General features: G+C 68.7%; 54 protein-coding genes (2 of these 54 running past the window's edge). 36 read left to right on the top strand and 18 right to left on the bottom strand.

Annotated elements, in window-relative coordinates; translation table 11 throughout:
- From panC to ACQY9S_RS09910, 4 genes are all read right to left on the bottom strand, one after another.
- Positions 1-545 carry the 5' portion of a pantoate--beta-alanine ligase gene (panC, locus tag ACQY9S_RS09925; protein WP_428425317.1) on the bottom strand. It extends 313 nt beyond the left edge of the window, so 545 of the gene's 858 nt are visible here — the first part of the coding sequence; it begins with the start codon at positions 543-545; its stop codon lies off the left edge, out of view.
- Between the two features lie 6 nt (positions 546-551).
- Positions 552-1391, bottom strand: coding sequence for a 3-methyl-2-oxobutanoate hydroxymethyltransferase (gene panB / locus ACQY9S_RS09920; RefSeq protein ID WP_428425315.1), 840 nt, complete (start codon positions 1389-1391; stop codon positions 552-554).
- A gap of 67 nt (positions 1392-1458) precedes the next feature.
- Positions 1459-2295, bottom strand: coding sequence for a segregation and condensation protein A (locus ACQY9S_RS09915; RefSeq protein WP_428425313.1), 837 nt, complete (start codon positions 2293-2295; stop codon positions 1459-1461).
- A gap of 22 nt (positions 2296-2317) precedes the next feature.
- Positions 2318-2518, bottom strand: a complete 201-nt coding sequence (locus tag ACQY9S_RS09910; RefSeq protein ID WP_428425311.1) for a DUF3460 family protein — start codon at positions 2516-2518, stop codon at positions 2318-2320.
- Between the two features lie 106 nt (positions 2519-2624).
- On the opposite strand from ACQY9S_RS09910, the gene ACQY9S_RS09905 reads away from it, so the two are divergent.
- The gene (locus tag ACQY9S_RS09905; protein WP_428425309.1) at positions 2625-4142 is read left to right on the top strand and encodes a CHAD domain-containing protein; all 1518 of its coding nucleotides are present in this window, start codon (positions 2625-2627) and stop codon (positions 4140-4142) included.
- A gap of 186 nt (positions 4143-4328) precedes the next feature.
- Here the strand turns inward: ACQY9S_RS09905 and ACQY9S_RS09900 are convergent, their stop codons facing one another.
- Both ACQY9S_RS09900 and metG read right to left on the bottom strand, forming a co-directional pair.
- Positions 4329-5333: a Kdo hydroxylase family protein gene (locus ACQY9S_RS09900; RefSeq protein WP_428425307.1), complete on the bottom strand. Its 1005-nt coding sequence runs from the start codon at positions 5331-5333 to the stop codon at positions 4329-4331.
- 18 nt (positions 5334-5351) lie between these two features.
- Positions 5352-7439, bottom strand: coding sequence for a methionine--tRNA ligase (gene metG, locus ACQY9S_RS09895; RefSeq protein WP_428425305.1), 2088 nt, complete (start codon positions 7437-7439; stop codon positions 5352-5354).
- 194 nt (positions 7440-7633) lie between these two features.
- On the opposite strand from metG, the gene ACQY9S_RS09890 reads away from it, so the two are divergent.
- The 6 genes from ACQY9S_RS09890 to ACQY9S_RS09865 all read left to right on the top strand — a co-directional run bounded on the left by ACQY9S_RS09890 (position 7634) and on the right by ACQY9S_RS09865 (position 14553).
- Complete coding sequence (locus tag ACQY9S_RS09890) at positions 7634-9424, top strand: PAS domain-containing sensor histidine kinase (protein ID WP_428425303.1); 1791 nt, start codon at positions 7634-7636, stop codon at positions 9422-9424.
- Between the two features lie 73 nt (positions 9425-9497).
- Complete coding sequence (gene apbC / locus ACQY9S_RS09885) at positions 9498-10595, top strand: iron-sulfur cluster carrier protein ApbC (protein ID WP_428425301.1); 1098 nt, start codon at positions 9498-9500, stop codon at positions 10593-10595.
- Between the two features lie 12 nt (positions 10596-10607).
- The gene (locus tag ACQY9S_RS09880) at positions 10608-11105 is read left to right on the top strand and encodes a DUF3305 domain-containing protein (RefSeq protein WP_428425299.1); all 498 of its coding nucleotides are present in this window, start codon (positions 10608-10610) and stop codon (positions 11103-11105) included.
- Positions 11106-11136: 31 nt separating this feature from the next.
- Complete coding sequence (locus ACQY9S_RS09875) at positions 11137-11835, top strand: DUF3306 domain-containing protein (protein WP_428425297.1); 699 nt, start codon at positions 11137-11139, stop codon at positions 11833-11835.
- Positions 11750-13897: a 4Fe-4S dicluster domain-containing protein gene (locus ACQY9S_RS09870; RefSeq protein WP_428425295.1), complete on the top strand. Its 2148-nt coding sequence runs from the start codon at positions 11750-11752 to the stop codon at positions 13895-13897. Before ACQY9S_RS09875 ends, ACQY9S_RS09870 begins: the two co-directional genes overlap by 86 nt.
- Positions 13898-13926: 29 nt before the next feature.
- A complete protein-coding gene (locus ACQY9S_RS09865; protein ID WP_428425293.1) occupies positions 13927-14553 on the top strand; it encodes a TorD/DmsD family molecular chaperone in 627 nt (208 codons plus the stop codon).
- A gap of 4 nt (positions 14554-14557) precedes the next feature.
- Here the strand turns inward: ACQY9S_RS09865 and ACQY9S_RS09860 are convergent, their stop codons facing one another.
- Together ACQY9S_RS09860 and ACQY9S_RS09855 are read right to left on the bottom strand one after the other, a co-directional pair.
- A complete protein-coding gene (locus ACQY9S_RS09860) occupies positions 14558-16609 on the bottom strand; it encodes a sensor histidine kinase (RefSeq protein ID WP_428425291.1) in 2052 nt (683 codons plus the stop codon).
- A gap of 21 nt (positions 16610-16630) precedes the next feature.
- On the bottom strand, positions 16631-18004 hold the full coding sequence (locus tag ACQY9S_RS09855) for a sigma-54-dependent transcriptional regulator (RefSeq protein ID WP_428425289.1): 1374 nt from the start codon (positions 18002-18004) through the stop codon (positions 16631-16633).
- A 115-nt stretch (positions 18005-18119) separates the two neighbouring features.
- Between ACQY9S_RS09855 and ACQY9S_RS09850 the strand changes: the two genes are divergently transcribed.
- The 13 genes from ACQY9S_RS09850 (at position 18120) to rlmD (ending at position 30534) form a co-directional block, all read left to right on the top strand.
- On the top strand, positions 18120-18995 hold the full coding sequence (locus ACQY9S_RS09850) for a putative selenate ABC transporter substrate-binding protein (protein WP_428425287.1): 876 nt from the start codon (positions 18120-18122) through the stop codon (positions 18993-18995).
- The gene (locus ACQY9S_RS09845) at positions 18995-19837 is read left to right on the top strand and encodes a phosphonate ABC transporter ATP-binding protein (RefSeq protein ID WP_428425285.1); all 843 of its coding nucleotides are present in this window, start codon (positions 18995-18997) and stop codon (positions 19835-19837) included. Before ACQY9S_RS09850 ends, ACQY9S_RS09845 begins: the two co-directional genes overlap by 1 nt.
- Before the next feature lie 22 nt (positions 19838-19859).
- Entirely contained in the window at positions 19860-20711 is an 852-nt protein-coding gene (locus tag ACQY9S_RS09840) for a PhnE/PtxC family ABC transporter permease (protein ID WP_428425283.1), read from the top strand.
- The gene (gene phnE, locus ACQY9S_RS09835; RefSeq protein WP_428425281.1) at positions 20708-21526 is read left to right on the top strand and encodes a phosphonate ABC transporter, permease protein PhnE; all 819 of its coding nucleotides are present in this window, start codon (positions 20708-20710) and stop codon (positions 21524-21526) included. The genes ACQY9S_RS09840 and phnE overlap by 4 nt, the downstream gene beginning before the upstream one ends.
- Before the next feature lie 360 nt (positions 21527-21886).
- Positions 21887-22099 carry a formate dehydrogenase gene (locus ACQY9S_RS09830; RefSeq protein WP_428425279.1) on the top strand — a complete coding sequence of 71 codons (213 nt, stop codon included), beginning with the start codon at positions 21887-21889 and terminating at the stop codon, positions 22097-22099.
- A 14-nt stretch (positions 22100-22113) separates the two neighbouring features.
- A complete protein-coding gene (locus tag ACQY9S_RS09825; protein ID WP_428425277.1) occupies positions 22114-25080 on the top strand; it encodes a formate dehydrogenase subunit alpha in 2967 nt (988 codons plus the stop codon).
- A gap of 114 nt (positions 25081-25194) precedes the next feature.
- On the top strand, positions 25195-25824 hold the full coding sequence (gene fdh3B, locus ACQY9S_RS09820) for a formate dehydrogenase FDH3 subunit beta (protein WP_428425275.1): 630 nt from the start codon (positions 25195-25197) through the stop codon (positions 25822-25824).
- Complete coding sequence (locus ACQY9S_RS09815) at positions 25821-26060, top strand: hypothetical protein (RefSeq protein WP_428425273.1); 240 nt, start codon at positions 25821-25823, stop codon at positions 26058-26060. Before fdh3B ends, ACQY9S_RS09815 begins: the two co-directional genes overlap by 4 nt.
- 44 nt (positions 26061-26104) lie before the next feature.
- The gene (locus tag ACQY9S_RS09810; RefSeq protein WP_428425271.1) at positions 26105-27244 is read left to right on the top strand and encodes a formate dehydrogenase subunit gamma; all 1140 of its coding nucleotides are present in this window, start codon (positions 26105-26107) and stop codon (positions 27242-27244) included.
- 35 nt (positions 27245-27279) lie between these two features.
- On the top strand, positions 27280-27660 hold the full coding sequence (locus ACQY9S_RS09805; RefSeq protein WP_428425674.1) for a hypothetical protein: 381 nt from the start codon (positions 27280-27282) through the stop codon (positions 27658-27660).
- A gap of 74 nt (positions 27661-27734) precedes the next feature.
- Complete coding sequence (locus tag ACQY9S_RS09800; protein WP_428425269.1) at positions 27735-28163, top strand: DUF4399 domain-containing protein; 429 nt, start codon at positions 27735-27737, stop codon at positions 28161-28163.
- Positions 28164-28252: 89 nt separating this feature from the next.
- The gene (locus ACQY9S_RS09795) at positions 28253-29125 is read left to right on the top strand and encodes a formate dehydrogenase accessory sulfurtransferase FdhD (RefSeq protein WP_428425267.1); all 873 of its coding nucleotides are present in this window, start codon (positions 28253-28255) and stop codon (positions 29123-29125) included.
- Positions 29126-29178: 53 nt separating this feature from the next.
- Positions 29179-30534, top strand: a complete 1356-nt coding sequence (gene rlmD / locus ACQY9S_RS09790) for a 23S rRNA (uracil(1939)-C(5))-methyltransferase RlmD (RefSeq protein ID WP_428425265.1) — start codon at positions 29179-29181, stop codon at positions 30532-30534.
- A 59-nt stretch (positions 30535-30593) separates the two neighbouring features.
- Here the strand turns inward: rlmD and ACQY9S_RS09785 are convergent, their stop codons facing one another.
- Positions 30594-31289, bottom strand: a complete 696-nt coding sequence (locus tag ACQY9S_RS09785; RefSeq protein WP_428425263.1) for a Bax inhibitor-1/YccA family protein — start codon at positions 31287-31289, stop codon at positions 30594-30596.
- 184 nt (positions 31290-31473) lie between these two features.
- Between ACQY9S_RS09785 and ACQY9S_RS09780 the strand changes: the two genes are divergently transcribed.
- Positions 31474-31878: a GlcG/HbpS family heme-binding protein gene (locus tag ACQY9S_RS09780; RefSeq protein WP_428425261.1), complete on the top strand. Its 405-nt coding sequence runs from the start codon at positions 31474-31476 to the stop codon at positions 31876-31878.
- 58 nt (positions 31879-31936) lie between these two features.
- Here ACQY9S_RS09780 and hemP read toward each other — a convergent pair whose 3' ends face one another.
- From hemP to bfr, 3 genes are all read right to left on the bottom strand, one after another.
- Positions 31937-32116, bottom strand: a complete 180-nt coding sequence (gene hemP / locus ACQY9S_RS09775) for a hemin uptake protein HemP (RefSeq protein WP_428425672.1) — start codon at positions 32114-32116, stop codon at positions 31937-31939.
- 120 nt (positions 32117-32236) lie between these two features.
- Positions 32237-32458, bottom strand: a complete 222-nt coding sequence (locus tag ACQY9S_RS09770) for a (2Fe-2S)-binding protein (protein ID WP_428425259.1) — start codon at positions 32456-32458, stop codon at positions 32237-32239.
- A gap of 184 nt (positions 32459-32642) precedes the next feature.
- Positions 32643-33122 (bottom strand): bacterioferritin, encoded by a 480-nt coding sequence (gene bfr / locus ACQY9S_RS09765; protein ID WP_428425257.1) that lies wholly within the window; start codon positions 33120-33122, stop codon positions 32643-32645.
- A gap of 309 nt (positions 33123-33431) precedes the next feature.
- On the opposite strand from bfr, the gene carA reads away from it, so the two are divergent.
- The 4 genes from carA to ACQY9S_RS09745 all read left to right on the top strand — a co-directional run bounded on the left by carA (position 33432) and on the right by ACQY9S_RS09745 (position 38868).
- Complete coding sequence (gene carA, locus ACQY9S_RS09760; RefSeq protein WP_428425255.1) at positions 33432-34583, top strand: glutamine-hydrolyzing carbamoyl-phosphate synthase small subunit; 1152 nt, start codon at positions 33432-33434, stop codon at positions 34581-34583.
- Between the two features lies 1 nt (position 34584).
- Positions 34585-37857 carry a carbamoyl-phosphate synthase large subunit gene (gene carB / locus ACQY9S_RS09755; RefSeq protein ID WP_428425253.1) on the top strand — a complete coding sequence of 1091 codons (3273 nt, stop codon included), beginning with the start codon at positions 34585-34587 and terminating at the stop codon, positions 37855-37857.
- 76 nt (positions 37858-37933) lie between these two features.
- The gene (gene greA / locus ACQY9S_RS09750) at positions 37934-38410 is read left to right on the top strand and encodes a transcription elongation factor GreA (protein ID WP_428425251.1); all 477 of its coding nucleotides are present in this window, start codon (positions 37934-37936) and stop codon (positions 38408-38410) included.
- The gene (locus ACQY9S_RS09745; protein WP_428425249.1) at positions 38407-38868 is read left to right on the top strand and encodes a DUF4149 domain-containing protein; all 462 of its coding nucleotides are present in this window, start codon (positions 38407-38409) and stop codon (positions 38866-38868) included. Before greA ends, ACQY9S_RS09745 begins: the two co-directional genes overlap by 4 nt.
- 7 nt (positions 38869-38875) lie before the next feature.
- On the opposite strand, the gene ACQY9S_RS09740 is transcribed toward ACQY9S_RS09745, so the two are convergent.
- Positions 38876-39346, bottom strand: a complete 471-nt coding sequence (locus tag ACQY9S_RS09740; RefSeq protein WP_428425247.1) for a YhbY family RNA-binding protein — start codon at positions 39344-39346, stop codon at positions 38876-38878.
- 20 nt (positions 39347-39366) lie between these two features.
- Here ACQY9S_RS09740 and ACQY9S_RS09735 point away from each other — a divergent pair, with 20 nt between their 5' ends.
- The 4 genes from ACQY9S_RS09735 to glmM all read left to right on the top strand — a co-directional run bounded on the left by ACQY9S_RS09735 (position 39367) and on the right by glmM (position 44461).
- Positions 39367-40038: an RlmE family RNA methyltransferase gene (locus tag ACQY9S_RS09735; protein WP_428425245.1), complete on the top strand. Its 672-nt coding sequence runs from the start codon at positions 39367-39369 to the stop codon at positions 40036-40038.
- Positions 40039-40231: 193 nt separating this feature from the next.
- Positions 40232-42154, top strand: coding sequence for an ATP-dependent zinc metalloprotease FtsH (gene ftsH, locus ACQY9S_RS09730; protein WP_428425243.1), 1923 nt, complete (start codon positions 40232-40234; stop codon positions 42152-42154).
- A gap of 65 nt (positions 42155-42219) precedes the next feature.
- Entirely contained in the window at positions 42220-43056 is an 837-nt protein-coding gene (gene folP / locus ACQY9S_RS09725) for a dihydropteroate synthase (protein WP_428425241.1), read from the top strand.
- A gap of 43 nt (positions 43057-43099) precedes the next feature.
- A complete protein-coding gene (gene glmM / locus ACQY9S_RS09720; protein WP_428425239.1) occupies positions 43100-44461 on the top strand; it encodes a phosphoglucosamine mutase in 1362 nt (453 codons plus the stop codon).
- 52 nt (positions 44462-44513) lie between these two features.
- Here the strand turns inward: glmM and ACQY9S_RS09715 are convergent, their stop codons facing one another.
- A complete protein-coding gene (locus ACQY9S_RS09715) occupies positions 44514-44999 on the bottom strand; it encodes a fasciclin domain-containing protein (protein ID WP_428425237.1) in 486 nt (161 codons plus the stop codon).
- A 225-nt stretch (positions 45000-45224) separates the two neighbouring features.
- On the opposite strand from ACQY9S_RS09715, the gene pstS reads away from it, so the two are divergent.
- From pstS to phoR, 7 genes are all read left to right on the top strand, one after another.
- Positions 45225-46265, top strand: a complete 1041-nt coding sequence (pstS, locus tag ACQY9S_RS09710) for a phosphate ABC transporter substrate-binding protein PstS (protein WP_428425235.1) — start codon at positions 45225-45227, stop codon at positions 46263-46265.
- A 136-nt stretch (positions 46266-46401) separates the two neighbouring features.
- Positions 46402-47379 (top strand): phosphate ABC transporter permease PstC, encoded by a 978-nt coding sequence (gene pstC, locus ACQY9S_RS09705; RefSeq protein ID WP_428425233.1) that lies wholly within the window; start codon positions 46402-46404, stop codon positions 47377-47379.
- Positions 47376-48260, top strand: coding sequence for a phosphate ABC transporter permease PstA (pstA, locus tag ACQY9S_RS09700; RefSeq protein WP_428425231.1), 885 nt, complete (start codon positions 47376-47378; stop codon positions 48258-48260). Before pstC ends, pstA begins: the two co-directional genes overlap by 4 nt.
- 16 nt (positions 48261-48276) lie before the next feature.
- Entirely contained in the window at positions 48277-49062 is a 786-nt protein-coding gene (gene pstB, locus ACQY9S_RS09695; RefSeq protein ID WP_428425229.1) for a phosphate ABC transporter ATP-binding protein PstB, read from the top strand.
- A gap of 77 nt (positions 49063-49139) precedes the next feature.
- Positions 49140-49847, top strand: coding sequence for a phosphate signaling complex protein PhoU (gene phoU, locus ACQY9S_RS09690; protein WP_428425227.1), 708 nt, complete (start codon positions 49140-49142; stop codon positions 49845-49847).
- A gap of 19 nt (positions 49848-49866) precedes the next feature.
- Entirely contained in the window at positions 49867-50565 is a 699-nt protein-coding gene (phoB, locus tag ACQY9S_RS09685; RefSeq protein WP_428425225.1) for a phosphate regulon transcriptional regulator PhoB, read from the top strand.
- Between the two features lie 25 nt (positions 50566-50590).
- Positions 50591-51970, top strand: coding sequence for a phosphate regulon sensor histidine kinase PhoR (gene phoR, locus ACQY9S_RS09680; protein WP_428425223.1), 1380 nt, complete (start codon positions 50591-50593; stop codon positions 51968-51970).
- Here phoR and ACQY9S_RS09675 read toward each other — a convergent pair.
- The 4 genes from ACQY9S_RS09675 to rho form a co-directional block, all read right to left on the bottom strand.
- Positions 51916-53256: an MATE family efflux transporter gene (locus tag ACQY9S_RS09675; protein ID WP_428425221.1), complete on the bottom strand. Its 1341-nt coding sequence runs from the start codon at positions 53254-53256 to the stop codon at positions 51916-51918. The genes phoR and ACQY9S_RS09675 overlap by 55 nt on opposite strands.
- Positions 53253-54920, bottom strand: coding sequence for a hypothetical protein (locus tag ACQY9S_RS09670; RefSeq protein WP_428425219.1), 1668 nt, complete (start codon positions 54918-54920; stop codon positions 53253-53255). The genes ACQY9S_RS09675 and ACQY9S_RS09670 overlap by 4 nt, the downstream gene beginning before the upstream one ends.
- A 166-nt stretch (positions 54921-55086) precedes the next feature.
- Positions 55087-55347, bottom strand: coding sequence for a type B 50S ribosomal protein L31 (locus ACQY9S_RS09665; RefSeq protein ID WP_428425217.1), 261 nt, complete (start codon positions 55345-55347; stop codon positions 55087-55089).
- 124 nt (positions 55348-55471) lie between these two features.
- Positions 55472-55650: the end of a transcription termination factor Rho gene (gene rho, locus ACQY9S_RS09660; RefSeq protein ID WP_428425215.1), read on the bottom strand. The gene runs 1084 nt beyond the window's last position; only the last 179 of its 1263 coding nucleotides appear in the window; its start codon lies beyond the right edge, outside the window; it ends in the stop codon at positions 55472-55474.

Here is a 55650-nt window from a genome sequence, read left to right as displayed (position 1 = left end):
CTGAGCGCCAGGCCGTCGTCGGCGCGCGCTGTCTCGCCGGCCACGATCTCGACCGGCAGCGCGAACTGCTGCGCCATGCCGCGCAGCAGCATCAGCTGCTGGTAGTCCTTCTTGCCGAACACCGCCACGCTCGGCTGCACGCACTGGAAGAGCTTCATCACCACCGTGCACACGCCGGTGAAGAAGCCCGGCCGGAATGCGCCCTCCAGCACGTCGGCGAGTTCGCCGGGCGGCTGCAGCTTGTAGGTCTGCGGCTGCGGATAGAGCTCCTGCTCGGCCGGCGCGAACACCAGGTTGCAGCCCACGCTCTTGAGCAGCTCGCAGTCGCTTTCCAGATGGCGCGGATAGCGATCGAAGTCCTCGTGCGGCGCGAACTGCAGCCGGTTGACGAAGATGCTGGCGACCACCGGGCCGCCGTGCTCGCGCGCGAGCTTCACGAGCGCCAGGTGGCCGTCGTGCAGGCTGCCCATCGTGGGCACCAGCGCAGGGGTCTTGGCGCCCGCCAGGGCGTGGCGCAGGTCGGCGATGGTGTGGACGACGCGCATGCTGCTTCAGTAAGCGTGTAGAGCTTCGTCGGGGAAGCTGCCATCCTTGACCGCGGCCACGTAGCGGTGCACCGCGTCCTCGATCGACGTGGCGCCGTCCATGAAGTTGCGCACGAAGCGCGGCAGCTTGCCGCGCGTCACGCCCAGCATGTCGTGCAGCACCAGCACCTGGCCGGCGGTGCCGGCGCCGGCACCGATGCCGATGGTCATCAGCCCCGGGTTGTCGGCCTGCACCTGCTTGGCGACGGCGGCCGGCATCAATTCCAGCACCATCATCGCCGCGCCGGCGTCGGCCAGCGCCTTGGCATGGCGCCGCAGTGTCTCGGCGCCGGCCGGATCCTTGCCCTGGATGCGGTAGCCGCCGAGCGCGTGCACGCTTTGCGGCGTGAGGCCTAGGTGGGCGCACACCGGCACGCCGCGCTCGACCAGGAAGTGGACGGTCTCGGGCGTCCAGCCGCCGCCTTCGATCTTGACCATCTGTGCGCCGGCCGCCATCAGCGTGCCGGCGTTGCGCAGCGCCTGCACCGGGTTCTCCTGGTAACTGCCGAAGGGCATGTCGGCGATCAGGAAGGCGGCCCTGGTGCCGCGCGAGGTGCTGCGCGTGTGGTAGCCGATCTGCTCCATCGTGACCGACAGCGTGCTCGACTGCCCCTTGAGCACCATGCCCAGCGAATCGCCGACCAGGATGCAGTCGACCCCGGCGGCGTCGACCAGCGCGGCGAAGCTGGCGTCGTAGGCGGTCAGCATCGCGATCTTCTCGCCGCGGGCGTGCATCTCGCGCAGCGTGTGCAGCGTGACGGGCTTGCGGGCACTCGGGGTGTCGGCGGGCGAGGAGTGGCTGCTCATGGGCTGTCTTTCGACGCTGGGGCGGCGGATTCTGCCAGCATGCCGCCGGCAGCACCGCCCAGGGAATTCAGGACGGCTGGTAGGCCAGCCGCACGTACAGCGGCGCGAAGGCCGCGGCCTGCGTCAGCTCGATCAGGTGCTCGCGTGCGAGCTCGAGCATCGCAATGAAGGTGACCACGATCACGGGCTGGCCCTGCGCCGGATCGAACAGGTCTTCGAACTCGACGAAGCGCCGGCCCTGCAGCCGCTTGAGCACGATGCTCATGTGCTCGCGCACCGAGAGCTCCGCGCGCGTGATCCGGTGGTGCTGCACCAGCTTGGCACGCTTGAGGATGTCGAGCCAGGCTTCGCGCAGCTCGTCGACGGCCACGTCGGGAAAGCGCGTCGTCAGCGACTGCTCGATGTGCACCTGGGCGCGCAGGAAGTCGCGGCCCAGTTGCGGCAGGCGGTCGAGCCGGGCGGCGGCGGCCTTGATCTGCTCGTACTCGAGCAGCCGGCGCACGAGCGCGGCACGCGGGTCTTCGGCTTCCTTGCCTTCCTCGCTGCGCTTGGGCGGCAGCAGCATGCGCGACTTGATTTCGATCAGCATCGCCGCCATCAGCAGGTACTCGGCGGCCAGCTCGAGGTTGTGGTTGCGGATCTGGTCGACGTAGGCGAGGTACTGCCGCGTCACGTCCGCCATCGGGATGTCGAGGATGTTGAAGTTCTGCTTGCGGATCAGGTAGAGCAGCAGGTCCAGCGGTCCCTCGAAGGTCTCGAGGAAGACCTCCAGCGCGTCGGGCGGGATGTAGAGGTCGGTCGGCAGCGAGAACAGCGGCTCGCCGTACAGGCGGGCCAGTGCGATCTGGTCCACCACCTCGGGCAGGGCCGCTGCGTCGGCGACCACGGCGTCGTCGCTGATCACGCGAGTCGGGGTCTGTTGGCGCTCAGACCTTGGTCTGGTAGACGTAGGGCTGCTGCGGCACGCACGCATCGCGCGTTTCGGCCGCGGCCTGGCGGTCCTGAGGGCGGTCCCACAGCAGGGCGCGGCCCCGGCGCTGTTTTTCTTCGAGTTGCGGGTCGCGCTGCTTCAGCGTGGCGATGAAGTCGGTCACGTCGGAGCGGTAGGGTTTCCAGAACAGCGGCATGGCGAGGCTTCAGAGTCCAGCCGCCATTTTACCGGGGTGGCCGCAGCGCTCCGGGTCAGGGTGTCATGCCGCCGTCACTGTCACATGGGCGTGCCATATTCTCACGATGACCGAGATCGAACTCAAGCTGCAGGTTCCAGGCACCGCGCTGGCTGCCGTCGAGCAGGCCGTGGCCGCGCCGGGCGCGGCGCGCACCCGCTTGCAGGCGATCTATTTCGACACGCCGGACCACCGCCTGGCGGCGGCCGGCGTCGCACTGCGCCTGCGCAAGGAAGGCCGCCGCTGGGTGCAGACCCTGAAGGCCGGGCCGGCCCACGGCATGGCGCGTGGCGAACACAACGTGCCGCTCGTCGTGGCCTCCGGGCTGCAGCCGGTGGCCGACCCGACGCGCCACGCCGGCACGCCGCCTCACGAGGCCTTGATCGCCGCGCTGGCGGCGCGCGAGGGCGAGCCGCCTCCCGAGCTCGTGGCGCAGTACCGCACCGACATCCGGCGCTGCCACCGGCCGCTGCGCAGCCGCCGCGGCACGGTCGAACTGGCGCTCGATCGCGGCGAGATCACGGCCCGCGGGCCCGATGGCGCGGAGCGCCGCTGGCCGGTGTGCGAACTCGAGGTCGAACTGCTGTGCGGCTCACCGCAGGCCGTCATCGACGTGGCACGCCGCTTCGCTGCCCGGCACGGCCTGTGGCTGGACACGCGCACCAAGGCGGAACGGGGCGATCGCCTGGCGCGCGGCCTGGCGCCGGGTGAGGCCGTGCCGGCGGTCAAGGCCGCGCCCTTGCGCCTGAGCGAGGATGCGAGCGCCGCTGAAGCCTGGGCCGGCGTGCTGCGCAGCGTGCTGGCCCAGGCGCTGCCCAACTGGAGCGAGGTTGCCGGCGGCAGCGCGGCGCCCGAGCCGCTGCACCAGCTGCGCGTGGCGCTGCGGCGCCTGCGCTCGGCGCAGCGTTTCTTCGAGGGCTGGCCCGGTGTGCCGCTGCCCGCATGGAGCGACGCGGCGGCGGCGCTGTTCCGCGAGCTGGGCCGCACGCGCGACCTCGACGTGCTGCGTGGCGGGCTGCAGCGCGAGGTGGACGCGGCGCTGGCCGCGATCGGCGAGCCGGCGCTGTCGCTGCCCGCCGCGGCCGACGCATCGCGCTGGACCGATGCCGATCGCTCGCGCCGGGGCGCGGTCTTTCTCGACGTGCTGGCCGAGCTGACGGCCTTGGCTGACGGCCAGGTGGCGGGGGCGGCGGTGGCGCTGCCGTCGCTCGCCGCGCAACGCCTTCAGGCCTGGCACGACCAGGTGCTGCACGATGCCGGGCGCTTCGACCGCCTGAGCGACGAGGCGCGTCACCGGCTGCGCAAGCGCCTGAAGCGCCTGCGCTATGCGGTCGAATTCAGCGCGGGGCTGTTTGCGCGCCGCAAGGTCGAGCGCTACCTCGCCGACCTGCGCGAGGCGCAGGAGCGCCTGGGCGAGTTCAACGACGTGTGCACGGCCCTCGCGACCTACCGGCCGCTCGCCGCGCAGGAGCCGCGCGCGTGGTTCGCGGTGGGCTGGCTGGTGGCGCGGCGCGCCGCCGCGCTGTCGGCCTGCAGCACCGAGCTGAAGCGGCTGCGCAAGGCCAGGCCGTTCTGGGCGGTGTGAGGGGCGGCGTTCAGCCTGGGCGAACGTCGGCGGAACCGATATCGCCCGCACGCACCCGCACCGGTGTCGGTGTCGAAGCGGCCGTGGTCCTGGTCTTTCAGCGCGTCGAGCGGGCGCGGCCGAAAGCGCGCCAGTTCGAGGCTCGAAACCCAGTCGGGGCGTTTCGCCGCGGTGCCGCCGGGAGGTTCAGAGCAAAGACCGCCCGGCCAGGCGCTCGAGGGTTCGCAGGGGCGAGGTCTGCGGCTGCAGCAAGTGCTCGACCTCGAGATAGAAGGTCTGCTCCAGCATGTGCTGGCCGGACATCGCGGCGTGCGGCACCTGGTCGCTGAACACCACCCAGGTCGTGCCGGGCGCGAAGTCGGCCCGCGCCTGCGGGCTGGCGCGCTGGAACTCGGCGTCGGACTTGGCGCGGTCGTGCAACTGCAGCATCACATGGTCGTACTCGGAGCGGCGCCGTTTGGTGATGCCGATCATCTCCATCAGCCGGGCCACGCCGGGCAGTGGGCGCGTGAGGTCGGGCAGGTAGCGTCGCGCGTGCGCCTCGAAGGGCTCGCCGACGCGCCAGCGGCGCGGTTGGCCCTGCGCGTTGATGTTGCAGAACACGCGCAGCAGGCGCGTGCCCTGCATCGGGTTCGACGGGAAGGCGTCGACGTGCAGGCGGGTGTCGTCCTTGCGCCAGCTCGTGCGCCGGCCGGCGATCTCGGCCGGGCGCAGCGAGGTGTTGCCGCGCCTCAGGTGGCCGCGGTAGTGCGGGAACAGCCGCAGCGCCAGCGCCTCGCTCATTTCGGCGTAGCGCCCGATCATTGCCTGGAGCGCGGCCAGGTCCGCGGCGGCGCCGGCGGCGCCGCGCAGCTCGCCGGCCGGCCAGCGCAGCGAAACGTTCTTGGCCTTGCCGTCGGTCCAGCGCTCGTCGAGAAAGCGCTCTTCGCCGCCCGCCAGGGCGAAGGGCATGGCCGGGAAGCTCAGCACGTCGCCGTCCTCGAGGACCGCCTCGACGGCCGAGGTCGGCCCGTCTGCGAAGCGCGGGTCGGGGAATTCGCGGACCGGCGTGACGGCCGCCAGGGGCTGCCCGGCAGGGCGGCGGCGGCGTGACTCGTCTTCCCCCCAGCCGTCGGCGGACGCCAGCAAGCTGACCGCCGGCAGCAGCAGCCAGCGCGCGAGTCGGGTACGCAGGCGCTGCAGGAGGGTCATCGCCGGCGCCCCGAGGGGTCAGCGAATCCGCAGGCCGGGCAGCGCGCCCGGCGTGGGTTCGAGCAGGTAGAGCCCGGGGTGGGTCTTCTCGTCGGCGTGCGAGGCCGCCAGCACCATGCCCTCGCTGAGGCCGAACTTCATCTTGCGCGGCGCGAGGTTCGCGACCATCACGGTGAACCTGCCGATCAGCTGCTCGGGCGCGAAGGCCGACTGGATGCCGCTGAAGACGTTGCGCGTGCGGCCCTCGCCGACATCGAGCGTCAGGCGCAGCAGCTTGCTGCTGCCTTCGACCCGCGACGCATCGACGATCTTCGCGAGGCGCAGATCGATCTTCGTGAAGTCGTCGATCGTGATCGTCGGTGCCAGGGCCTCGCCGCCCGGCAGTGCGCTGCCATTGCCGTCCTCTCCGGGCACGGCAGAGGGCTCGGCCGGTGGCTCGAACAGGGCGTCCAGTTGCTTCGGGTCGACGCGCTGCATCAGGTGGTTGTAGGCCCCGATGCGGTGGGCGCCGAGCAGGCGCCCTGCGTCGGCAAACGTCAGCGCATCGATCTTCAGGAAGGACTCGACCCGTGCGGCGAGCGCAGGAAGCACCGGCTTCAGGTAGACACTCAGCAGTCGGAAGGCCTCGATGCAGGTGCTGCACACCTGCTGCAGGCGCGCATCCTGCCCGGCCTGCTTGGCCAGTTCCCAGGGCTTGTTGGCGTCGACATACTCGTTGACCCGGTCGGCCAGTGCCATCGTCTCGCGCAGCGCCTTCGCAAACTCGCGCTCCTCGTACAGTCGCGCGATCTCCTCGCGTGTGGACTGCAGACCGACGAGCAGTGCGTGGCCATCGGCCTCGAGTTCGGCCGTGAGGCAGCCGTCGAAGCGCTTGGCGATGAAGCCTGCCGCGCGGCTCGCGATGTTGATGTACTTCCCTACCAGATCGCTGTTCACCCGCGCCACGAAGTCGTCCGGGTTGAAGTCGAGGTCCTCGACCTTGCCGTTCAGCTTGGCCGCGATGTAGTACCGCAGCCATTCGGCGTTCATGCCGATCTCGAGGTAGCGCAGCGGCGAGATGCCGGTGCCGCGGCTCTTGCTCATCTTCTCGCCGCTGACGGTGATGAAGCCGTGCACGAAGATGTGGTCCGGCGTCTTGCGGCCGCTGAAGTGCAGCATCGCCGGCCAGAACAGCGTGTGGAAATAGGTGATGTCCTTGCCGATGAAGTGCACCTGCTCGGTCTTCGGGTCGGCCAGGAAGGCGTCGAAGTCCTTGCCGAGGCGGTCGAAGTAGTTCTTCAGCGAGGCCAGGTAGCCGATCGGCGCGTCCAACCACACGTAGAAGTACTTGCCCGGCGCGTCGGGGATCTCGATGCCGAAGTAGGGCGCGTCGCGCGAGATGTCCCAGTCGGCCAGGCCGCCGTGGCCCTGCTCGTCGGTCGTGAACCACTCCTTGATCTTGTTCAGCACCTCGGGCTGCAGCCGCGACGCGCCGTCGGCCGCCGTGCCGGTGGTCCAGTCCTTCAGGAAGTCGATGCAGCGCGGCGAGCTGAGCTGGAAGAAGTGGTGCTCGCTGGTCTTCATCACCGGCGTCGCGCCGGTCAGCGTGGAGTACGGGTGCTTGAGCTCGGTGGGCGCGTAGACCGCGCCGCAGACCTCGCAGGAGTCGCCGTACTGGTCCTTGGCGCCGCACTTCGGGCACTCGCCCTTGATGTAGCGGTCGGGCAGGAACATCGCCTTCACCGGGTCGAAGAACTGCTCGATCTCGCGCGTGAAGATCAGCCCGTTCCTGCGCAGCGCACGGTAGGTGTCCTGCGCCAGGGCGTGGTTCTCGGGGCCGTCGGTCGAGTGCCAGTTGTCGAAGGCGATGTGGAAGCCATCCAGGTAGGGCTTGCGGCCCGCCGCGATGTCGGCGACGAAGGCCTGCGGCGTCTTGCCGGCCTTCTCGGCGGCGATCATGATCGGCGCGCCGTGTGCGTCGTCGGCCCCGACGAAGTGCACCTGGTGGCCCTGCATGCGCTGGAAACGCACCCAGATGTCGGCCTGGATGTACTCCATGATGTGGCCGATGTGGAAATGCCCGTTGGCATAGGGCAGGGCGGTGGTGACGAACAGCTGGCGGGGCATGGGGACGGGCTGCGGGCAGCCGGCAGGGACAATGGCCGAAGAAAAAGATTGTAGGTCTGGCCTCCGATAATCCGCCCCTTGCCCGGCCCGTGCCGGCCTGTCGAACCGTCTGCCCTGCCTTCATGACCTTGCCTGCGCCTCTTCATCGCACGACCTCTGCCGCGCCGTCGCGGCGGCCCGCGGGGGGCGCCTGAATGCCGCGCGGCCTGTACGTGGCCTGGCGCCTGCCGCTGGCGTTCTGCACGCTGCTGGCGGTGCTGGTCGGCCTGCTGTTCCTCGGCTGGCGTGACTATGCCGAGCTGCTGCAGGCCCAGGAGCTGCGGCTGCGCAGCGAACAAGTGATCACCACGCTGGCCGAGCTCGACCGGCTGGCGGCGCCGCACACCGAGCTGACGCTGTGCGTGGCCGTCGGGGCGCCGATGGCGTCCGCGCCCGAGGCGCGCCCGGTCGGCGCCCGCTGGAGCGAGCCGCTGGCGACGCTGCGCCGGCTGGTGGCCGACAACGCTTCACAGCTGGGCCGCGTGGCGGCGCTCACGACGGCCCTGCTCGAATGGCAGCAGCTCTACACGCTGCCGCTGGAGCAGGCCTGCGCCGCGGGGCAGCGCCTCGGGGCGGCCTATGTGCAGTCGCTGTTCCGGGTCGTGGCGCCGACGCGCACCCGCATCGGCGCCGAGCTCGCCGGCCTGCTGCGCACCGAGACCGGCCTGCAGGCCGAGCGCTCGGCGCGGCTGCAGGCCGCGAAGGAGGCGACCGACAAGCTGATCGCGCTGGTCGCCGTGATCGCGGCGCTGCTCGGCGTGGTGGCGCTGTTCGCGGTGCGCGGCTTCGCCGCCCAGCTGGCCGCCGCGGGCCGCCGGATGCAGCGTGAGGCGAACGACCGGGACCACGCGCAGGAACGCATGCTCGACGCGCAACGCCGCCTGCGCATGGTGCTCGAACACATCGCCGAGGCGGCGATCGCCTACGACGAGACCGGCCGGGTGCAATGGATCAATCCGGCCGGCGAGGTGATGTTCGGCCGCTCGCGCCAGGGCATCGGCGGGCAGCCGATCTCGCTGCTGATCCCGTCGCTGGCCGAGGACCTGGACTGGCCGGTGACGCAGCCCGAAGCCGAACTCGACGGCCTGACGCCGTCGCCCTGGACCGTGCGGCGCGACACCGTCGCGGGCCGGCGCGCGGGCCACGACGGTGCCGACGTCCCGATGGAAATCGCGCTGGTGCAGACCCACGTCGACGGCGAGCGCGTCGGCATCTGCCTGTGCCGCGACCTCAGCGAGACCGAGCGGGCCGCGCGGATGACGCATGCCTTCGCGGCCCTGCTCGGCGAGGCGCTGCGCCTGCCGCTGGCCCATGTGCGGGACGCGCTGGCGCTGCTGCCCACGGTGCCGGCCGGCGCGCTGGAGGCGCCGCTGCGCCAGCAGCTCACCGTGGCCCACGGCCACAGCGAGCGGGCCCTGACGCTGGTGGAGGACCTGGTCGAACTCGAGCGCCTGCGCGCCGGGCCGCGGCATGCGCGCGTCGAGCCGCTCGACCTGGGCTCGGAGCTGCGCGCCGCCATCCGTGCGGCGCAGCCGCGGGCGCGCCGCCAGCAGGTCCGGCTGTTGCAACAGCCGGCCGACACCGCGCTGCCGGTGCAGGCCGATGCGCAGCAGCTCGGCCGCCTGCTGTCGCGCCTGCTGGCGCTGACCGTCGACGCCTCTCCGGCCGGCGGCGAGGTGCGGGTCAGCGCCTCGGTGCAGGGCGACACGGTGCGGGTCGAGCTGGCCGATGGCGGGCCGGACCTGCCGGTGGGTTTCGCGGCGCGGGCCTTCGACCCGTTCGCGCCGCCGGAGCCGGCCGACGGCCGTCCCGGCATCGGCCTGGCCCTGGCGATCTGCCGCGAGCAGATGGTGCAGCTCGACGGCCATGTCGGCCTTGTGGCCGCACCCGCCGGCACCGGCGCGGTGTTCTGGATTTCCCTGCCCTTGCGCCCGGTGGGGCACTGAGCGGCGGGCCCGCTCGCGAGGCGCCCCTCGGCTAGACTCATCGGTGATCTTGCATCGACTTTCATAGGTTTCCATGTCCCAGTCCCCGAACGACGGCGCCGTGCTCGACGCGCTCAAGCGCGTGATCGACCCCAACACCGGCCGCGACTTCGTGTCGACGAAGCAGCTGCAGAACCTGCGCGTGGAGGGCGGCGACGTCGCCTTCGACGTCGAACTGGGCTACCCGGCCAGGAGCCAGATCGCGACGCTGCGCAAGGCGCTGATCGCCGCCGCGCGCGGCGTGGCCGGCGTCGAGAACGTCAGCGCCAACCTCGGCATCAAGATCGTGTCGCACGCGGTGCAGCGCGGCGTGCAGTTGCTGCCCGGCGTGAAGAACATCGTCGCGGTGGCCTCGGGCAAGGGCGGGGTGGGCAAGAGCACCACGGCCGTGAACCTGGCGCTGGCGCTGGCCGCCGAGGGCGCATCGGTGGGCGTGCTCGATGCCGATATCTACGGTCCCAGCCAGCCGATGATGCTGGGCATCGAAGGCCGCCCCGAGAGCGCCGACGGCAAGAGCATGGAGCCGATGGAGAACTACGGCGTGCAGGTCATGTCGATCGGCTTCCTGGTCGACGCCGGCAACCCCATGATCTGGCGCGGCCCGATGGCCACGCAGGCGCTCGAGCAGATGCTGCGCCAGACCAACTGGCGCGAGCTCGACTACCTGATCGTCGACATGCCGCCCGGCACCGGCGACATCCAGCTCACGCTGTCGCAGAAGGTGCCGCTGACCGGCGCGGTGATCGTCACCACGCCGCAGGACATCGCGCTGCTCGACGCCCGCAAGGGCCTGAAGATGTTCGAGAAGGTCGGCGTGCCCATCCTCGGCATCGTCGAGAACATGGCGGTGCACGTGTGCTCGAACTGCGGCCACACCGAGCACATCTTTGGCGCCGACGGCGGCCAGAAGATGAGCACCGAGTACGGCGTCGACTACCTCGGCGGGCTGCCGCTGAGCATGTCGATCCGCGAGCAGGCCGATGCCGGCCGCCCGACGGTGGTGAGCGACCCCGACGGCGACATCGCCGCCATCTACAAGACCATGGCCCGCAAGATCGCGATCAAGATCGCCGAGAAAGCCAAGGACTACTCGGCCAAGTTCCCGACGATCAGCATCTCCAAGACCACCTGAGGCAGCGCACGGATGGACGGAAGCGATCGCCCGGCAGCGCGACCCTCCGTGACCGTGGCGGTGGTGATCGAGCGCGAAGCGCACCCGAACCGCTGGGAAGACTGGCGCTTTCGCATCGTCGAAGTGTTGTCCGACGAGGGCGCCTTCGGCACGGCGCCGCGGCTGCTGCGCGACGACGGCCGGTTCGCGCGCTGGCTGCACCCGGGTTTCACCGTGGAATTGTTCCGCGACGAGGGCGAGGGTTACTACCTCAACCTCAGCTCGGGCGCCCCGGCGTGGTTCGTGAGCTGGCGCATCGGCGACGAAGATGCCTCGCAGGCCTGGCCCGAGATCGTCAGCCTCTCCTACAACGAAGCCGGCCGCTGGCTCGATGCGCAGGAGCGCGTCGACAACCTGCCGCTGCCGCCCGATGTCGTGGCCTGGTTGCAGGCATGGAACGACCAACACTACCGGCCCGAGCCGAAGCGACGCAAGCGCCCGTCGTCCTTCCTGCCGCCGGAGCAGCGGTGAGCGCCTCGCGCTGCAGCGCCGGAAAGCGGTCATGAGCGACGACGGCTTCCTGTCGCGCTGGTCGCGCCGCAAGGCCGCGGTGAAGAGCGGCCGGCCGCCGCCGGACCAGCCGGCGCCGGCCGTTGCCGCTGCCGTCACCGGGGCGCCCGCCGCTGCCGCGGCGCCGCTGACCGTGCCGCCTCCCGAGGGTTCGACCGAGGCCTCGGCCGCACCGGCCGAGGTCTTGCCGACGCTGGGCGACGTGGCGGCGTTGCGGCCCGGCGACGAGGTGTCGCGCTTCGTCGCGCGCGGTGTCGACGAGAACGTCAAGCGCGCGGCGGTGAAGAAGCTCTTCACCGATCCGCACTACAACGTGATGGACGGGCTCGACACCTACATCGACGACTACAGCCGGCCCGACCCGATCCCGATGGCCATGCTGCGCCAGCTGAACCAGGCCAGGTTCATGGGCCTGTTCGACGCCGAGGAGGCCGCCGAGGCGCAGGCGGCGGCCGACGCCGCCGTCGGTGCCTCGGCACCCGGTGCCGAGGGCTCGCATGACGCCCCCGCGGCCGACGCGGCGCTTGCCGCGCACACCGATCCCTCCCTTCCCTCTGCCGAGGACGCAGACGCGCCAGCCGGCGCCGCCGTGCCCCACGCCCCCGATGAAGACCCTGATCTGCAACTGCAACCAGACGATGCCGCTCGACGGTCCGGCGCTGCAACGCGCGCTGGGACCGGCGGCCGCTGACGGCCTCGAGCTCGTCCACACGCTGCTGTGCCGCCGCGAGGCCGGCGCCTTCCAGCGCGCGGCGAAATCGGGCGAGGACCTGGTGGTGGCCTGCACCCAGGAGCAGCGCCTGTTCCTCGACCTCAATGCCGAGACCGAGGGCGCGCCCGGCGTGCAGGAACGGCCGATCCGCTTCGTCAACATCCGCGAGACCGGTGGCTGGTCGAAGGAAGCCCGGGCCCGGCCCGCATCGATCACACCCAAGATCGCCGCGCTGCTGGCCGCTGCGCAACTGCCCGAGCCCGACCCGGTGGGCACCGTCACCTACCGCTCGGCGGGCCGCTGCCTGATCGTCGGGCCGGCCGACGCGGCGCAGCGCGCTGCGCAGATGCTGCACGACAAGCTCGACGTCTCGCTGCTGCTCACCGCACCGGGCGCCAACCTCCCACAGGCGCGCACGTTCCCGGTGGCCGCGGGCCGCATGACGAGGCTCGGCGGCTGGCTGGGCGCCTTCGAGGCGAGCTGGGAGGCCACGAATCCGATCGACCTCGATCTGTGCACGCGCTGCAATGCCTGCATCGACGCCTGCCCCGAGGCCGCGATCGACTTCAGCTACCAGGTCGACCTGGCCAAGTGCACCGCCCACCGCGACTGCGTGAAGGCCTGCGACGCGGCCGGCGCGATCGACTTCAACCGCGCTCCGATCGAGACCACCGAGCGCTTCGACCTCGTGCTCGACCTGGGTGCACCGCCGCTGATCGTCCTGCACCAGCCGCCCCAGGGCTACTTCCATGCGGCCGACGACACGCAGCTGATCGCCGCGGTGCTGCGGCTGCGCGAGCTCGTCGGCGAGTTCGAGAAACCCAGGTTCTTCCAGTACAGGCACAAGCTCTGCGCCCACAGCCGCAACGAGCGAGAAGGCTGCACCGCCTGCATCGACGTGTGCTCCGCGCAGGCCATCACGAGCCGGCGCAGCCACGACGGCCCCGACAAGGGCGGCATCGCCGTCAACCCCAACCTGTGCGTCGGCTGCGGCGCCTGCAGCACGGTGTGCCCGAGCGGTGCGCTAACCTATGCCACGCCCACCCCGGCGCATCAGGGCAAACGCCTGCGCACGCTGATCGGCAGCTATCGCAAGGCCGGTGGACTTGATGCGGCCTTGCTGCTGCACAGCCAGGGCGCCGGCGCCCGGTTGATCGATGCGCTCGGGCGAGCGGCGCGCGCCGGCAAGGCACTGCAGGGCGTGCCGGCCCGCGTGATCCCGGTCGACCTGTTCCACACCGCTTCGGTCGGGCTCGACCTGTGGCTCGCGGCCATCGCCCACGGCGCCTCGCAGGTCTGGGTGCTGATGACCGACGAGGAGGCGCCCGACTACCGCGCCGCGGTGGCCGCGCAGATGGACGTGGGCCAGGCGATCCTGGGCGGCCTCGGCTACCGCGGCCGGCATCTGCGGCTGATCGAGGCGCGCGACATGGCCGTGCTCGATGCCGCGCTGCAGGCCGAAGCCGCACAGGGTGTCGCGCAGCCCGCCGGCTTCGCGGTGCAGGCCGACAAGCGCGCCACGCTCGACCTGGCGGTCGACCACCTGCTGGCGCAGGCACCGCAAGCGCCACCGCCGCCGGAAGCGATCGCCTTGCCCTCGGCGTCGCCGTTCGGCAGCCTGCACATCGACACCGACAAGTGCACGATGTGCCTGAGCTGTGTCGGTGCCTGCCCGGAAAGCGCCCTCGGTGACAACCCCGAGCGCCCGCAGCTGCGCTTCACCGAGAAGAATTGCGTGCAGTGCGGCCTGTGCGTCGTCACCTGTCCGGAGGACGCACTGGCGCTCGCGCCGCGGCTGTGGCTGGCCGACGGCGGCAAGGCGCGCAAGCAGCCGCGCGTGCTGCACGAGATGCAGCCGTGGGCCTGTGTGAAGTGCGGCAAGCCCTTCGGCACGCAGCGGGCGATCGAGAACATGCTGGGCAAGCTGGCCGGGCACTCGATGTTCCAGGGCGCCGCGCTCGAGCGCCTGAAGATGTGCGGCGATTGCCGGGTGATCGACCTGCACACCAATCCGAACGAAGTGAAGATCACCGACCTCTGAGCCGCGCGCCCCGACAGGAACGCTCCCCGATGAAGCCGCAACCGATCCAGTTCTCCACCCCGTCCGACGAGCGCGAGGAGCTCGCGCGCGCCGACATCTACGGCCTGCTGGCGCAGCTGTTCGTGGCCGCGCCGGATGCCGATTTCCATGCGCAGCTGCGCGTCGCCCCGACCGAGGCGCCCACGCCGGGGGGACTGCTGGAGCCGGCCTGGGGCGAGTTGGTGGCCGCCGCGCGGCGCGTGCCGCCGGACGCGGTGGCTGCCGAGTACGACGCGCTGTTCCAGGGCGTCGGGCGGCCCGAGGTCTTCCTGTATGGCTCGTTCCACCTGGCCGGCGCGCTGAACGACCGGCCGCTGGTCGAACTGCGCGAGGACCTGCGCGCACTGGGACTGGAGCGGGCCGACGGCATCAGCGAAACCGAGGACCACATCGCCAGCCTGTGCGAGGTGATGCGTTTCCTGATCGCCGGTGACGACCCGGAGATCTGCAACCTCGAGCAGCAGCGGCGCTTCTTCCGCATCCACCTGCAGACCTGGATCGAGGGCCTGTGCGCCGCGATCGACGCGCACCCGCGCGCCGATTTCTACCGCGCCGTGGCGGGCTTCACGGGCGCCTTCATCGGCGTCGAGACGCAGGGCTTCGACCTGATCGAATAGCGCCTCAGGCCGTGCGCGTCACTTCCGGTGGCTCGCTGTACAGCCGCACGCTGAACACCGCGCCGGTCACGCCGTCGTCGCGGTTGCGTGCCATGAGCGCGCCGCCGTAGCGCTCGATCAGGCTGCGGCTGATCCACAGGCCCAGCCCGGTGCCGTCGGTCTTGGTCGTCACGAAGGGCTGGAACAAGCGCGCCTCGATCTCGGGTCCGAGGCCCGCGCCGGTGTCGACCACGTCGATCTGAACACCTTGCACGCGACCGTCCGCGCCCTGCCAGTCGCCCGTGCGCAGCGTCAGCGTGCCGCTGTCGGGCATCGCATGCAGCGCGTTGATCAGCAGGTTCAGCAGCACCTGCTGCAGTTCCTGGCGGTTGATGGCGGCGCTGACCGTCGCCCGGTCGTCGCGCTGCACGGTGATGCAGGTGCGCGCGAGCTGCGGCCCCACCAGCAGCAGAGAATCGTCGAGCGCGCGCGAGACGTTCACGCTGTCCACGTAGCCGGCGTATTCGCTCGGGCGGGCGAACTGCAGCAGTTGCGTGACGATCAGGCGCATGCGCTCGATCTGCTCGTCCACCAGCCGCAGCTCGGCGTCGACCTGGGCGGCGGTCTGCGGTCCGAGCAGCTCGCGCAGCAGGTCGAGGTTGCCCTGGATCACCGCGATCGGGTTGTTCACTTCGTGAGCGATGCCGGCCGTGAGCTGGCCGACGGTGGCGAGCTTCTCCGAGCGCAGCAGCTGCGCCTGCGCCTGCTCCAGGTCGCGCGTGCGCTCGATCACCTTGCGGTCGAGCTCGTCGCCCCAGCGCTGCAGGGTGCGCGTCTTGTCGTCGATCGCGTCGAGCAGGTGGTCCAGGTGCGCGGCGAGCCGGCCGATCTCGTCGGTGTTGCCCACCGCGCCGACCCGGGCATCGGGCACGCCGGCCTCGACCTGCTGCATCGTGCGCGCCATCTGCTCCAGCGGCTTGAAGATGCTGCGCGCCCAGCGCAGCGATATCACCGCGGCGAGGATCATCACGGCGAAGAAGATCACGCCGATGCTGAGCAGCACGCCGTACTTGAGCCAGGTGAACGGCCGCTCCAGGTAGCCCACGTAGAGCATGCCGACGCGCCGCCCGGTGCCGTCGGCCAGCGGCTGGTAGCCGGACACGTACCAGTCGTTGACGACGAAGGCGCGGTCCAGCCAGGGCCGGCCGCCGCCGAGCACCGTGTCCCGCACCGCCCGAGAGACGCGGGTGCCGATGGCGCGGTGCTCCGGGTCGGTGCCGAACAGCCGCACGTTGGTGCTGATGCGGACGTCGTCGAGAAAGAGCGTCGCGGTGCCCTGGCTGCCGAACGGCAGCGCGCCGTCGGGGTAGACGATCTCGTTGACGTGGTCGATGAAGGGCAGGTTGCGGTTCAGCAGCACGCCGGCCTGCACGTGGCCGAGCAGCGTGCCGCGCTCGTCGCGCACCGGGGCGGTGGCCAGCACGACCATGGCGCGGTCCTCCCGGGTGCGCTCGGTGGGTGCGGCATTGAGCGTGTCCACCAGCGGCACCACGACGCGGTCCTGCAGCGCCGGTGCGAGAAGTGCCAGCTCGTCGGGCTGCAGCACCTCGATGCGCGCGCGCGGGCGGCCGCTGTCCCGCGTTGCCGAGCGGAAGGCCGGCGAGCGCCGGTCGGTCTCGGCGACGGCGCCGAAGTCGGTGACGAGCAGCGTGCCGTCGGGCGCGCGCAGGTTGATGAAGTCCAGGCTCTCGCGGGCCTTGAAGGCCTGCAGCAGCGCCACCCACTGGCCCGGCTCGGTCGCTGTTGCCTGGGTGCCCAGCGCCTGATGCAGCGCATGCGAGTCGGCCACGGCGGCGGCGGCGCTGCCCACCTCGCCGAGCACGCGCTCGAAATAGCCCTGGGCCACCGCGAGGTCGCTGCGCACCTTGGTGATCAGCAGGCGATCCAGGGTCATGTTGCCCCAGGCGAGCAGGATCAGGCCCAGCAGCGGCAGCACCACCACCAGCGGCAGCAGCACCATGGCCAGCAGCTTGCTGCGGATCGGCAGGCGCTGGAAGCGCGAGGCAAGACCCGTCATGCGGTGCCGCTCAGCGGTGTTCTAGACGGCCAGCCACTCCGCGCAGCGCCGCTCCAGCGTGCGGCGCGAGATGCCCAACAGCTCGGCCGCGCGCGTCTTGTCGCCCTGCACCGACTCCAGCACCGCGAGGATGTGCTGCTTCTCGAGCGTGTGCAGATCGGTCGGCCCGCTGGTGCGCGGCGCCGCGGCGCCGGGGTAGAGCGCCGAGACGTTGAGCGCGCCGAGGATCATCGAGCGCTCGATCAGGTTGCGCAGCTCGCGCACGTTGCCCGGCCAGTCGTACTGCTGCAGGTAGGCCATCTCGGTGGTGCTGACGGCGATCGGCTCGACGCCGAGATGGGGCGCGAGCGTGGCCATGAAGTGCGCCACCAGCTCGGGGATGTCGTCCTTGTGCCCGCGCAGCGGCGGCAGGCCGATCTCGACCACCTGCAGCCGGTAGTACAGGTCCTTGCGGAAGCGCCCGGCCGCCACCTCGTCGGCGAGCTGGCGGTTGGTCGCGGCGACGATGCGCACATCGACCGGGATCTGCTGCTCGCTGCCCACCGGCCGGACGCGGTGGTCTTCCAGCACCCGCAGCAGCGCGGCCTGCTGGGTCAGCGGCAGCTCGGCGATCTCGTCGAGGAAGAGCGTGCCGCCCTGGGCGTAGTAGAAGAGGCCGTCGCGGCTGTGCGTGGCGCCGGTGAAGGCGCCCTGGGCGTGGCCGAACAGCTCGCTCTCGATGCGCTCGGGTGCGAGGCTCGCGCAGTTGACCGGCACGAAGGGCTCGTCCGCCCGCGGGCTGTGGCGGTGCAGCGCGATCGCCGCCAGCTCCTTGCCGGTGCCCGACTCGCCCGTCAGCAGCACCGTGCTGGCCACCGGAGCCGCCCGCTGCAGCGCGCGGCGCAGGTCGAGCATGGCCTGCGAACCACCGACCAGGCCGTCGAAGCCCTCGCCGCGCTGCGAGATCATGTGCTTGAGCACCCAGTTCTCGCGCTTGAGCAGCGTGCGGTCCAGGCCGTGCTTCACCGCGTTGAGGATCTGCGTCACGCGAAACGGCTTGAGGATCAGGTCGGAGGCGCCGACGCGCAGCGCCTCGATCGCGGTGTCGAGGTCGGCATAGGCTGTGATCAGCACCACCTCGCCGCTGTAGCCCTGCTCGCGCAGCTCGCGCAGCCAGGCGAGGCCGCTCTTGCCGGGCAGCGCGATGTCGAGGATCACCAGGTCGAAGCGGTGCCGGCGCACCAGCGCGTCGGCTTCTTCGGCGCTGGCGGCGCTCTGCACATGGCCACAGCGAGGCGTCAGCGTCTTCTCGAGGAAATTGCGCATGCCCTGTTCGTCGTCGACCAGCAGCACCGAGGCGCGCGGCCAGGCATCGAGTCCGGCGGCGGGCAGGGGCAGGGCGGTGCTGGCGGGCATCGGGCGGGGCGGCAGACTGGGGTCGGCTGCTACTGTGGCATATCCGCCGGCGAGGGTGGGCGGACGACGGCCGGATTGTGTTCTCATCTCCACCCCTGAAACTGGAGCTTCGAGCATGAGTTTTCGCCTTCACCACGCCGGCCGTGCGGCGCGCCGGCTGTCCTTGCTGGTCCTCGGCTTCGCGGCGCTGGCCGTCCAGGCGCAGTCGGTGCTGCGCGTGACGGCCATCCCCGACGAGTCGCCGACCGAGCTGGCGCGCAAGTTCGCGCCGCTGGGCCAGTACCTGGAAAGCAAGCTGGGCATGAAGGTCGAGTGGACGCCCGTGACCGACTACGCCGCCGCGGTGGAGACGTTGGTCAACAAGAAGATCGACCTGGCCTGGTTCGGCGGCTTCACCTTCGTGCAGGCCAGCGTGCGCTCGGGCGGCAAGATGGTCCCGCTGGTGCAGCGCGAGGAGGACGAGAAGTTCCACTCGGTCTTCATCACCGACGCCGGCAGCGGCATCCACCGGCTCGAGGACCTGAAGGGCAAGACGCTGAGCTTCGGCTCGCAATCCAGCACCTCGGGCCATCTGATGCCGCGCAGCTTCCTGCTGGCGGCGAAGATCGATCCGGACACCGACCTCAAGCGAGTCAGTTTCTCCGGCGCGCACGACGCCACGATCGCGGCCGTCGCCAGCGGCAAGGTCGACGCTGGCGCGCTGAACATCTCGGTGTGGGAGAAGTTCGTGGCCGAGAAGAAGGTCGACCCGACCCAGGTCAAGGTGTTCTACACCACGCCCGGCTACTACGACTACAACTGGACCGTGCACGCGGACATGCCGGCCGAGCTGCGCAACAAGCTGCAGCAGGCCTTCCTGGCGCTGGATGCGAACACCCCGCAGGGCAAGGAGATCCTCGGCCTGCAACGCGCCACGCGCTTCGTGCCCACCAAGGCAGAGAACTACAACGGCATCCGCGCCGCCGCCGAGAACGCCGGGCTGCTGAAGTGATGCAGGCGCTTGCCGCGCCGCTGGCCGAACTGCGGGGCGTGCACGCCGCGGCGGCGCCGCAGTCGAGCACCGTGGTGCTGCGTGGCGTGGATCTGCAGCTGGCGCCCGGTGAGCAGGTGGCGGTGATCGGCGCCTCCGGCTCCGGCAAGACGACGCTGCTGCAGGTGCTGGCCTGCGCGCTGCCGCCGCTGCGGGGCGAGTTCTCGCTGTTCGCTGCGGCGCCATGGCGCAGTTCTTCCGGCGAACGGCAGCGCCTGCGCGCGCGGCTGTGCCTGGCGCCGCAGGTGCCGCCGCTGCCGCCGCGTCAGCGCGTGGTCGTTGCGGTGCTGGCGGGGCGGCTGCCCGTGCAGTCGCTGTGGGCCAGCCTGCGCACGCTGTGGCATCCGCGCGAAGCGCCGCTCGCCCAGGCGGCCCTGGCGGCGCTCGATCTCGAGCACACGCTGTGGCAGCGGGTGGACCGGCTGTCCGGCGGCGAGCGCCAGCGCGTCGGCCTGGCGCGGCTGCTGGTGTCGGATGCCGCGCTGTGGCTGGTCGACGAGCCGCTGTCGGCGCTGGACCCGGTGCGCTCGGAGCTGGCGATCGCCCGGCTCATCGACGCGGCGCGCGAGGCGGGGCGCACGCTGGTGTGCTCGCTGCACCAAGTGGAGGTGGCGCGGCGCCGCTTCCCGCGCATCGTGGCGCTGCGCGACGGCGTCGTGGTGTACGACGGGCCGGCCGGCGGCCTGAGCGACGAGCAGGTGCGCGAGCTGTACGGCAGCGACTCGCCGGACGCCGCCGCGCCGTTGCCCGCATCGCAAGCGGCACCTGCCACGGCCGGCGTGCCGCAGGCGATGTGCCGCTGAGGCCGGCGTGACGCCTAGCGCAATGCGAAGCCTGAGCCTGCCGTCGCAACCGCCGCCCGCCGCGCGCGACCCGGCGCTGCTGCAGCGCTGGGCCGTGCTGCTGGTCGGGCTGGTGCTGTGCTGGCCGCTGCTGGTGTTGACCGAGTTCAAGCCCTGGGCGGTGTTCGACCAACGCAGCCTGCGCTCGACGCTCGGCTTCCTGGTGCAGTTCGTGCCGCCGCGCGCGGACGCCGAGTTCCTGCGCCTGCTGCTGCGCGAGACCTGGCGCACCGTGGCCATCGCGACCGCCGGGCTCACGATCGCGTGGTGCATCGCGGTGCCGCTGGCGCTGGGCTCGACCGCGCGGCTGTCGGTCAGCGCGCTGGCTTCGCGCATGGGCACCGCGCCCACGCTGCTGCGCCAAGGCCTGCGCTGGATCACCATCGTGCTGCGCTCGGTGCCCGAGCTGGTGTGGGCGCTGCTGTTCGTGCGCGTGGTCGGACTGGGGCCGACCGCCGGCGTGCTGGCGATCGGCATCGCCTATGGCGGCATGCTGGGCAAGGTTTACGCCGAGATCCTGGAGAGCGCCGACCCGGGCAGCACGCAGGCGCTGCTGCGCAACGGCAGCGGGCGGCTGCAGGCGCTGCTGTTCGGTACGCTGCCGCAGTGCGGCCCGGAGCTGGTGAGCTACACCGTCTACCGCTGGGAGTGCGCGATCCGCTCGTCGGTGGTGCTGGGTTTCGTCGGCGCCGGCGGGCTGGGCCAGGAACTCGACAACGCGACCAAGATGTTCGTCGGCGCCGAGGTGAGCAGCATCCTGCTGGTGTTCGTCGCGCTGGTCGCGCTGTCGGACCGCGTCAGCGCCGCGCTGCGGCGCGCGATGGAGTCGCCATGAGTCGCGTGGCACCGCCCACCCGCCCGCTGCCGGCCGCACCGCCGCCGCGCCGCAAGGGCGGGTTCATCGCGCTCGGCGTGCTGGCGCTGGTGATCGCGAGCTTCGCCTCGCTCGACCTGCGCTGGGCCGATTTCCTGTCGCTCGACGCGTTGAATCGGATGGCGGGCTTCGCCGCCAGCTTCTTCCCGCCGCAGGGCTCGGCCGCCTTCGTGCGCAAGACGCTGGGCGCGACGCTGGAGACGCTGGCGATGAGCCTGGTCGGTACCGCGCTGGCGGTGGTGTTCGGCCTGGTGCTGGCGCTGCCGGCCAGCGCGCACGGCGCAGCGGGCACGCAAGTGCTGCGGGGGCTCATGCGCAGCGTGCTCAATGCACTGCGCGCGGTGCCGGAACTGGTGTGGGCCTCGCTGCTGCTGATCGCCGCCGGCCTGGGCCCGTTTCCGGGCACGCTGGCACTGGCGCTGCATACCACCGGCGTGCTGGGGCGGCTGTTCGCCGAGAGCATCGAGAACGCCGCTCCCGAGCCGGCCTTCGCATTGCGGCTGCGTGGCGCCGACCGGCTGCGCGTCTTCCTGTACGCGACGCTGCCGCAGATCGGGCCGCAGCTGCTGTCGTATTCGCTCTACCGCTGGGAGAACAACATCCGCGCGGCGGCGGTGCTGGGCGTGGTCGGCGCCGGCGGCCTGGGGCAGATGCTGTACTACCACCTCGGGCTGTTCCACATGCGCGAGAGCTGTACGGTGCTGATCGCGATGATCGCGCTGGTGGCGCTGGTCGATGCACTGTCCTGCCTGGTGCGGCGGGTGCTCAACCGCTGACGCGCAAGCCTCTTGCATCGCGCCCACCGCGGGGCCGCGCGTGGCGGGGCGGCGACATGGCCCGCGCGAAGCCCTGGGACTTTCCCTCATGCCGACGCGCCGCGGCGAGCGACAGTCTGTCGCGCGGCAGGCGGTCAATCTGTCGATGCCGGGCGTGGGGCGGCGACAGGCTGGCGCGCACGCCGCGATGCTGCGCTGAAAGCCTACCGAGGCGGCGGCGACGGCCGGGTTCTGCGCCGCGTTGTCCCGCGCAGTGTGCAAGACCCAGGGCTAACATAAGAACGGATCTGCCGAGGTTGGCGATCAGCTCGATGCCAAGGCAGGTGCGCCCCACCGGGTGCTGCGACCCAGGAGTCAGCCATGAACGATCCGAAATCCAAGCTCTCGCGCCGGCGCGTCTTCGCCGGCGCCGGCACGTTGGGAGCGCTGGCCGCCGCAGCGGCCGTGTTGCCGGTCGCGCGCGAAACCGAGCCGGCGGCAGCCGCAGCGGGCGTCAAGCCCGAACCCGACAAGTCGGGCGGCTATCGGCTCACGGCGCATGTGCAGCGCTACTACCAAACCACCAAAGTCTGAGCGCCGGAGGTCCCATGTTGCTCACGCGCAAGTCGCCTGATGCGGGCTCCGGCTCGTCCGCGTCGTCGCTGGTCTCGAGCCTGTCGCGCGGCATCTCGCGCAGCATTCCGACGATGGACCGCCGGTCCTTCCTGCGCCGCTCGGGGCTGGGCGTCGGCGCTGGCTTGGCGGCCGGTCAGCTGACGCTGGTGCGCAGGGCCCAGGCGTCGGAGACCTCGAAGGCCGAGGCGGGGCCGGGCAAGGTCGAGGTCAAGCGCACGGTGTGCGGCCATTGCTCGGTCGGCTGCGCCGTCGACGCGGTGGTGCACAACGGCGTGTGGGTGCGCCAGGAGCCGGTGTTCGACTCGCCCATCAACCTCGGCGCGCACTGCGCCAAGGGCGCGGCGCTGCGCGAGCACGGCCGCGGCGAATACCGCCTCAAGTACCCGATGAAGCTCGTGGGCGGCAAGTACGAGCGCATCAGCTGGGACACCGCGCTCGACGAGATCAGCGCCAGGATGCTCGAGCTGCGCAAGCAGAGCGGTCCGGATTCGGTCTTCGTCGTCGGTTCGAGCAAGCACAACAACGAGCAGTCCTACCTGCTGCGCAAGTGGATGAGCCTGTGGGGCAGCAACAACTGCGACCACCAGGCGCGCATCTGCCACAGCACCACCGTCGCCGGCGTCGCCAACACCTGGGGCTATGGCGCGATGACGAACTCCTACAACGACATGCAGAACAGCAAGGCGGCGATGTACATCGGCAGCAACGCCGCCGAGGCGCACCCGGTGTCGATGCTGCACATGCTGCACGCCAAGGAGGCCGGCTGCAAGATGATCGTCGTCGACCCGCGCTTCACGCGCACGGCGGCCAAGGCCGACGACTACGTGCGCATCCGCTCGGGCTCGGACATCGCCTTCCTGTTCGGCGTGCTGCACCACGTGTTCAAGAACGGCTGGGAGGACAAGCAGTACATCAGCGATCGCGTCTACGGCATGGACAAGGTCCGTGACGACGTGATGGCCAACTGGACGCCCGACAAGGTCCAGGAAGTCTGCGGCGTCGACGAGGCGACCGTCTACAAGGTCGCCGAGACGCTGGCGAAGAACCGCCCCAGCACCATCGTCTGGTGCATGGGCCAGACCCAGCACACGACCGGCAACGCCATCGTGCGGGCCTCGTGCATCCTGCAGCTCGCGCTCGGCAACGTCGGCGTGTCGGGCGGCGGCACCAACATCTTCCGCGGCCACGACAACGTGCAGGGCGCGACCGATGTCGGCCCCAATCCGGATTCGCTGCCCGGCTACTACGGCCTGGCCGAGGGCTCGTTCAAGCACTTCGCCAAGGCCTGGGGCGTCGACTTCGAGTGGATCAAGAAACAGTACGCCCCGGGCATGATGACCAAGCCCGGCATGACGGTGTCGCGCTGGATCGACGGCGTGCTCGAGAAGAACGAGCTGATCGACCAGGACAGCAACCTGCGCGGCCTGTTCTTCTGGGGCCATGCACCGAACTCGCAGACGCGCGGCCTCGAGATGAAGAAGGCGATGGACAAGCTCGACCTGCTGGTCGTCGTCGATCCCTTCCCGTCGGCCACCGCGGCGATGGCGGCCATGCCCGGCAAGCCCGAGGACCAGAACCCCAACCGCGCCGTCTACCTGCTGCCGGCGACGACGCAGTTCGAGACCAGCGGTTCGTGCACCGCGTCGAATCGCTCGCTCCAGTGGCGCGAGCAGGTCATCGAGCCGCTGTGGGAGAGCCGCAACGACCACATGATCATGTACCAGCTCGCGCAGAAGCTGGGCTTCGACAAGGAGCTGACGAAGAACTACAAGCTGGTCGCCGGCAAGGGCGGCATGATGGAGCCCGAGCCCGAATCGATCCTGCGCGAGATCAACAAGAGCGTCTGGACCATCGGCTACACCGGCCAGAGCCCGGAGCGCCTGAAGGCGCACATGCGCAACATGAACGTCTTCGACGTGAAGACGCTCAAGGCCAAGGGCGGCATCGACAAGCAGACCGGCTACCAGCTCGACGGCGACTACTTCGGCCTGCCGTGGCCGTGTTACGGCACGCCGGAGCTCAAGCATCCGGGCTCGCCGAACCTGTACGACACATCGAAGCACGTGATGGAAGGCGGCGGCAACTTCCGCGCCAACTTCGGCGTCGAGAAGGATGGCGTGAACCTGCTGGCCGAGGACGGCTCGCATTCCGAGGGCGCCGAGCTCACCACCGGCTATCCGGAGTTCGACCACGTGCTGCTGAAGAAGCTGGGCTGGTGGGACGAACTGAGCGACGCCGAGAAGGCCGCCGCCGAAGGCAAGAACTGGAAGACCGACTCCTCGGGCGGGATCATCCGCGTGGCCATGAAGAACCACGGCTGCCACCCGTTCGGCAACGCGAAGGCGCGCGCCGTGGTGTGGAACTTCCCCGATGCGATCCCGAAGCACCGCGAGCCGCTGTACTCCACCCGCCCGGACCTGGTGGCCAAGTACCCGACGCACGACGACAAGAAGGCCTTCTGGCGCCTGCCGACGCTGTTCAAGACCGTGCAGGACAAGAACAAGGACATCGGCAAGGAGTTCCCGCTGATCATGAGCAGCGGCCGCCTGGTCGAGTACGAGGGTGGCGGCGAGGAAACGCGCTCCAACCCCTATCTGGCGGAGTTGCAGCAGGAGATGTTCGTCGAGATCAATCCGGCCACCGCCAACGACCGCGGTATCCGCGATGGCGAGGACGTCTGGGTCAGGACGCCGACCGGTGCGCGCCTCACGGTCAAGGCGCTGGTCACCGAGCGCGTCGATCGGGAAACGGTGTGGCTGCCCTTCCACTTCTCCGGCCGCTGGCAGGGCGTCGATCTCGCGCCCTACTACCCGCAGGGCGCGATGCCGGTGATCCGTGGCGAGGCGATCAACACCGCGACGACCTACGGTTACGACAGCGTGACGATGATGCAAGAGTCCAAGACCACGGTCTGCCAGGTCGAGCGGGCCACCGCCTGAAAGTGATGACAGCCCCCCGTCCGATGAGTACACCGGCCAGCCCCCCGAGGGGGCGCCGAGCCGCCTTGGGAGCGGCCCGGCGCCGTCTCGGTTCGCACCGATTGGAGAGTTGACATGGCAAGAATGAAGTTCATCTGCGACGCCGAGCGCTGCATCGAATGCAACGGCTGCGTCACCGCCTGCAAGGCCGAGCACGAGGTGCCCTGGGGTGTGAACCGACGCCGCGTGGTGACGCTCAACGACGGCGTGCCGGGCGAGCGCAGCATCTCGGTGGCCTGCATGCACTGCTCCGACGCGCCGTGCATGGCGGTGTGCCCGGTCGACTGCTTCTATCGCACCGACGAGGGCGTGGTGCTGCACGACAAGGACATCTGCATCGGCTGCGGCTACTGCAGCTACGCCTGCCCGTTCGGCGCGCCGCAGTTCCCGACCAACGGCACGTTCGGCCTGCGCGGCAAGATGGACAAGTGCACCTTCTGCGCCGGCGGCCCCGAGGCCAATGGCTCCGAAGCCGAGTTCGAGAAGTACGGCCACAACCGCCTCGCCGAGGGCAAGCTGCCGGCCTGCGCCGAGATGTGTTCGACCAAGGCGCTGCTCGGCGGCGACGGCGACGTGGTGGCCGACATCTTCCGCACCCGCGTGCTGACGCGCGGCAAGGGCTCCGAGGTCTGGGGCTGGGGCACGGCCTACGGCAAGCCGAGCGGCGGCACGCCGCAGCCGGCGGCGCAAGGAAGCAAGTCGTGAGGTCCTCATGGTGCGTGCGCCTGCTGGGCGCGGTGGTCGTGGTGCTGGGGCTTGCGGCCTGTGCCGACAAGCCGCAGACCGCCACGGCCTCGTCCAAGAAGAGCGACAGCAAGCCCTGGGACGGTGCCGAGGCGGCCTACACGGCGCCCGGCTGGAAGCCGGGTGACCGTGACAGCTGGGAGCAGCAGATGCGCGCCCGCAACCAACAGCAAAACGAGTACACGCGTGCTCGGTGAGTACCGAGCGCCGAACTCCCGCCTGGGTTCTTACGGGGACGCCCATGAAATACCCGATTCTTCGATGGCTCGCGGCGGGCTGCCTGGTGCTGCTCGGCAGTGCGGCTTCGGCCCAGCCCGGCACCGCAGAGCCTGCGGTGCCCGCGTCGCCGGCGGCGAGCGTTGCGGCGGCGGCCATCCCGCTGCCCGACAGCAGTGAAACCAACGCCCAACGCGCCAAGACCCAGCCCTACAACAACGCGCCGTTCTGGCGCGCGGTGCGCGAGTCGGGGCAGCAGGCCGGCACCAGCAACCTGCCGGGGGCCGAGAAGGGCGTGCTGATCCAGCCGTTCGTGCAGTACCCCGGTTCGCGCTTCACCACCGCGGGCGAGGCTTGGCGCGAGGTGCGCAACCGCTGGATCATTCCCTACGGCGGCGCGCTGCTGCTGATCGTCGTGGTGGCGATCGGCCTGTTCTTTGTGACCAAGGGCCCGATCGAGGTGCATGCGCCGCAGACCGGCCGCAAGATCGAGCGCTTCACCTACTTCGAGCGTGCGGCGCACTGGAGCAATGCGGTGGCCTTCGTGGCGCTCGCGGTGTCGGGCGTGGTGATGGCCTTCGGCAAGTTCTTCCTGCTGCCGGTGCTTGGCGGCACGCTGTTCGGCGGGCTGGCCTATGCGCTGAAGAACCTGCACAACTTTGCCGGGCCGGTGTTCGCGGTCTCGCTGGTGATCGTGTTCTTCACCTTCCTGCGCGACAACCTGCCGCGCAGGGAGGACCTGCTGTGGTTGCGCAAGGCCGGCGGACTGATCACCGGCGCGCACGTGCCGTCGCATCGCTTCAACGCCGGCGAGAAACTCGTCTTCTGGGGCGGCGTGTTCGCGCTCGGCATCGTTGTCGTCGGCTCCGGGCTGATGCTCGACAAGCTGATCCCAGGGCTCGCCTACCTGCGCGGCGACATGCAGATCGCGCACATGATCCACTCGGTTGCGACGGTGCTGATGATGGCGATGTTCCTCGGCCACATCTACCTCGGCACCGTCGGCATGAAGGGCGCGTATGGAGCGATGCGCGACGGCCAGGTCGACGCCGCCTGGGCGCGAGAGCACCACGAGCTCTGGTACGACGACATCCAGTCCGGGAAGATCCCGGCACAGCGCACCGCGCCGCCGGCCGGCTCGCGCGATGCGGCCGTGCCGTCCTAGGGAGCAAGACGATGACCCTGCTTCGACCATTCAGCATGGCGCTGTGCGCCACCCTCGGCCTGGCCCTGCTGCCGGCTGCCTACGCCAAGCTGCCGGCTCCGACGCCGGAGGCCAAGGCGAAGGCCGATGAAGCCAAGGCCAAGGCCGCCTGGTCCGACAAGGTGGCGGCCTACCAGCTCTGCAAGTCGATGGACCGCGTGGCGGCCCGCTATGCGCAGGAAGCCAGGGCGGCCGGCAAGGATGCCAGGCCGCCGGTCGCGACGCCTGCTTGCGCCGACCCCGGCCCCTACCAAGTGGCTGCTGCTGCCACGCCGCCGTTGGAAGCGGCCGGTGCGCACTCGCCGGCGAAGACGGCGATCAGCCCGCCCAGCGGCACGGCGACCGCGGCCGAGCAGGCCGGCGCCCAGAAGAAGTGAGTGGGCGGCTGCCGTCCCGCTCGATAATGGCGCTCGACGTCCGGCATGGGCGTGCCTTCGCAAAGGAGTCTTCGATGCAGTACCGGTTCGCAGTGCTTCTGGCCGCCGCGGCGGCCCTGTCGGCTTGCGTCAGCAGCCCGCCGCCGAACGGCAACACGCCACCGAGCGCCGCGCAAGGTGTTTACTTCATCGAGCCGGCTGATGGCAGCACGGTCAGCAGTCCGGTCAAGGTCAAGTTCGGCCTCAAGGGCATGACCGTCAAGCCGGCCGGGGAGATCGTGGCGGGCACGGGGCACCACCACCTGCTGATCGATGCCGCCAGTCCCAAGCAGGGTGATGTGATCCCGGCGGACGAGAAGCACCTGCACTTCGGCAAGGGCCAGACCGAGACCGAGCTCAAGTTGCCACCCGGCAACCACGTGCTCACGATGCAGTTCGCCGACGGCCTCCACCAGTCCTACGGGGATGCGATGAGCGCCTCGGTGCGCATCACGGTCCAGTGACCCGGTCCCGGTCGGTCGCGAGCGGGCCGCTGGAGCGGCCCGCGTTCGTTTCGCGCCACACTGCACGCATGAACCCCGAGCTGCCCCGAATGAGCCGTGCGCGTGCGGCGTTGACCGAAGGCATCGAGGTGCTCGACGAGCACGGACAGCGCGAGACGATCCAGATCCCTGCGGAGCGTCCGCTGACGGTCTTCGTCGACAAGCGCGAACTGGTCACGCTGATGACGCTCGGCGCCGAACCCGAGCTGCTGGTGCTCGGCTACCTGCGCAACCAGCGACTGGTCGACTCGGTGCACGATATCGAGTCGGTCACGGTGGACTGGGAGGTCAACGCGGCGGCCGTGCGCACGCGGGCCGGCATCGAGGACTTCGACCGCAAGACCGCCAAGCGCGTGGTCACCACCGGCTGCGGGCAGGGCACGGTGTTCGGCAGCCTGATGGACGAACTCGACGCGCTGGCATTGCCCGGGCCCGAACTCGCTCGCATCAGTCAGCGTGCGCTGGTGGTGCTGCTCGAAGCGATGCGCCGCCAGGAGAGCACCTACAGGTCGGCGGGCTCGGTGCACGGCTGCGCGCTCTTCACGATCGCGGGAGACGAGGCGCGGCTCGATCTGTTCGTGGAGGACGTCGGCCGCCACAACGCCATCGACACGCTGGCCGGCTGGATGTGGCTGCGTGGCACGAGCGGCGCCGACAAGGCCTTTTACACCACGGGCCGCCTGACCAGCGAGATGGTCATCAAGTCGGCTCAGATGGGCGTGCCGATCGTCGTCTCGCGCTCGGGCATCACGCAGATGGGGCACGACCTCGCCACGCAGCTCGGCCTGGCGCTGTTTGGGCGGGCCACGAACCGGCACTTTCTCTGCTACAGCGGCTTCGATCGCTTCGACGGCGATCCGACGCTGGCCAAGGCGCCCGCTGTCGCGCCGGGTGCGGGCGTTTCGGGTGCCCCTGGGCCGTAGCACGCGAGCTTGCGCGAGGAGGCCGGTGCGCCGGGCCCCGGATAATCTGCTGCATGACGGCAAGTGACGAATGGTTGACGGTCGAGTCGCTCGACCTCGAGGCGCAAGGCGTGGCGCACAACACGCAGGGCAAGGTGGTGTTCATCGAGGGTGCCTTGCCGGGCGAGCAGGTCCTGGTGGCGGTCGGCCGGCGCAAGAACAACTGGGAGCAGGGCACGATGACGGCCCTGCGGCGCGAGAGTTCGCAGCGCGTGACGCCGCGCTGCGAGTTCTTCGGCACCTGCGGTGGCTGCAAGATGCAGCACTTCCACATCGGTGCGCAGGTGGCGGTGAAGCAGCGCGTGCTCGAGGACAACCTCTGGCACCTGGGCAAGGTGAAGGCCGAACAGATGCTGAGGCCGATCGAGGGGCCGGCCTGGGGCTACCGCTACCGGGCGCGCCTGTCGGTGCGCCATGTCCTCAAGAAAGGCAAGGTGCTGATCGGCTTTCACGAGCGCAAGTCGAGCTATGTGGCGGACATGAGCCGCTGCGAGATCCTGCCGCCGCACCTGAGCGCGATGCTGCTGCCGCTGCGGGCACTCGTCGCCGGCATGGACGGGCGCGACCGGCTGCCGCAGATCGAGGTGGCGATCGGCGAGGCGCCCGACGGCCTGGTGACGGCGCTGGTCCTGCGCCACCTCGAGCCCTTGAGCGCGGCGGACCTGCAACGCCTGCAAGCGTTCGGTGCCGAGCATCGCGTGCAGTGGTGGCTGCAGCCCAAGGGGCCTGACACGGTGCACCGGCTCGACGATCAGGGGCCGCAGCTCGCCTACACGCTGCCCGAGTACGGCGTGGTCATGCCGTTCAAGCCGACCGATTTCACGCAGGTCAACCATCACATCAACCGGGCCCTGGTCGTGCGGGCGTTGCGGCTGCTCGCGGCACGAGGCGACGAGCGGGTGATCGATTGGTTCTGCGGTCTGGGCAACTTCACCCTGCCGCTCGCGACTCAGGCGTGCGAGGTGCTGGGCGTCGAGGGCAGCGAGACGCTGGTGGCGCGCTCGCGCGACAACGCGGCGCTCAACGGCCTGGCGCACAAGGCGCGTTTCGAGGCGCGCAACCTGTTCGAACTGGCGCCTGCCGATCTGGTCGCCTTCGGCAGCGCGGCGAAGTGGCTGGTCGACCCGCCGCGCGAAGGTGCGTTCGCACTGGCCAAGGCGGTGGTCGATGCCGTGCAGGATCCATCGCTGGCGGCGGGCTGGGTGCCGCCGGCGCGCATCGTCTATGTCAGCTGCAATCCCGCCACGCTGGCACGCGATGCCGGCCTGCTGGTGCACCAGGCCGGCTACCGCTGCGTGCAGGCGGGCGCGGTGAACATGTTCCCTCACACCGCGCACGTGGAAAGCATTGCGGTCTTCGAGCGGACCTGATCCGCTCACAAAGAACAAGGCCCCGCGAGAGCGGGGCCTTGTCGATTCAGCGAAGCGCCTTATTCGCGTTCGCCGCCGAAGATGCCGAGGAGGCTGAGCAGGCTCTGGAACACGTTGTAGACGTCCAGATAGATCGCCAGCGTGGCGCTCACGTAGTTCGTTTCTCCGCCGTCGATCACGCGCTTGATGTCGTAGAGCATGAAGGCCGAGAAGATCACGATCGCCAGCACCGAGACCGTCAGGAACAACGCCGGCATCTGCAGCCAGATGTTGGCGACGCTCGCAACGATCAGGCCGATCACGCCGACCATCAGCCACTTGCCCAGGCCGGACACGTCGCGCTTGATCGTGGTCGCGAGCGAGGCCATGCCGAAGAACACCAGGGCGGTGCCGCCAAAGGCCATGCCGATCAATGTGGCGCCGTTGCCGTAGCTGCCGAGCACGCCACCGATCAGGCGCGACAGCATCAGGCCCATGAAGAAAGTGAAGCCGAGCAGCAGCGCGACGCCGACACCGGAATTCTTGAACTTCTCGATCGCGAAGAAAAAGCCGAAGGCGATGCCCATGAACAGCAGGAAGCCGATAAAGGGGCTGCCGGCGAAGAAGCGGAAGCCGGTCGCGACACCCACCCAGGCGCCCATGACGGTAGGCACCAGCGACAGCGCGAGCAGCCAGTAGGTGTTGCGCAGGACGCGGTTGCGCTCACCGCCGACGGCAGCGGAGCCGGGGTAGACGGTTTGCAGGGTGTCGTTCATCGAGAACCTCCTTGGAGAAGAATAGGCTTGCTTGGAGCTGACGGCGCCATTCTAGTTCCGTCGACCGGATGCCGCTCGGTGTCGTCGCAGAGGGCTCGGCGCAACGCGAGGAATTGGGTGCCGGCTCTTGGCTGGTTGCCGCGGCCCGCCTTAGAGTCGGGTTTACCCAAACCCGGAGATTTCCATGCAGACCAAGCCCGTCCTGGCCCTCGACGACATCAAGCGCATCGCTGCGGCCGCCGAGGCCGAGGCTTTGGCCAACCAATGGGCGGTCACGATCGCGGTCGTGGACGACGGGGGCCACCTGCTGTGGTTGCAGCGCCTCGACGGCGCGGCACCGGTGTCCGCCCACATCGCGCCGGCGAAGGCCCACACCGCGGCCCTGGGGCGCCGCGAAAGCCGGGTCTACGAGGAGGTCATCAACCAGGGACGCACGTCCTTCCTCAGTGCGCCGACCATTGCCGGCATGCTCGAGGGAGGGGTTCCGATCCTGGTGCAGGGTCAATGCGTCGGCGCGGTCGGTGTCAGCGGCGTCAAGTCGAATGAAGACGCGCAGATCGCCCGTGCGGGTATCGCGGCACTCGGCTGATCGCCGTAACGTACTCTGGTCCGGGCGCTGCGCGCCACGGACCCAGCAGTGCGCGTCACTACTTTGTCAGGATCAACTTGCCGAGCCGGGTGCTGCGCAACTGGTAGAGCGCGCCGTTGTGCTCGATGTGAACGACGCTGCGGCCCTGCAGCAGCGCGGCACTGTGCACCTGGGGGGCGGGCTCGGCAGTGCCGGCAACGCAGGAGACCGACGAGAGGCGATCGCCAGGGTGCGCCAGCGGGGAAGGGTCGACAGACGGGCTGACGGCGTCCACGGAGTGCTCCTCAGCGTGGCGAACGCAGCGCCCACCAAGCGCCCAGGACCACGACGGACAGGCTGGCCAGCCACCACATGGTATTCAGGCCAGTGCCGCAGCCGGGCGCGACACATGGATGCGCGCGAGCAAGCCGCAGGCGGACTGTTCGCGCGCTTCATCGAACACGGAACGGGCGCAATCTCCGCAGCGGCCGCAGCCGGTGGAGACGCCCGTATTCAACTGCAACTCGTCGAAGCTGTCGCAGGCTCTTGCGTGGCGCTCGATCTCGCGATGAGAGATGCGGTGGCAGACACAGACGATCATGGTGCGGCAACTCTGAAACCAGGATGCCATCACTATAAATAGGAATGATTCGTACTACAAGCCCATTTCGAATCCAGGGGCTTGTCGTGCCGCCGCCGGAACCTTTCAAGGAAACGAAGGGAAGGGCCGCGCCGAGATTTCCTTAACCCCTCGGGGCGGACTTGGCGGGCCAAGTCCTGGGTGCTCAGGAGCTGACTTCGCCCATCTGCGACTGCAGATAGTTCTGCGGGCCGACCTGGTCGACCAGCCCGAGTTGCGTCTCGAGGAAATCGATGTGTTCCTCGGTGTCGTCGAGGATGGCTTGCAGCACATCGCGCGAAACGTAGTCGCGCACCGTCTCGCAGTGGGCGATGCCGTCCTTGATGGTGAGCTGCGCTGCCTGCTCGAGCCGCAGATCGCTGCGCAGGGCCTCGACGACGTCCTCGCCGATGAGCAGCTTGCCCAGATCCTGCAGGTTGGGCAGCCCGTCGAGCATGAGGATGCGGTCCATCAGCCGGTCGGCATGCTTCATCTCGCCGATCGATTCCTCGTACTCCTTCTTCGCGAGCTTGTCGAATCCCCAGTGCTTCATCAGCCGGTAGTGCATGAAGTACTGGTTGATCGCCGTGAGCTCGTTCTTGAGCTGCGCGTTCAGGTATTCGATGACTTTGGCGTCGCCTTTCATGGCCTTCTCCTTGGTTGTTCGTCGCATTATCGAAGCGCGGCCGGCGCTGTCCATCGCGGCGATGGCATGCCCTCGGCCTGGTACTCTGGACGCGTATGCGAGTGACTCGCAGTTTGTGTGTTTGAGCGCAGGATGCTCCACGGGGCCGGTCTCCGCGCCCTGGTCTCGGTGAGCGAGTGGCAAGCGCTCCGTCGGCTAGAATCCCTAGGTTTACCCGCACCCACCTGCCGCCCACCGAAACTTCCGCTGTTTCCCGCCGGACTCAGGCCCGAAGAGCCGAGCTGGGCGCGCGCAAATGACGGAGTTCCCGTGCTGCCTGATCTGCCCCTCGCTCTACTCGCTCTTGCAGACGGCACGGTCTTTCAAGGTACTTCGATCGGCGCCGCCGGTCGCACGGTCGGCGAGGTGGTGTTCAACACCGCGCTCACCGGCTACCAGGAAATCCTCACCGACCCGAGCTATTGCCGCCAGATCGTCACGCTGACGTATCCGCACATCGGCAACACCGGCGTCAACGAGGAGGATGTCGAAGCCTCGAAAGTCCATGCCGCCGGCCTGATCATCAAGGACCTGCCGGTCCTCGACTCGAATTTCCGCAAGACGCGCACGCTGTCGCAGTACCTGCGCGACGAAGGCACGGTGGCGATCGCCGACATCGACACTCGCAAGCTGACCCGCATCCTGCGCACCGGCGGCGCCCAGAACGGCTGCATCGTGGCGCTGCCGCGCGGCGAGACCTTCACCGAGACGCAGACCGACGAAGCCGTGGCCCAGGCGCGCGCCGCGCAGAGCATGGCCGGACTGGACCTCGCCAAGGTCGTGAGCACCGCGATGCCGTACGCGTGGACCGAGACGGAGTGGTCGCTCGGAAACGGCTACGGCACCCAGGCGGCACCGAAGTTTCATGTCGTTGCCTACGACTTCGGCGTCAAGCGCAACATCCTGCGCATGCTGTCCAGCCGTGGCTGCCAGGTGACGGTGGTGCCGGCCAAGACGCCGGCCTCGGAAGTGCTGCTGTTGAAGCCCGACGGCATCTTCCTTAGCAATGGCCCCGGCGACCCGGAACCCTGCGACTACGCGATCGATGCGACGCGCACGCTGATCGAGACCGGCCTGCCGGTGTTCGGCATCTGCCTGGGCCACCAGATCATGGCGCTCGCGTCCGGCGCGAAGACCTTCAAGATGAAGTTCGGCCACCACGGCGCCAACCACCCGGTGAAAGACCTCGACAGCGGCCTCGTCAGCATCACCAGCCAGAACCACGGCTTCGCGGTCGACGAGAAGTCCCTGCCCGCCACCTTGCGCCCCACGCACGTGAGCCTGTTCGACGGCACGCTGCAAGGCCTCGCGCGCACCGACAAGCCCGCCTTCTGCTTCCAGGGCCACCCGGAGGCGTCTCCCGGACCGCACGACATCGGCTACCTGTTCGACCGCTTCATTGCGCTGATGGAAAAGAACTGACATGCCCAAGCGCACCGACCTCCAAAGCATCCTCATCATCGGCGCCGGCCCGATCATCATCGGCCAGGCCTGCGAGTTCGACTACTCCGGCGCCCAGGCCTGCAAGGCGCTGCGCGAGGAGGGCTACCGCGTCGTTCTCGTCAACAGCAATCCGGCGACGATCATGACCGACCCGGAGATGGCCGACGCCACCTACATCGAGCCGATCACGTGGTCGGTGGTCGAGAAGATCATCGCCAAGGAGCGCAAGGCGCACCCCGATGAAAAGATGGCGATCCTGCCGACCATGGGGGGGCAGACGGCGCTGAACTGCGCGCTCGACCTGCACAAGCACGGCGTGCTCTCGAAGTACGGCGTCGAGATGATCGGTGCCAACGAGCACGCCATCGAGAAGGCCGAGGACCGCCTCAAGTTCAAGGACGCGATGACGGGCATCGGCCTGCATTCGGCCAAGAGCGGCATTGCGCACTCGATGGAGGAGGCGCTCGCCGTGCAGCGCCGCATCACGACCGACATCGGCGGCACCGGCTTCCCGATGGTGGTCCGCCCCAGCTTCACGCTCGGTGGCACCGGCGGCGGTATCGCCTACAACCCCGAGGAGTTCGAGGAGATCTGCAAGCGCGGCCTCGACCTCTCGCCGACCAAGGAACTGCTGATCGAGGAGAGCCTGATCGGCTGGAAGGAATACGAGATGGAGGTCGTCCGCGACAAGGCGGACAACTGCATCATCGTCTGCTCGATCGAGAACCTGGATCCCATGGGCATCCACACCGGCGACTCGATCACCGTGGCGCCGGCCCAGACGCTCACCGACAAGGAGTACCAGCTGCTGCGCAACGCCAGCATCGCGATCCTGCGCGAGATCGGCGTCGACACCGGCGGCTCGAACGTTCAGTTCTCGATCAACCCCAAAGACGGCCGCATGGTCGTGATCGAGATGAATCCGCGCGTCTCGCGCTCGTCGGCACTGGCCTCGAAGGCGACCGGCTTCCCGATCGCCAAGGTGGCGGCGAAGCTGGCCGTGGGCTACACGCTCGACGAGCTGCGCAACGACATCACCGGCGGCGCGACGCCGGCGAGCTTCGAGCCGAGCATCGACTACGTCGTCACGAAGATCCCGCGCTTCGCGTTCGAGAAATTCCCGGCCGCCGATTCGCGCCTGACGACGCAGATGAAGTCGGTCGGCGAGGTGATGGCGATGGGGCGCACCTTCCAGGAGAGCTTCCAGAAGGCGCTGCGCGGGCTGGAGACCGGGATCGACGGTCTGTCCGAGCGCAGCACCGACCGCGAGGAGATCGTGCAGGAGATCGGCGAGGCGGGGCCGGAGCGCATCCTCTACGTCGCGGACGCCTTTCGCATCGGCATGAGCCGCGACGAGATCTTCGAAGAGACCGCGATCGATCCCTGGTTCCTGGCGCAGATCGAGCAGCTCGTGCAGGCCGAGCAGGCGCTGAAGGGCCGTATCCTCGCGGGCCTGTCGAAGGACGAAATGCGCTTCCTGAAGCGCAAGGGCTTCTCGGACAAGCGCATTGCCAAGCTGCTCGGCACGAACCAGCACGAGGTGCGCGCCACGCGCCATGCGCAGGGCGTGCGCCCGGTCTACAAGCGTGTCGACACCTGCGCGGCCGAGTTCGCGACCCAGACCGCCTACCTGTACTCGACCTACGACGAGGAATGCGAGGCGCAGCCCACTTCCGCCAGGAAGATCATGGTGCTGGGCGGTGGACCGAACCGCATCGGCCAGGGTATCGAGTTCGACTATTGCTGCGTGCATGCGGCACTCGCGATGCGGGAGGACGGCTACGAGACCATCATGGTCAACTGCAATCCCGAGACCGTGTCGACCGACTACGACACCTCGGACCGGCTGTACTTCGAGCCGGTGACGCTGGAAGACGTGCTCGAGATCGTCGACAAGGAAAAGCCGGTCGGCGTCATCGTCCAGTACGGCGGCCAGACGCCGCTCAAGCTGGCGCTCGACCTCGAACGTGCCGGCGTGCCCATCGTCGGCACCTCGCCCGACAGCATCGACGTCGCCGAGGACCGGGAGCGTTTCCAACAGCTGCTGCACACGCTGGGCCTGAGGCAGCCGCCGAACCGCACGGCGCGCACCGAGGAAGCCGCGCTGCTGCTCGCACAGGAAATCGGCTACCCGCTGGTCGTTCGACCAAGCTACGTGCTGGGTGGCCGCGCGATGGAAATCGTGCACGGCGACAAGGACCTCGAGCGCTACATGCGCGAGGCGGTCCGCGTGTCGGAGAAATCGCCGGTGCTGCTCGATCGCTTCCTCGACGACGCGGTCGAGGTCGACGTCGATTGCATCTCCGACGGCGAGGAGGTCATGATCGGCGCCATCATGGAGCACATCGAGCAGGCCGGCGTGCACTCCGGCGACTCGGCATGTTCGCTGCCGCCCTATGCGCTGTCACCCGCCCTCCAGGACGAGCTGCGCAGCCAGACCGCGGCCATGGCGCGGGCGCTGAAGGTGGTGGGCCTGATGAACGTGCAGTTCGCCATCCAGGGCGAAGGCGACGAGGCGGTCGTCTACGTGCTCGAGGTGAACCCGCGCGCCTCGCGCACCGTGCCCTTCGTTTCCAAGGCCACCGGGCAGCCGCTGGCCAAGATCGCCGCGCGCTGCATGGTCGGTCAGAAGCTGGCCGGCCAGAAGGCGCTGCACGGCAAGGCGCCGCGCGAGATCGTGCCGCCGTACTACAGCGTCAAGGAAGCGGTCTTCCCGTTCAACAAGTTTCCCGGCGTCGACCCGATCCTCGGCCCCGAGATGCGCTCCACCGGCGAGGTGATGGGCGCGGGCCGCAGCTTCGGCGAAGCGATGCTCAAGAGCCAGCTCGGTGCCGGTTCTCGCCTGCCCTCCAAAGGCACGGTCGTGATCACGGTCAAGAGCGCCGACAAGGACCGTGCGGTCAAGATCGGCGGCGACCTGGTCGACCTCGGCTTCAACGTGGTCGCGACCAAGGGCACCGCAGCCGCGCTCGCCGCCGCCGGGGTTCCGGTCCGGGTGGTCAACAAGGTCAAGGACGGCCGGCCGCACATCGCCGACATGATCAAGGCCGGCGAGATCCAGCTCGTGTTCACGACCGTCGACGAAACCCGCACCGCGATTGCGGATTCGCGTTACATCCGTACCGCGGCAATTGCCAACCGCATCACCTACTACACGACCATGGCCGGCTGCGAGGCCGCGGTCGAGGCCCTGAAGCACCAGGACGACCTGACCGTGCTTTCCCTGCAGGAACTGCACGCCGAACTCCACTAAACTGCGGTCTTCACACGGCCGCCCCGGAGCTCCGGGGCGGCTGAGTTTTTTGCACGCACCGATTCGAGACGAGACCATGCCCACCATCCCGCTGACCAAACGCGGCGCCGAGAAGCTGAAAGAGGAACTTCACCGCCTGAAGACGGTGGAGCGGCACTCGGTGATCCAGGCGATTGCCGAGGCGCGCGCCCAGGGCGACCTGTCGGAGAACGCCGAGTACGAGGCGGCGAAGGACAAGCAGGGTTTCATCGAAGGCCGCATCCTGGAGATCGAAAGCAAGATGGCGGCGGCCCAGGTCATCGACCCGGCCACGCTGGACGCGGGCGGCCGCGTGGTGTTCGGCGCGACGGTCGAGCTCGAAGAAGCGAACTCCGGCGACAGCGTCACCTACCAGATCGTCGGCGACGACGAGGCCGACCTGAAGCAGGGCCTGATCTCGGTCAGCTCGCCGATCGCGCGCGCGATGATCGGCAAGGAAGCTGGCGACGTGGCCGAGTTCCAGGCGCCGGGCGGCACGCGCCGCTACGAGATCGTCGAGGTCCGCTACCTGTGAGCGCGGCGCCGGCCCGCCGGCCGCTCGTCGAGCGTGTGCGCCGCGTGCTGCCAGGCGTGTGGCTCGGCGTGCTGCTGGCGCTCGCCTTCATCGCGGCGCCCAGTCTGTTCGCGCTGCTGGAGCGGCCGCTGGCGGGGCGCGTGGCGGCCCGCCTGTTCGCGAGCGAGGCGCAGCTCAGTGTCGCGCTGAGCGTTGTGCTGGGGTTGATCGAGCGCCAGCGCGCCGCGCGCCGCGCGGCCTCGGCGGAGGGCTCGCGCATCAGCGCCGAACTACTGCTCGTGCTGGGGGCGCTGTTCTGCACCGTGCTCGGCCACTACGCGCTGCAGCCGATGCTGGAGGCGGCGCGGGCGGGGCAGGGTCCCTGGTCCTTCGGCGCGTTGCACGGTGTCTCGACCGCCTTCTATGGCGTCAAGGCGCTGCTGGTCGCCACATTGACGTGGCGCGCCGGGCGAAGCTGAACCCGGATCAGGCGCTGCCCTTTTTCGTGCTCGTGACGCGCCTCTTCGCGCGCTTGACGATGCCGCCGGCCGTGAGCCGCTCGTTGCCCAGCACGGTGAGCTTCTTGACCTGGGCGCGGTGGTTGCCGCTTTTCGAGAACTTCAGGATCTTCACGACCCTGGGTCCGGCCTTGCGGTCTTCGCGTTCGGCTTTTTCTTTCGGTGGGATCGGCCGCCATAGCACCAGGAGCTTGCCGATGTGCTGGACGGGCGCGGCGCCGAGCTGCTCGCACAGCGCGGCGAAGATCGTTTCGCGGCTCTCGCGCTCGTCGGCGAAGACGCGCACCTTGATCAGGCCATGGGCCTTCAGGGCGGCGTCGGCTTCCTTGGTCACGGCGGGGGTCAGGCCCTCGCCGCCGATCATCACGACCGGATCGAGGTGGTGCGCATCGGCGCGGCAGGCCTTGCGCTCGGCAGGCGTCAGTTGAATGGCAGGCATCCCCGTATTATCGACGCGACATGAAAATCAAGACAAAGAGCAAGAAGGTCAACAAGGCGTGGCTCAACGATCACGTCAACGACACCTACGTCAAACTGGCCCAGAAGGAGGGCTACCGCGCGCGTGCCGCCTACAAGCTCAAGGAGATCGACGAAGCGCTGGGCCTGATCAAGCCCGGCCAGCTCGTCGTCGACCTGGGCGCCTGCCCCGGTGCGTGGAGCCAGTACCTTCGGCGCAAGTTCGCGCCGAAGGAGGCCGGCGCGGGGGGCGCTGCGGCCGGCGCCTTGAATGGAACGATCATTGCCCTCGACCTGCTGGATTTCGAACCGATCGAGGGCGTGCAGTTCATCCAGGGGGATTTTCACGACGAGGCGGTGCTGGAGCGGCTGACCGCGGCGCTCGGTGGCCGGCCGGTCGACGTGCTCGTGTCCGACATGGCGCCCAACCTGTCGGGTATCGAGTCGTCCGACTCGGCGCGCGTCGCGCTGCTGGTCGAGATGGCGGTCGAATTTGCCGAGGCCCACCTGCACCCGCAGGGTGCACTGGTCTGCAAGGTGTTCCATGGCAGCGGCCACAGTCAACTGGTCGAACTGTTCAAAAAGCGCTTTCGCGTGGTCAAACCGATCAAGCCGAAGGCCTCGCGCGACAAGTCGTCTGAAACCTTTCTGGTCGGCATCGGTCTCAAAAAGTAATTGTGAAGGCGCCGGAAAACGCCGGAAATTGCCGCATGCCCCGGGTTAGAACCTATCGAAGCCATGGCGAAGGCGATCGGCACCGAGGGGTTGACTGGACTAAACTCGACCCCATATTCCGCGAGAGTGAGTCATATTCTGTGCAGCACGTGCGTGATGCCCGATTCGGGCTGGTGTCGGTGAAGGAGCCGCGGTGAACAATCAATGGTTCTCGAAGGTCGCTGTTTGGCTGGTGATCGCCTTGGTGCTGTTCACTGTTTTCAAGCAGTTCGACCGCACGGCCGCCGCGGGAGGGCAGATTGGCTACTCCGACTTCCTTGAAGAAGTTCGCAGCAAGCGCGTCTCGACGGTCACGCTGCAGGAAAGTGGCAATGGCGCGACCGAGATCCGCGCGCAGACCACCGATGGCAAGACGCTGCGCACCACCGCGACCTACCTGGACCGCGGCCTGGTCGGCGACCTGATCAACAACAACGTCAAGTTCGACGTCAAGCCGCGTGAAGAGCCGTCGATCCTGATGAGCATCCTGCTCAGCTGGGGCCCGATGCTGCTGCTGATCGGCGTGTGGATCTATTTCATGCGGCAGATGCAGGGCGGCGGCAAGGGCGGGGCCTTCAGCTTCGGCAAATCCAAGGCCCGGATGCTCGACGAAGCCAATAACACGACCAGCTTTGCCGATGTTGCGGGCTGCGACGAAGCCAAGGAGGAGGTCAGGGAACTGGTCGACTTCCTGAAAGACCCGCAAAAATTCCAGAAGCTGGGCGGTCGCATTCCGCGCGGCGTGCTGCTCGTCGGCCCCCCGGGCACCGGCAAGACCTTGCTCGCCAAGGCCATTGCCGGTGAGGCGAAGGTGCCGTTCTTCTCGATCTCGGGTTCCGACTTCGTCGAGATGTTCGTCGGCGTCGGCGCGGCCCGTGTGCGCGACATGTTCGAGCAGGCCAAGAAGAGTGCGCCCTGCATCATCTTCGTCGACGAAATCGACGCCGTGGGTCGTCACCGCGGTGCCGGTCTGGGCGGCGGCAACGACGAGCGCGAGCAGACGCTCAATCAGATGCTGGTCGAGATGGACGGTTTCGAGACCAACCTCGGCGTCATCGTGATGGCGGCGACCAACCGCCCCGACATCCTGGATCCGGCATTGCTGCGCCCGGGCCGCTTCGACCGCCAGGTCTACGTGACGTTGCCCGACGTGCGCGGCCGCGAGCAGATCCTCAACGTGCACATGCGCAAGGTGCCGATCGGGCAGGACATCCGGGCCGACATCCTGGCGCGCGGCACGCCCGGCTTCTCGGGCGCCGATCTGGCCAACCTGGTCAACGAGGCGGCACTGTTCGCGGCGCGTCGCAGCGCGCGCGTGGTCGAGATGGCCGACTTCGAGAAGGCCAAGGACAAGATCATGATGGGCCCCGAGCGCAAGTCCATGGTCATGCCCGAGGAGGAGCGCCGCAATACCGCCTACCACGAGGCCGGGCACGCGTTGGTGGCCCGCCTGATGCCCAAGACCGACCCGGTGCACAAGGTGACCGTGATTCCGCGCGGTCGCGCACTGGGCGTCACGATGCAGCTGCCCGAGGGCGACCGCTACAGCATGGACAAGGAACGCATGCTGAGCACGATCTCGGTGCTGTTCGGTGGTCGCATCGCCGAAGAGGTGTTCATGAACCAGATGACCACCGGTGCCAGCAACGACTTCGAGCGCGCGACCCAGATCGCCCGCGACATGGTCATGCGCTACGGCATGACCGACGAGCTCGGCCCGATGGTCTACTCTGAAAACGAAGGCGAGGTCTTCCTCGGCCGCTCGGTCACGAAGACGACGAACATGTCGGAGGAGACCATGCGCAAGGTCGACTCGGTGATCCGCCGCATCATCGACGAGCAGTACACGACGGCCCGCAAGTTGATCGAGGACAACCAGGACAAGATGCATGCGATGGCGAAGGCCTTGCTCGAGTGGGAAACCATCGACGCCGAGCAGATCGATGACATCATGACCGGCAAGCCGCCGCGGCCGCCGAAGGACTGGACCTCCAGCAGCGCCGCCGGTGTGAACGGCGGCAGCGGCAACGGCGGCGCGCCGGCCGTCAGCACCGGCAGCGCACCGGCAGCGGTCTGAGCTTTCATCTCCCTCACCAGACAACGGGGCTTCGGCCCCGTTCGCTTTGAGCGAGCCTTCACTGCATGTTCTGGCAAACCACACGATTCCGGATCGATCTCGCGGCGCCGCGTGTCATGGGCATCGTCAATGTCACGCCCGATTCGTTCTCGGACGGCGGGCATCGTGCCGGTGTCAGCGGCGCCTTGGCGCACTGCGAGCAACTGCTGAAGGACGGGGCGGACATCCTCGACATCGGCGGCGAATCGACCCGTCCCGGCTCGGAGCCGGTGCCGCTCGAGGAGGAGCTGGCGCGTGTGTTGCCGGTGTTGCGGGGGGCGATCGGGCTTGGCGCCCCGGTTTCGCTCGACAGCTACAAGCCCGAGGTCATGCGTGCCGCGCTGGAACTCGGCGTGGACATCGTCAACGATATCAAGGCGCTGCGCGAGCCGGGTGCGCTGGATGTGGTCGCCGCGCACCCGAGTTGCGGTGTCTGTCTGATGCACATGCGCGGCGACCAGCCGAAGACGATGCAGGACGGAGATCCGCGCTACGCCGACGTGGTGACCGAGGTGTGCGAGTTCCTCCAGGCTCGCGTCGACGCGCTGCGTGCGAGAGGCGTCGACGATGCCCGCATCACGCTCGACCCCGGCATCGGCTTCGGCAAGCGCAGCGAGCACAACCTGGCACTGCTGGCACGGCAGGAAGAATTGCTGAGCCTGGGCCTGCCCCTGCTTGCCGGCTGGTCGCGCAAGGGCACGCTCGGCAAACTGACCGGCCGTGAACTCGGCGATCGTCTGGTCGCCAGTGTCGCGGCGGCGCTCGCGGCGGTGCAGCGCGGCGCGCGCATCGTGCGGGTGCACGACGTGGCCGCCACCGTCGATGCGCTGAAAGTGTGGCGGGCTGCCGGTCTGTGCCGCTGAGCGCGGGGCCGTCGCCTTGATGCGACCGGCACAATGGCGCCTCATGAGCAGAACCTATTTCGGTACCGACGGCATCCGGGGCGCCGTCGGGCAAGCGCCAATCACGCCGGACTTCGTGCTGCGGCTCGGCCACGCGGTCGGCCGTGTGCTGAAGGCGCAGCAGTCCAAACCCACGGTGCTGATCGGCAAGGACACGCGCATCTCCGGCTACATGCTGGAGTCGGCGCTCGAGGCGGGTTTCGCGTCGGCGGGCGTCGACGTGCTGCTGACCGGCCCGCTGCCCACGCCCGGCGTCGCCTACCTCACGCGGGCGCTGCGCCTGAGCCTCGGCGTCGTGATCAGCGCCTCGCACAACCCGTATGGCGACAACGGCATCAAGTTCTTCTCTGCGCGGGGCGAGAAGCTGCCCGACGCCTGGGAACAGCAGGTCGAGGAGGTCCTCGAGGAGCCGGCGCAATGGGTCGACTCCAGCGGACTGGGCAAGGCGCGCCGACTCGATGATGCGCAAGGCCGCTACATCGAGTTCTGCAAGAGCACGGTGGCCGGCGAACTGAGCCTGAAGGGCCTGAAGCTCGTGGTCGACGGCGCCCACGGTGCGGCGTACCAGGTCGCGCCCAGCGTGTTCCACGAGCTCGGCGCCGAGGTGGTGGCGATCGGCTGCAGCCCGAACGGACTCAACATCAACGATGGTTTCGGCGCCACCCACCCGGATGCCCTGGTGAGCGCCGTCCGCACCCACCGCGCCGACTATGGCGTTGCGCTCGACGGTGATGCCGACCGGCTGCAACTGGTCGACGCCGCCGGCCGCCTCTACAACGGTGATGAACTGCTCTACCTGATGACTCTCGACCGCCTCGCCGCGGGGCCGTCGTCCGAAGGGCCTCCCGACCGGCGCGGCGTGCCCGGCGTGGTGGGCACGCTGATGACCAACCTGGCGGTGGAACAGGCGCTGCGCGCGCAAGGCGTCGATTTCGTGCGCGCCCAGGTCGGCGACCGCCATGTGCTCGAGGAGCTGTTGGCGCGTGGCTGGCAGCTCGGAGGCGAGGGTTCTGGCCACCTGATCGTGCTCGACAAGCACACCACCGGCGATGGCCTGGTGAGTGCGCTGCAGGTGCTGCAGGCGGTGGTGCGCAGCGGGCGCACGCTGGCGCAGATGCTCGAAGGCCTGACGCTGTTCCCGCAGGTGCTGATCAATGTCAAGCTGCGACCGGGGCAGGACTGGAAGGCCAGCGCCGTGCTGGCCGACGCTCAGCGCTCGGCGCTGGCCGAGCTCGGTGACCGCGGACGCATCCTGATCCGTCCCTCCGGCACCGAGCCCTTGCTGCGGGTGATGGTCGAAGCCAGCGATGCGGCCCTGGCCGAGCGCTGCGCGCAGCGCATGGCCGGCGCGGTGCAGGCGGATTGACTGCGCCGCCTCGGCACCGAGAACGTGCAGGCGCAGCAGCCTGCACGGCCGGTCACTTCTTGACCGGCGGGATCAGCACCTTGTCGATCACGTGGACCACGCCGTTGCTGGCGACGACGTCGGCCTGCGTCACCAGGGCTTCGTCGACCGTCACGAAACTGCCGGCCTTGGACACGGCCACGGTCGCCCCCTGCACGGTCTTGACGTTGCCCGGCTGCACGTCCGCCGCCATCACCTTGCCCGCGGCAACGTGGTACAGCAGGACGGACTTGAGCTGCTCCTTGTCCTTGGCGAGCGCCTCCATGGTCTTGGCCGGCACGGCCTTGAAGGCGTCGTCGGTCGGCGCGAACACGGTGTAGGGGCCGGTGCCGCGCAGTGTCTCGGTCAGGCCGGCATCGGCGATCAGCTTGTTGAGCGTCGACAGCGACGGCGTCGCGGCCGCGGTATCGGCGATCGTTTTCGGGGCCGGTGTCGAAGCGCAGCCGGCCAGGGCGAGCCAGGCGGCTGAAGTGGCGAGCAGCAGGGTGCGTTTATTCATGGAAGCTCCTGATGAGATAAGCGGGAGTGGAGGCAGGCCGACAGGCGCAGGATCACGGTGTGGCGGAGCATAGGGAGCGATCGTGACGATTCGGTGACGTTACGGTGAATCGCCTGTCACGAGAGGGTCGATCTGCGGCACGGGGCCTGCGGGGTCACGGCCCTGTCACAAAGCCCCCCTAGAGTGCTGTCACGTTGCTCCATCTCTCGCACGAAAGGGCTGTCCATGAAACTGTCGTTCCTTCACTCCGCCTTCGCCGCGCTGGCGCTCGCCGGCGGCTCCTGCGCCGTCCTGGCTCAGGAAATCACCGGGGCCGGCGCCACGTTCCCGGCGCCTGTCTATGCCAAGTGGGCCGACGCCTACAACAAGGCCACGGGGGCCCGCATCAACTACCAGTCGGTCGGCTCGGGTGCCGGCATTCGCCAGATCAAGGCCAAGACGGTCGACTTCGGTGCTTCGGACATGCCGCTGAAGGATGATGAACTGGCCAAGGACGGCATGGTGCAGTTCCCGACCGTGATCGGCGGCGTGGTGCCGGTCGTCAACATCAAGGGCATTGCCGCGGGTCAGATCAAGCTGACGGGCCAGGCGCTGGGCGACATCTACCTGGGCAAGATCGCCAAGTGGAACGATCCTGCGCTTGCCGCGCTGAACCCCGGCGTGCCGCTGCCCGACGCGCCGATCGCCGTGGTGCGCCGCGCCGACGGTTCCGGCACCACCTTCATCTTCACGAACTACCTGTCGAAGGTGAACGCCGAGTGGAAGGCCAAGGCCGGCGAGGGCACCGCGGTCAACTGGCCGACCGGTGCCGGCGGCAAGGGCAACGAAGGCGTTTCGGCTTTCGTCCAGCGCCTGCCGAACTCGATCGGCTATGTCGAGTACGCGTATGCGAAGCAGAACAAGATGTCCTACGTGCTGCTGAAGAACCTGGACGGCAATTTCGCGGCGCCGGACGACGCGAACTTCAAGGCAGCGGCGGCCAGCGCAGACTGGGCCAAGAGCTTCTATCAGATCCTGACCGAGCAGCCCGGCAAGGACACCTGGCCGATCAGTGGCGCCACGTTCATCCTGATGTACAAGAGCCAGGAAAAACCGGCGAGCGCAGCCAATGCGCTGAAGTTCTTCGATTGGGCCTACGCGAGCGGCGACAAGCTGGCCGCCGAGCTCGAGTACGTGCCGCTGCCGGACTCGGTGAAGGCACTGGTTCGCAAGCAGTGGACCGACAACATCAAGGACGCTTCGGGCAAGCCGATCGCGTTCAAGTGATGTGACGACGCGCTGCGCGGGCCGCCGGTCCGCGCAGCCGCAGGCGCCAGTGACGGGCGCCTGACTTTCGCACTGAAAAGAAGGAGGTAACGTGGCCGCTACACTGCCCGCAACCCCGTACCCCGACGAACGAAAAATGGAACGATCCGCGCCGAAGGATCGGCCGCCGGCCACGAGGCGGACGTCGCCATGGATCGACACGCTGTTTTCCGCGCTCGCCCATGGGGCCGCGATCCTGACGCTGGCGCTGCTGGCCGGCATCATCGTCTCGCTCCTGATCGGTGCGGCGCCGGCCATCCAGGAGTACGGCCTCAGTTTCCTGTGGCGCAGCGAGTGGGATCCGGTCCAGAACCAGTACGGTGGTCTGGTGATGATCTACGGCACCGTCATGACCTCGTTCATCGCGCTGCTGATCGGCGTGCCGGTGAGCTTCGGCATCGCCCTGTTCCTGACCGAGCTGTCGCCCGCCTGGCTGAAGCGGCCGCTGGGCGTCGCGGTCGAACTGCTGGCCGCCGTCCCGTCCATCGTGTATGGCATGTGGGGCCTGTTGGTGTTCAGCCCCATCCTGTCCACCTACGTTCAGCAGCCGCTGCAGGCGGTGTTCTCGGGCGTCCCCGTGCTCGGCGCCCTGTTCAGCGGTCCGCCGGTCGGCATCGGCATCCTGTCGGCGGGGATCATCCTCGCGATCATGGTCATCCCCTTCATCGCTTCGGTGATGCGTGACGTGTTCGAGGTGACGCCACCGATGCTGAAGGAATCCGCCTACGGTCTGGGTTCGACCACCTGGGAGGTGGTATCGAAGATCGTGCTGCCCTACACCAAGACCGGTGTGATCGGCGGCATCATGCTGGGCCTTGGCCGGGCGCTGGGCGAGACGATGGCCGTGACCTTCGTCATCGGCAATTTCAACCAGCTCAACACCTTGTCGGTGTTCGAGGCGGCCAACAGCATCTCGTCGGCCCTGGCGAACGAATTCGCGGAGGCCGGCGAGGGCCTGCACCAGGCTTCGCTGATCTACCTCGGTCTGGTGCTGTTCTTCATCACCTTCGTCGTGCTGTCCTGCTCGAAGCTGCTGCTGGCGCAACTGAAGAAGAACGAGGGGACGCGGTCATGAGCAGCATCGCAGACACGGTCTCCTCGGCGCAGCATGCGGTGCGCCGCAGCAAGCATGCGAGCCGCAAGCGCGTGAACGCGATCGCCCTGCTGCTGTCGCTCGCCGCCATGGCGTTCGGTTTGTTCTGGCTGATCTGGATCCTGATCGAGACCGTTCGGCTCGGCATCGGCGGCCTCACGCTGTCGCTGTTCACCGAAATGACGCCGCCACCGCAGGCCGAGACCGGGGGGCTTGCCAACGCGATCTTCGGTTCGCTGCTGATGGTCTCCCTGGCCACGGCGATCGGCACACCGATCGGCACGCTGGCAGGCATCTACCTCGCCGAGTACGGCCAGAAGACCTGGCTGGGCAGCGTGACGCGCTTCATCAACGACATCCTGCTGTCGGCGCCATCGATCGTGATCGGGCTGTTCATCTACTCGGTCGTCGTCGCCCAATTGAAGAGCTTCTCGGGCTGGGCGGGCGTGCTGGCGCTCGCGCTGATCGTGATCCCGGTGGTGATCCGCACCACCGAGAACATGCTGAGCCTGATTCCGAACAGCTTGCGCGAGGCGGCCTACGCATTGGGCACGCCGAAGTGGAAGGTCATCATGACGGTGACCCTGAAATCGGCCCGCGCCGGCGTGATGACCGGGGTGCTGCTCGCCGTCGCCCGCATTGCCGGCGAGACCGCGCCGCTGCTGTTCACGGCGCTGTCGAATCAGTTCTGGACCAGCAACCTCGGCACGCCGATGGCGAGTCTGCCGGTGACGATCTTCAAGTTCGCGATGAGCCCGTACGAGAACTGGCAGAAGCTGGCGTGGGCGGGCGTGTTCCTGATCACGGTCGGCGTGCTGGCGCTCAACATCCTGGCCCGCGTGCTGTTCCGCAACAAACACTGAACCGAGGAACTTCGACATGGACGTGAAAGTCGAACTGCCCGTGACCGAGAAGCCCAAGCTCGCGGTGCGCAATCTGAACTTCTACTACGGCCACTTCCACGCGCTGAAGAACATCCACCTGGACATTCCCGAAAACAAGGTCACGGCCTTCATCGGGCCGTCCGGCTGCGGCAAGTCGACGCTGCTGCGCACCTTCAACCGCATGTTCGAGCTCTACCCCGAGCAGCGCGCCGAAGGCCAGATCCTGCTCGACGGTGAGGACATCCTTGCCTCGAAGGACGACGTCTCGCTGATCCGCGCCAAGATCGGCATGGTGTTCCAGAAGCCCACGCCGTTCCCGATGTCGATCTACGACAACATCGCCTTCGGCGTGAAGCTGTTCGAGACCCTGCCGCGTGTGGAGATGGACGAGCGCGTCGAGTGGGCCCTGAAGAAGGCCGCGCTGTGGAACGAGGTCAAGGACAAGCTCGGGCAAAGCGGCTCCGGCCTGTCGGGGGGCCAGCAGCAGCGCCTGTGCATCGCGCGCGGCATCGCGATCAAGCCGGAAGTGCTGCTGCTCGACGAGCCCTGCTCGGCACTGGACCCCATTTCCACCGGCAAGATCGAGGAGCTGATCCACGAACTGAAGTCGGACTACACGGTCGTGATCGTCACGCACAACATGCAGCAGGCGGCGCGCTGCTCGGACTACACCGCCTACATGTACCTGGGCGACCTGATCGAATTCGGGCCCACGTCGGACCTGTTCATGAAACCGAAGAAGAAGGACACCGAGGACTACATCACCGGCCGCTTCGGCTGAAGCGACCGGCGGGTGTAGCGGCGAAGTCAAGCGCAGCGACCGAAGCCACGACGTTGACCGTCACAGAAGGAAAGAACATGAGCGACAAACATCTTTCGACGCAGTTCGACAGCGAACTCAGCGGCATCTCGACCCGCGTGCTCGAAATGGGCGGGCTGGTCGAGTCGCAGGTCGCGCAGGCGATGTACGCCTTGACCAACTTCAGCAGCGAGACCGCGAGCCAGGTCTTGCTGCAGGAAGAGAAGGTTAACCAGATGGAAATGGACATCGACCGCGATCTGTCCAGCATCATCGCGCGCCGCCAGCCGACCGCGCGCGACCTGCGCCTGCTGACGGCGGTGAGCAAGACGATCGGCAACCTCGAGCGCGTCGGCGACGAAGCGGCACGCGTGGCGCGCACCGTGCAGCGGCTGGTGAACACCGGCGTGTCGAGCCGGCTGCGGCTGCCGGTGGCCGATGTGGCCTTCGAGGCCACGCTGGCGGTGGCCCTGCTGCGCAAGGCGCTCGATGCCTTCGCGCGCCTGGATGTCGAGAAGGCGGTCGAGGTGATCAAGCAGGACGACCAGATCGACCAGGAGTTCGAGGGCCTGATGCGCAAGCTCATCACCTTCATGATGGAAGATCCGCGCACCATTTCGGCGAGCATCGACCTGGTGTTCGTCGCGAAGGCGATCGAGCGCGTGGGCGACCACGCCAAGAACCTGGCCGAGCAGATCATCTACATCGTCAAGGGCACCGACGTGCGTCACAACCCGGTCGAAGCCGTGGAGTCGATGGTCAAGTGACCTTCACAAGGAGCGAACGATGAGCCGAGTGCTGGTGGTGGAAGACGAGGCGGCGATCGCCGAGCTGATTTCGATCAACCTGCGGCATGCCGGCTATGAGGTCACGATCGCGGCCACCGCCGATCAGGCGCAGCTCGCGATCGACAGCGTGCTGCCCGACCTGGTGATCCTCGACTGGATGCTGCCGGGCCAGTCGGGTCTGGCGTTGGCCAAACGCTGGCGCGGCGAGAGCCGCACCAGGGAGTTGCCGGTCATCATGCTGACGGCGCGCGCCGAGGAGGGCGACAAGGTTGCCGGCCTCGACGCCGGGGCCGACGACTACCTGACCAAGCCGTTCTCGACGCACGAGTTGATGGCGCGCATCCGCGCGGTACTGCGCCGCAAGGCGCCGGAGGCGCTCGACAGTGCCGTCGAGCTCGGCTTCCTGCGGCTCGACCCGTCGACGCGTCGCGTGACGCGCGGTGAGCAGGAGGTGAAGATCGGTCCGACCGAATTCCGCCTGCTGCACTTCCTGATGACCCATCCCGAGCGGGTGCACAGTCGCGCCCAACTGCTGGACCGCGTCTGGGGCGACCATGTGTTCATCGAGGAGCGCACGGTCGACGTGCATGTGAAGCGCCTGCGCGAGGCCCTGGCACCGGTGTCCTGCGCCGCGATGATCGAGACGGTGCGCGGCGCCGGCTACCGGTTGACGCAGCAGGTGGCCGCGGCGGCTTGAGCCGCGCGCGCAGCGGGGGCCGGTCTTGACCTGGCTGGTTTCGCGTCTCCTGGCCGGTTTGGTCGCCATGCTGCTGGGCGGGGTGATCGGCTACGTGGTGGGCGGGCCGGTGCACGCGCCGGTCCTCACCGTGCTGCTCGGCGGCACACTGACCGTGGGAGCGCTCGCGATCGTCGACACCCTGCGCGGCGTGCGGTTGATCGATTGGCTGCGCGGGGCTCAGGACACCGACGCGCCTCGCGATGCCGGCTTCTGGGGCGAAATCGGCTACCGCGTCGAGCGCAGCATCCGCGCCCGCGAGCGCAGCACCGTGCAGGAGAAAGCGCGCCTCGAGCAATTCCTCGAGGCGATCGAAGCCTCGCCGAACGGCGTGCTGATGCTCGACGTCAGCGGGCAGATTGACTGGTGCAATTCGGTGGCTGCCTCGCATTTCGGCCTCGATCCGCGGCGCGACCGCCTGCAGCGCATCACCAACCTCGTGCGCGCGCCGGCCTTCGTGGCCTACCTGCAGATGGGCAACTACCGCGAACCCGTGGTCTTCCCCAGCCCGAATGGCCTGGGCACGCTGTCGGTGCTGGTGCGCGACTACGGCGAGGGCATGAAGCTCGTGCTGTCGCAGGACATCACCGAGCGCGAGCGGGCCGACGGGATGCGGCGCGACTTCGTTGCCAACGTCTCGCACGAGATTCGCACGCCGCTGACCGTCCTGTCGGGCTTCATCGAAACGATGAGCGCGCTGCCGCTGACCGAGGTCGAGTCGCGTCGCGTGCTCGTGCTGATGGGGCAGCAGGCCCAGCGCATGCAGACGCTGGTGAGCGACCTGCTGACCTTGGCCCAGCTCGAAGGCAGCCCGCGTCCGGCGGCCGATCGCTGGGTCTCGGTGTCCAAGCTGCTGCTGCAGGTCGAAGGCGATGCGCGCACGCTGTCGCAGGGGCGGCACACCCTCACGCTGGTGAGCGACGATGCGGCGCAGATCGCCGGCGCCGAAACCGAACTGCTCAGCGCGCTGACCAACCTGGCGAACAATGCCGTGCGCTACACGCCCGAGGGCGGGCGCATCGACATCAGCTGGCGGGTGCTCACGGACGGCAGCGGCGAGTTCAGCGTCAAGGACACCGGTCCGGGCATCGAGCGCGAACACATCCCGCGCTTGACCGAGCGCTTCTACCGTGTGGACGGCAGCCGCTCGCGCGACACCGGCGGCACCGGGCTGGGCCTGTCCATCGTCAAGCATGTCGCGCAGCGCCACGGCGGCGAACTCGACGTGCAGAGCGAGCCCGGCAAGGGCTCGACGTTCCGTCTGATCTTCCCGGCGGCGCGGCTGCGCCGCGCCGCTGCGTCGCCGCGCCCTCAGGGGGATGCGAGCGACGCGGCGGTGCGCGGTGCGACCGCCGACACGCGCTGAAGCAGGGCCAGCAACAGGGCGCCGACCAGGCTCAGCGCCGCGAGGTTGGCGAGCCAGAACGCAGCCGGTCCCGACAGGGCGGCGGGCCAGGCTGGTGGCGGATCGAAGGCAAGGAAGGCACCCCCCGCCAGGCCGATGCCCCACAACCCGGTCGCATAGCTCAAGGCGGGCAGCAGGGCGATGCGGTAGGCGCGCAATGCGAAGGACGCGACGAACAGCAGCAGTTGCGCGGCCATCGCTTGTACCGCGGCATCGCTGCTGTAGGCCCGCACCAGCGGGCCGCGCATCAGCGCCATTGCGCCGCCCAGCAGGGCCGCCAGAGCGAGCGCGAGCGCGAGCCCGTGCTTGCAGATCCGCCGTGCCTGCAGGCGATCGCCGGCACCGAGTGCCTGGGAGGCGAGTGCGCCGGTGGCGATGCCGATCGACAGCGGCAGCATGTACAGCACGGAGGCCACATTGGCGGCAATCTGGTGGCCTGCGAGCGGTGTCGTACCGAGGCGCGCGATGAACACCGCCATCAGTGCGAAGCCGGTCACTTCGAAGAACAGCGCAGCGCCGCTCGGCAGGCCGAGTCGCAGCAGCTCGCGCTGCAAGGTCCAGCGCGGCCGCGACCAGTCGCTGAACAGCCGCAACGTCCGGTAGGCCGGATGCCGCATCAGCATCAGGGCGGCCACGCCGGCCAGTGCGCACTGAACGATCAGGGTGGCGAGCGCGCAGCCGGCGACACCGAGCGCGGGCACTCCCGCGCCACCGAAGATCAGCCAGGCGTTCAGCGGGAGCTTCAAGGCCAGGGCCATCAGTTGCAGCGCCGTGACCAGCAGCGGCCGCGACAGCCCCTGGTTCAGCCCGCTGTAGACGCGGAACAGCAGTCCGGCCGGCAGCGACCAGGCAATCCAGCCGAGATAGGCTTGCACCCGCTCGAGCACGGCGACATCCGTTCGTGCCCAGGCCAGCGCGAACCCGGGGAAGAGCAACACGGCCATGCCGGGCAGTGCGATCAGCAAGGCCAGCCAGACGCTTTGCTGGAAGCCGAGTCGAACGCCGTTGCTGTCGCCCGCGCCGTGGTGGTGGCCGACGACGGGAATCAATGCCTGCAGCACGCCGGTCAGCGCGATGTAGATGCAGATGTAGACCGCCGAGCCGATGGACAGTGCTGCCAGGTCGGTGCTGTCATGGCGACCCGTCATCACCGTGTCGGCCACCGTGTAGCCGATCGCCGCCACCTGGCCGACCAGGATCGACGCTGCGTGACGCGCGATGCGACCGGTCGGGCGAACGGCGCTCACTGCTCGAGGGTCGTCAGATCCCGCCGGTAGACGATGGTCTGCTCCTCGCGGTCGGTCGGCCGGCGCTCACGGGCCAGCAACGTCCATCCTGGTCGCGCCAGTGTGGCCGTCACCGCGTTCGCGCGCGCCGTCGTCAACAGAAACTCGCAGCCGGCATCCGGCGTGGACGCGTGCGCTTCGACGCGCCAGCCGCCGTGGTATTCGAGTGCGGCCAGTTGCGCCCGCGGCAGGCCGACGGCGGCCATGCAGGCGTCGCGCGGCACGTGCTGCGCGATGCGCTCGACCAGCGGCCGGTCGCTGCGGGCGTAGTCGAGCACCGGCAGCAGCAGCGTCATGGCCAGCAGCCAGCACAGACTCAGGCCGCCGGCCGGCAGCACCAGGCTCTTCCACAGCACCGGCCGGTGACGACCGGTGCGCCAGTGCACGAGCAGCAGCCACGCCAGCGTGCCGGCTGCCGCCGCGACCAGTGCGAACCACGAGAAGCTGCCTCCATAGCCAGGCACCAGGCGGGCGATGTTGGCGGCGGTCTTGGCCGGCACACCGGTTTGCAGCGCGGCATAGACGACCCAGACCGCGATCGCGGCGACGCTGAAGAAGGCCACCGAGAACCAGTCGATCGCCGCCGACACGCTGCGTTGCAGGGTCGGCAGGGCGAAGGCCGCGAGTGCGGCCAGCGGTGGCAGCGCCAGCATGAGGGCGCGGTCGGAGCCGCCCATGCCGATGCATGCGAGCAGCGCGACGGCGGCTGTGGTGGTCGGCACGGCAATGTGCCGGTGCATCATGTGGGCACGCCAGCGCCACAAGGTCCAGGCGGCCATCGCCCAGGCCGGCCAGGCGAACCAGACCAGCAACTGCAGCAACTGTTTCAAGCCGGGCGGGGCGAGCCGCCAGCCCCAGGCGCCGAGCGCGGTGGCAACGGCCGCCGCCAGCAGGGCCGCGATCATGATCCACCCTGCGAAGCCGCGTGCGAGGGCGTAACTCGATCTCAGACTGACGACGATGCCCGCCAGGGCGAAGCCGACGCCGATCGTGGGCGCACCGCTGGCGGCCAGCATCGGCAGGGCCGCCAGCATGGCGACGCGTGATGGCCATGCACGCGAGGGGCTGGCGGCCATCGCATAGACGAACAGGGCCGCACTGAACAATTGCATCAGCTCGGGCGTGGTTTCATGGCCGAGCTGCAAGAGGCCGAGTGTGGCCATCAGGGCGAGCAATGCGCCGTCGGCAATGGCCCGCGCATAGTCGACCGGGCGGGCCTCGCCACCGAAAGCGAACGGCAGCGGCTGGGCCGCCTCGGTGCGTGCGAGGTGGTAGGTGCCGTACCAGGTGAACACCAGCACGCCGACCAGCAGCATCGCGAAGGGCAGGCGTGCCGCGAGTGCCGGATCGAGCACGGTGCCGAACAGCTTGATCGACGCTGCGCCCAACCAGTAGGGCAGCAGCGCACCATCGGCTGGCAGGCCGGCGATGGACGGCGTCAGCAGATCGGCACTGCCCTTCGCCAGGCCCAGCATGTAGCCGAAGGCGGTGATGTCGGCGTTGCGCCACGGATCGCGACCGAACAGGCCGGGCAGTACGTAGGCAGCGCAGAACAGCAGCAAGGCGCTGCGTGGCAGGCGCTGGGCGGCGCGCTGCGCGACAAGGGCAGGGGTGGGTGTGCTCAAGACAGGGGGGCTGGCGACGGCGACCCTGCATCTTGCAGCAAAACCGGCTGACCGCAACGCGAGGTCTTTCGCGGCACGTCGGGCCGCGCCGCGGCCCGGGCATTCGCCCCCGCGAGGGCAACAAAAAAGGCAGCCGAGGCTGCCTTTGCGCGGATACGAACCGGCATCACTTCTTCGCGCTGAGGTGCGCGAACTTGTTGCGGAACTTCTCGACGCGGCCGCCCAGCGAGTCGACGCTCTTCTGGGTGCCGGTGTAGAACGGATGCGATTCGCTGGTGGTCTCGAGCTTGAACAGCGGCAACTCGCGGCCGTCGTCCATCTTGACGGTTTCGCGGGTCTGGGCGCAGGAGCGCGTCACGAACTTGAAGCCGTTGGAGAGGTCCACGAAGCACACGTCGCGGTAGCTGGGGTGAATGCCGTCTTTCATCTCGAATCCTCGCAGGGTCTGGGTGCGGGAGCCACGCTGAGCTGCCACTGTGGCGATGCAGCGCACTTTCCGCCATGGCGAAAGCCTGAAATTATGCCATGAATCAACGACTTAGGCCAGGGGCTCAGCCGCCGCGCCGCATCATGTCGAAGAAGTCGAGGTTGGTCTTCGTGGCCTTCATCTTGTCGAGGATGAACTCCATCGCCTCGATCTCGTCCATCGAATGCAGGAGCTTGCGCAGGATCCAGGTCTTTTGCAGGATTTCCGGCTTGAGCAGCAGTTCCTCGCGGCGCGTGCCCGACT

This window comes from Methylibium sp. (assembly GCF_965279545.1).
In the GTDB taxonomy this organism is placed as follows: domain Bacteria; phylum Pseudomonadota; class Gammaproteobacteria; order Burkholderiales; family Burkholderiaceae_C; genus Methylibium.
Note: the sequence above shows the minus strand (reverse complement) of the source record. Positions and strands in the feature narration are given on the sequence as shown.

Excerpts from the sequence above, each read along its gene's own strand:
- pstS (WP_428425235.1), top strand. The coding sequence starts at position 45,225 with ATGAAACTGTCGTTCCTTCACTCCGCCTTCGCCGCGCTGGCGCTCGCC.
- panB (WP_428425315.1), bottom strand. The coding sequence starts at position 1,391 with ATGAGCAGCCACTCCTCGCCCGCCGACACCCCGAGTGCCCGCAAGCCC.
- pstC (WP_428425233.1), top strand. The coding sequence starts at position 46,402 with ATGGAACGATCCGCGCCGAAGGATCGGCCGCCGGCCACGAGGCGGACG.
- ACQY9S_RS09825 (WP_428425277.1), top strand. The coding sequence starts at position 22,114 with ATGTTGCTCACGCGCAAGTCGCCTGATGCGGGCTCCGGCTCGTCCGCG.
- fdh3B (WP_428425275.1), top strand. The coding sequence starts at position 25,195 with ATGGCAAGAATGAAGTTCATCTGCGACGCCGAGCGCTGCATCGAATGC.
- ACQY9S_RS09795 (WP_428425267.1), top strand. The coding sequence starts at position 28,253 with ATGAGCCGTGCGCGTGCGGCGTTGACCGAAGGCATCGAGGTGCTCGAC.
- ACQY9S_RS09665 (WP_428425217.1), bottom strand. The coding sequence starts at position 55,347 with ATGAAAGACGGCATTCACCCCAGCTACCGCGACGTGTGCTTCGTGGAC.
- metG (WP_428425305.1), bottom strand. The coding sequence starts at position 7,439 with ATGCCCCGCCAGCTGTTCGTCACCACCGCCCTGCCCTATGCCAACGGG.
- carB (WP_428425253.1), top strand. The coding sequence starts at position 34,585 with ATGCCCAAGCGCACCGACCTCCAAAGCATCCTCATCATCGGCGCCGGC.
- apbC (WP_428425301.1), top strand. The coding sequence starts at position 9,498 with ATGTCCCAGTCCCCGAACGACGGCGCCGTGCTCGACGCGCTCAAGCGC.
- pstA (WP_428425231.1), top strand. The coding sequence starts at position 47,376 with ATGAGCAGCATCGCAGACACGGTCTCCTCGGCGCAGCATGCGGTGCGC.
- ACQY9S_RS09715 (WP_428425237.1), bottom strand. The coding sequence starts at position 44,999 with ATGAATAAACGCACCCTGCTGCTCGCCACTTCAGCCGCCTGGCTCGCC.
- ACQY9S_RS09865 (WP_428425293.1), top strand. The coding sequence starts at position 13,927 with ATGAAGCCGCAACCGATCCAGTTCTCCACCCCGTCCGACGAGCGCGAG.
- bfr (WP_428425257.1), bottom strand. The coding sequence starts at position 33,122 with ATGAAAGGCGACGCCAAAGTCATCGAATACCTGAACGCGCAGCTCAAG.
- ACQY9S_RS09900 (WP_428425307.1), bottom strand. The coding sequence starts at position 5,333 with ATGACCCTCCTGCAGCGCCTGCGTACCCGACTCGCGCGCTGGCTGCTG.
- ACQY9S_RS09875 (WP_428425297.1), top strand. The coding sequence starts at position 11,137 with ATGAGCGACGACGGCTTCCTGTCGCGCTGGTCGCGCCGCAAGGCCGCG.
- ACQY9S_RS09735 (WP_428425245.1), top strand. The coding sequence starts at position 39,367 with ATGAAAATCAAGACAAAGAGCAAGAAGGTCAACAAGGCGTGGCTCAAC.
- ACQY9S_RS09780 (WP_428425261.1), top strand. The coding sequence starts at position 31,474 with ATGCAGACCAAGCCCGTCCTGGCCCTCGACGACATCAAGCGCATCGCT.
- ACQY9S_RS09850 (WP_428425287.1), top strand. The coding sequence starts at position 18,120 with ATGAGTTTTCGCCTTCACCACGCCGGCCGTGCGGCGCGCCGGCTGTCC.
- ACQY9S_RS09785 (WP_428425263.1), bottom strand. The coding sequence starts at position 31,289 with ATGAACGACACCCTGCAAACCGTCTACCCCGGCTCCGCTGCCGTCGGC.
- greA (WP_428425251.1), top strand. The coding sequence starts at position 37,934 with ATGCCCACCATCCCGCTGACCAAACGCGGCGCCGAGAAGCTGAAAGAG.
- ACQY9S_RS09770 (WP_428425259.1), bottom strand. The coding sequence starts at position 32,458 with ATGATCGTCTGTGTCTGCCACCGCATCTCTCATCGCGAGATCGAGCGC.
- ACQY9S_RS09910 (WP_428425311.1), bottom strand. The coding sequence starts at position 2,518 with ATGCCGCTGTTCTGGAAACCCTACCGCTCCGACGTGACCGACTTCATC.
- ACQY9S_RS09880 (WP_428425299.1), top strand. The coding sequence starts at position 10,608 with ATGGACGGAAGCGATCGCCCGGCAGCGCGACCCTCCGTGACCGTGGCG.
- ACQY9S_RS09905 (WP_428425309.1), top strand. The coding sequence starts at position 2,625 with ATGACCGAGATCGAACTCAAGCTGCAGGTTCCAGGCACCGCGCTGGCT.
- folP (WP_428425241.1), top strand. The coding sequence starts at position 42,220 with ATGTTCTGGCAAACCACACGATTCCGGATCGATCTCGCGGCGCCGCGT.
- ACQY9S_RS09845 (WP_428425285.1), top strand. The coding sequence starts at position 18,995 with ATGCAGGCGCTTGCCGCGCCGCTGGCCGAACTGCGGGGCGTGCACGCC.
- ACQY9S_RS09800 (WP_428425269.1), top strand. The coding sequence starts at position 27,735 with ATGCAGTACCGGTTCGCAGTGCTTCTGGCCGCCGCGGCGGCCCTGTCG.
- ACQY9S_RS09810 (WP_428425271.1), top strand. The coding sequence starts at position 26,105 with ATGAAATACCCGATTCTTCGATGGCTCGCGGCGGGCTGCCTGGTGCTG.
- ACQY9S_RS09855 (WP_428425289.1), bottom strand. The coding sequence starts at position 18,004 with ATGCCCGCCAGCACCGCCCTGCCCCTGCCCGCCGCCGGACTCGATGCC.
- ACQY9S_RS09805 (WP_428425674.1), top strand. The coding sequence starts at position 27,280 with ATGGCGCTGTGCGCCACCCTCGGCCTGGCCCTGCTGCCGGCTGCCTAC.
- ACQY9S_RS09890 (WP_428425303.1), top strand. The coding sequence starts at position 7,634 with ATGCCGCGCGGCCTGTACGTGGCCTGGCGCCTGCCGCTGGCGTTCTGC.
- ACQY9S_RS09840 (WP_428425283.1), top strand. The coding sequence starts at position 19,860 with ATGCGAAGCCTGAGCCTGCCGTCGCAACCGCCGCCCGCCGCGCGCGAC.
- ACQY9S_RS09830 (WP_428425279.1), top strand. The coding sequence starts at position 21,887 with ATGAACGATCCGAAATCCAAGCTCTCGCGCCGGCGCGTCTTCGCCGGC.
- glmM (WP_428425239.1), top strand. The coding sequence starts at position 43,100 with ATGAGCAGAACCTATTTCGGTACCGACGGCATCCGGGGCGCCGTCGGG.
- phnE (WP_428425281.1), top strand. The coding sequence starts at position 20,708 with ATGAGTCGCGTGGCACCGCCCACCCGCCCGCTGCCGGCCGCACCGCCG.
- ACQY9S_RS09870 (WP_428425295.1), top strand. The coding sequence starts at position 11,750 with ATGAAGACCCTGATCTGCAACTGCAACCAGACGATGCCGCTCGACGGT.
- phoU (WP_428425227.1), top strand. The coding sequence starts at position 49,140 with ATGAGCGACAAACATCTTTCGACGCAGTTCGACAGCGAACTCAGCGGC.
- rlmD (WP_428425265.1), top strand. The coding sequence starts at position 29,179 with ATGACGGCAAGTGACGAATGGTTGACGGTCGAGTCGCTCGACCTCGAG.
- pstB (WP_428425229.1), top strand. The coding sequence starts at position 48,277 with ATGGACGTGAAAGTCGAACTGCCCGTGACCGAGAAGCCCAAGCTCGCG.
- ACQY9S_RS09860 (WP_428425291.1), bottom strand. The coding sequence starts at position 16,609 with ATGACGGGTCTTGCCTCGCGCTTCCAGCGCCTGCCGATCCGCAGCAAG.
- phoB (WP_428425225.1), top strand. The coding sequence starts at position 49,867 with ATGAGCCGAGTGCTGGTGGTGGAAGACGAGGCGGCGATCGCCGAGCTG.
- ACQY9S_RS09740 (WP_428425247.1), bottom strand. The coding sequence starts at position 39,346 with ATGCCTGCCATTCAACTGACGCCTGCCGAGCGCAAGGCCTGCCGCGCC.